Genomic DNA, 48,952 nt, shown 5'->3' on the forward strand with positions numbered 1-48,952 from the left:
TGCTGGCCGGGCACATCGCGATGTTCGTCCTGGCGGCGCGGGTCGCCGGGTCGGCGGCAGGCGTCGTGACGGTGCTTCCGATCGCGGTGCTCGCGCTCATCGCCATGGGCCTGCCGCTGAACATCGGCGGCTTCGGCCCCCGCGAGGGCGTCACCGCCTGGGCGTTCGGCGCGGCCGGCCTCGGCGCGAGCAGCGGACTGGCCGTCGCCGTGGTCTACGGCGTCCTCAGCTTCGCGGCCGCGCTGCCCGGCGCGGCCGTGCTCGTCGCCCGCTGGTACGACGGACTGCGTACGGCCGCACCCCGCCCCGCCTACCTCACGCCGACGGACGATGCGTCGACGGATCCCCCGGCCGGATGCTCCGCGGACGCCAACAACGTGAAATACGCTGCGAAGGAATCGACCAGGCTCGCCAGCAGTTGTTCGCCCTTATCCGCGGAACCGAGGGAAGGACGGCCGATGACTCCCGATGCGGTATAGGCGGACATTCCCGTGGAGAGCAGATGACGGCGGTCGTCCGCGGTGAAATCGGCGGACTCATAACCAGGGCGGACCATTTCTGGATGCGTGTGCAGCAGAATGGAGGTCTCGATTTCCCCGGCGTGCATGTCGGTGAGGAGCGAGGTCGACACTCCCGCCCGCTCCCGCGCCGTCTCCCAGTCCTCCGGGGCCGGGAACAGCGCCATCCGCTCCCCGCGCGCGGACGCCTCCTGGACCACGTTGCCCAGGACGTAGTTGCCGCCGTGGCCGTTGACCACCACCAGCGTCTCGACGCCGGACCGGCGCAGCGACGCCGCGATGTCCGCCACCACCGCGTGCAGGGTCACGGAGGAGATACTGACCGTTCCCGGCCAGGCCGCGTGCTCGTGCGAGCACGAGACGGTCACCGGAGGGAGGAGGTGCACGGGATACGCGGCCGCGATCTCGCGGGCGACGGCGCAGGCGACCAGGGTGTCGGTCGCCAGCGGAAGGAAGGGGCCGTGCTGTTCGAAGCTCCCGACGGGAAGAACGGCGACCTGCGCGGGCAGCTCCGCCCCGCGCGCCCTGACGTCCTCCGTGGTGTCCGTCGGCAACAGATGGCGTACCGGAACGTATTGAGGCTCACCCGCGTGCGAACCACTCATGTTATTCACGGCCTTTCGTCTCTGCTTAGGAACCAGATCATGACAGAAAACCTTGGCGTAGTCGGCGAGCATTCCCCACGGCGGTCGGGCGTGGAACGCGTCGTGAATGCTCCGTTGCCCACCGTTCACGGGAAGTTCCAGGCGATCGGCTTCATGGACCACGACCGGGGCGAGGAGCAAGTGGCCTTGGTCCACGGGGACATCGCCACCGACCGCGTACTCACCCGGCTGCACTCGGAATGCCTGACCGGAGACGCGTTCGGCTCGCGGCACTGCGAGTGCGGCGACCAGCTCGACGCGGCGCTGCGTTCGGTCGTCGCCGAAGGCAGCGGCGTCGTCCTGTACTTGAGAGGGCACGAGGGCCGCGGCATCGGGCTGCTGGCGAAGCTGCGCGCGATGGCTCTCCAGGCGGACGGGCTGGACACGGTGGAGGCGAACCTCGCCCTCGGTCTGCCGGTCGACGCCCGTGACTACGGCGTCGCCGCCGCGATGCTGCACGACCTCGGCGTCCGTTCCGTCCGGCTGATGTCCAACAACCCGCGCAAACGCGAGGCGTTGGTACGGCACGGCATCCAGGTCGCCGAGCAGGTCCCGCTGCTGATCGAGCCGTGCGAGAGCAACATCACCTATCTGCGGACCAAGCGGGAGCGGCTCGACCACGACCTGCCCCATCTGGACGCGGTCGCGCACTTGTCCTGACGGCGGCCCGGAGCCCTGAGGGCCGTAGGGTCGGGGCCCGCTCAGTCCACCACCGCCTCGTGCACCAGCCGCTTCAGCTCCGGGAACACCTTCAGCCGCTTCGGCCGTACCTGGGTCATGAACTGGACGGTCAGATCGCGGCCCGGGTCGACCCAGAAGGTGGTGGTGGCGACGCCGCTCCAGCCATACGTGCCGGGTCCTGCCGGGGCCGGCGTGCGGCTCGGGTCGGTCACCACCGAGACGCCGAGGCCGAAGCCCAGGCCCTTCTTGGCGGGCTCGCGGTGGGCGGGGGCGCCGAAGGCGTGGATGTCGGCGCCGCCGGGCAGATGGTTGCGGGTCATCAGGGCGACCGTCTCCCGGCGGAGCAGCCGGACCCCGTCCAACTCGCCGCCCCGGCGCAGCATTTCCATGAAGCGGTGGTAGTCGTACGCCGACGCGACCATGCCGCCGCTGCCGGACAGGAAACGCGGGCGGCCGTGCAGCGGGAGACCGGCGATCGGCTCGATCCCGCCCTCGGCCGTCTCGCCGTACAACTCGGAGAGGCGTTCCGCCTGTTCGGACACGATGTGCAGTCCGGCGTCCGGCATGCCCAGCGGGCGGAAGATGCGCTCGGCGAGGAACTCGTCCAGCGGCCGCCCCGAGACCACCTCGATGACCCGGCCCAGCACGTTGGAGGCGACGGAGTAGTTCCACTGCGTGCCGGGCTCGAACTGGAGCGGCAGGCTCGCGTACACCTCGATCGCCTCGGCGAGGTCCGCGCCGGGCGGCACCGACGAGTGCAGCCGGGCGGCGCGGTAGAGGGCGTCGACGGGGTGGGCGTGGTAGAAGGCGAAGGTGAGTCCGGCGGTGTGGGTGAGCAGATGCCGGACGAGCATCGGCCGCTCGGCCGGGCGGGTCCGTACGTCCGCCCCGGAGCCGCTCTCGTAGACGCGGGGGTGCGCGAACGCCGGGAGGTGCCGGCCGACCGGGTCGTCCAGGGAGAGCCGGCCCTCCTCCACCAGGAGCAGCGCGGCGACGGCGGTGACCGGCTTGGTCATGGAGTAGATCCGCCACAGCGTGTCCGCCTCCACCGGCAGACCGGCCGCGACATCGCGGTGGCCGTACGTGGTGAGGTGGGCGACCCGTCCGCCGCGGGCCAGCGCCACCAGGAAGCCGGGCAGCCGCCCCTCGTCGACGTACCGGGCGAGGCCCTGGTCGAGGCGGTCCAGCGCCTTCGCGTCCAGCCCGGCCTCGGCCGGGTCGACGTCCTGCCGCAGCTGTGCCATCGCTCTCCTCCGGTCGCGTCGTCCGCGGTGCGGTTCAGCCCCCGCCGATCTACCCACCCGGGCGGCTCCGCCATCCGCGTCGCGGCGAGGTGTGATCGACACGACCAGGGGCGGCACGGGAATGCATGGCCCGACCGGTCCCGTTGATCCCGGTATGACTCAGGACACACAGGACGCCCTGCTGAAGCTGCTCTCCGACGCCCGTGGCGGGGTGCTGGTCACCCTGAAGAGCGACGGCCGCCCCCAGTTGTCGAACGTCATCCACGCCTACGACCCCGACGAGCGGGTCATCCGCGTCTCGATCACGGACGACCGCGCCAAGACCCGCAACCTGCGCCGCGACCCCCGCGCCTCGTACCACGTCACCACCCCCGACCGCTGGGCCTACACGGTCGCCGAGGGCACCGCCGAGCTCACCCCCGTCGCCCGCGACCCGCACGACGAGACGGTCGAGGAACTCGTCCGCCTCTACCGCGACCTCCAGGGCGAACACCCCGACTGGGACGAGTACCGGGCCGCGATGGTCCGCGACGGACGCCTGATGCTGCGGCTGCCCGTGGACCGGGCGTACGGGATCCCGCAGGGGTAGGACTCGGGCCGGGACGGACCAAAAGAACGACCCTGCCGCCCCCGAGGGGGCAGCAGGGTCGTTCGTGCCCTTCACGGCCGGGTGTTCCACTCCGCGACCACCGGGCGGCCGTGCTCCGTGGACAGGCGGCTGATCGTGCCCGTCTCCAGTCGGAAGAGGCGGCCGTCCGCCGGGGGCAGGCCCAGGCGGCGGGCCGCCACGACGCGCAGGAAGTGGCCGTGGGCGACCAGGAGTACATCGCCCGTGTCGTCCGCGAGGGCCGCGTCCACGAGGGACAGCACGCGGTCGGCGCGGGCGCCCACCTCCGCCGGGGACTCGCCCGGGTGGGCGTCCGGGCCGGGCGGCACACCGTCCGTCCACAGGTACCAGTCGGGGCGGGTGCGGTGGATCTCACGGGTGGTGATGCCCTCGTAGGCGCCGTAGTCCCACTCGCGGAGGTCGGGCTCGGTCCGCGCCCCGGTCAGGCCCGCGAGTTCGGCCGTGCGGACGGCGCGGGACAGCGGGCTGGTGAGGACGCGGGCGAACGTGCGGCCGCTCAGGAGTGGAGCGAGGGACCTGGCCTGGTCCTCGCCGTCAGGGGTGAGGGGCAGGTCGGTCCAGCTGGTGTGCTGTCCCGACACGCTCCACTCCGTCGCACCGTGGCGGACCAGGATGAGGTCCCCCACGACCCTTCAGTCCTTCGCCTCGACGGCGTGGCCGCCGAACTGGTTGCGCAGGGCCGCGATCATCTTCATCTGCGGGGAGTCCTCCTGGCGGGAGGCGAAGCGCGCGAAGAGCGAGGCGGTGATCGCCGGCAGCGGCACGGCCTCGTCGATCGCGGCCTCGACCGTCCAGCGGCCCTCGCCCGAGTCCTCGGCGTAGCCCTTCAGCCGGTCCAGGTGCTCGTCGGCGTCCAGGGCGTTGACCGCGAGGTCGAGCAGCCAGGAGCGGATGACCGTGCCGTCCTGCCAGGAGCGGAAGACCTCACGCACGTTCTCCACCGACTTGGCCTTCTCCAGGAGCTCCCAGCCCTCGGCGTAGGCCTGCATCATGGCGTACTCGATGCCGTTGTGGACCATCTTCGAGAAGTGGCCGGAGCCGACCTTGCCCGCGTGGACGTAGCCGTACGGGCCCTCGGGCTTCAGGGCGTCGAAGATCGGCTGGAGCCGGTCGACGTGCTCCTTCTCGCCGCCGACCATCAGGGCGTAGCCGTTCTCCAGGCCCCAGACGCCGCCGGAGACGCCCGCGTCGACGAAGCCGATGCCCTTGGCGGCGAGCTCCTCGGCGTGCTTCTCGTCGTCGGTCCAGCGGGAGTTGCCGCCGTCGACCACCACGTCACCGGGGGAGAGCAGGTCGCCCAGCTCGTCGACGACGGACTGGGTGGCCTCGCCGGCCGGGACCATCACCCAGACGGTACGCGGGGCTTCGAGCTTCTCGACCAGTTCGGCCAGGCTCTCGACGTCGGAGACCTCGGGGTTGCGGTCGTAGCCGACGACGGTGTGGCCCGCGCGGCGGATGCGCTCGCGCATGTTGCCGCCCATCTTGCCGAGGCCGATGAGTCCGAGCTGCATGTCAGTTCACTTCTTTCTGAGCGTTCTAAGCGTGTTTCGCGGTTCGCGGTTTCGCGGTTACGCGTTCTGCGGTTTCGCGGTTACGCGTTCTTGAGCGTGCGGTACGCCGCGACGAGGGCGGTGGTCGAGGGATCGAGGCCGGGCACCTCGGCGCCCTCGGTGAGCGCGGGCTCGATGCGCTTGGCGAGGACCTTGCCCAGCTCGACGCCCCACTGGTCGAAGGAGTCGATGTCCCACACGGCACCCTGGACGAACACCTTGTGCTCGTAGAGCGCGACGAGCTGGCCCAGCACCGACGGGGTCAGTTCGGTGGCGAGGACGGTGGTGGTGGGGTGGTTGCCCTTGAAGGTGCGGTGCGGGACCTGCTCCTCGGCGACGCCCTCCGCGCGCACCTCCTGCGCCGTCTTGCCGAAGGCCAGCGCCTGCGTCTGGGCGAAGAAGTTCGCCATCAACAGGTCGTGCTGCGCCTTGAGTTCATCGCTCAGCTCGTCGACCGGACGGGCGAAGCCGATGAAGTCGGCGGGCAGCAGCTTCGTGCCCTGGTGGATGAGCTGGTAGTAGGCGTGCTGACCGTTCGTGCCCGGGGTGCCCCAGACGACCGGACCGGTCTGCCACTCCACCGGACGGCCCTGTCGGTCCACCGACTTGCCGTTGGACTCCATGTCCAGCTGCTGCAAGTAGGCGGTGAACTTGGACAGATAGTGGCTGTACGGCAGCACCGCGTGCGCCTGGGCGTCGAAGAAGTCGCCGTACCAGATGCCCAGCAGGCCGAGCAGCAGCGGGGCGTTGGCCTCGGCGGGCGCGGTGCGGAAGTGCTCGTCGACCAGGTGGAAGCCGTCGAGCATCTCGCGGAACCGGTCCGGGCCGATGGCGATCATCAGCGACAGGCCGATCGCCGAGTCGTAGGAGTAGCGGCCGCCGACCCAGTCCCAGAACTCGAACATGTTGTCCGGGTCGATACCGAAGTCGGTGACCTTCTCGGCGTTGGTCGACAGCGCGACGAAGTGCTTGGCCACCGCCTTCTCCTCGCCGCCCAGCCCGTCGAGCAGCCACGAACGCGCCGACGTCGCGTTCGTGATCGTCTCGATGGTGGTGAACGTCTTGGACGCGACGATGAACAGCGTCTCCGCCGGGTCCAGGTCCCGCACCGCCTCGTGCAGGTCGGAGCCGTCCACGTTCGACACGAAACGGAACGTCAGGTCCCGCGCCGCGAACGGGCGCAGCGCCTCGTACGCCATCGCGGGGCCCAGGTCCGAGCCGCCGATGCCGATGTTGACGACGTTCCTGATGCGCTTGCCGGTGTGGCCGGTCCACTCGCCGGAGCGGACGCGGTCGGCGAACGCGCTCGTCTTGTCCAGCACGGCGTGCACGCCGGGGACGACGTTCTCGCCGTCGACCTCGATCACCGCGTCCCGCGGGGCGCGCAGGGCGGTGTGCAGCACCGCGCGCTTCTCGGTGACGTTGATCTTCTCACCGCGGAACATGGCGTCCCGCAGCCCGAACACGTCGGTGGCGGTGGCCAGTTCCTGGAGCAGCGCGAGGGTCGTGTCGGTGATCAGGTTCTTGCTGTAGTCGATGAGCAGGTCCCCGACCCGCACGGTGTACCGCTCGGCACGCGCGGGGTCCTCGGCGAACAGCTCGCGCAGGCCGGCGTGCCACTCGGCGCGGTGGTCGGCGAGGGCCGTCCACTGGGGCCGCCGGTTCAGCCGGGGGGCCTCCCGCGGATCCGACGTCGAGGACGCGGAGGACGTGGAGTCAGGCATGTCAGGAGTTCTCCTCGGTGCCCTCGCCCCGAAGGGCGACGGCGTACATCTCGTCAGCGTCGAGGCGGCGCAGCTCCTCGGCGATGAGTTCGGAGGTCGGGCGGACCTTCAGGGCGAGCGTGCGCGACGGCTGGCCCGGCAGGGTCAGCGTGGCCAGCGGGCCCTCGGGCCGGTCGATGACGATCTCGCCGTTCGCCGTGCCCAGGCGGACGGCCGTGACGACCGGTCCCTCGGTGACGACCCGCTCGACCGGGACGCCCAGGCGGGCCTCCAGCCAGCGTGCGAGCAGCTCGGCGCTGGGGTTCTCCGCCTCGCTCTCGACCGCGGCCGAGGTGATGTTCACCCGGGCCTGGTCCAGCGCGGCGGCCAGCATCGAGCGCCACGGGGTCAGCCGGGTCCAGGCGAGGTCGGTGTCACCCGGAGCGTAGGAACGGGCCCGCAGCTCCAGGGCTTCCAGCGGGTGCTCGACGGCGTACATGTCGGTGATCCGGCGCTGGGCGAGGGCGCCGAGGGCGTCCTTGGCCGCGTTCTCCGGCGCGTTCACCGGCCACCAGACGACCACGGGGGCGTCCGGCAGCAGCAGCGGCAGCACGACGGAGGCGGCGTGGTCGGAGACCTCGCCGTACGTGCGCAGGATGACCGTCTCGCCCGTACCGGCGTCCGCGCCGACCCGGACCTCGGCGTCCAGCCGGGAGGCCGTGCGGTCGCGGGGGGTGCGGGCGTGCCGCTTGATGACGACCAGGGTGCGCGAGGGGTGCTCGTGCGAGGCCTCCTCGGCCGCCCTGATCGAGTCGTAGGCGTTCTCCTCGTCCGTGACGATGACCATCGTCAGGACCATGCCCACCGCCGGCGTGCCGATGGCCCGACGGCCCTCCACCAGCGCCTTGTTGATCTTGCTTGCCGTGGTGTCGGTCAGGTCGATCTTCATGGCCTGCGCCAGCTCCGTCCGTCTCGTGCGAGCATCTCGTCCGCCTCCTCGGGTCCCCAGCTGCCCGAGGAGTACTGCGCCGGCCTGCCGTTCTCCGCCCAGTACTCCTCGATCGGGTCGAGGATCTTCCAGGACTCTTCCACTTCCTGGACGCGGGGGAACAGGTTGGCGTCACCGAGGAGCACGTCCAGGATGAGCCGCTCGTACGCCTCCGGGCTCGACTCCGTGAACGACTCGCCGTAGGCGAAGTCCATGGAGACGTCCCGGATCTCCATCGAGGTGCCGGGCACCTTCGAACCGAAGCGTACGGTCATGCCCTCGTCCGGCTGGACGCGGATGACGATCGCGTTCTGCCCGAGCTCCTCCGTCGCCGTCGAGTCGAACGGCGAGTGCGGGGCCCGCTTGAAGACCACCGCGATCTCGGTGACCCGGCGGCCGAGCCGCTTGCCCGTGCGCAGGTAGAACGGGACGCCCGCCCAGCGGCGGTTGTCCACCTCCAGCTTGATCGCGGCGAAGGTGTCGGTCTTCGACTTGGGGTCGATGCCCTCCTCCTCGAGGTAGCCGACGACCTTCTCGCCGCCCTGCCAGCCCTCGGCGTACTGGCCGCGCACCGTGTGCTCGCCCAGGTTCTCCGGCAGCCGCACGGACTTGAGGACCTTGAGCTTCTCGGTGAGCAGCGCGTCGGCGTCGAAGGCGATGGGCTCCTCCATCGCGGTGAGCGCCAGCAGTTGGAGCAGGTGGTTCTGGATGACGTCACGGGCCGCGCCGATGCCGTCGTAGTAACCGGCCCGGCCGCCGATGCCGATGTCCTCCGCCATGGTGATCTGCACGTGGTCGACGTACGACCGGTTCCAGATCGGCTCGTACATCTGGTTGGCGAAGCGGAGCGCCAGCAGGTTCTGGACGGTCTCCTTGCCGAGGTAGTGGTCGATGCGGAACACCTGGTCCGGCTCGAACACCTCGTGCACGATCTCGTTCAGCTCGCGGGCGCTGGCCAGGTCGTGGCCGAACGGCTTCTCGATGACCGCGCGGCGCCAGGAGCCCTCCGGCGCGTCGGCCAGGCCGTGCTTCTTGAGCTGCTGCACGACCTTCGGGAAGAACTTCGGCGGCACGGAGAGGTAGTACGCGAAGTTGCCGTTCGTGCCCCGCGAGGCGTTCAGCTCGTCGACCGCGTCACGCAGCTGCTCGAACGCCGTGTCGTCGTCGAAGTCACCCGGGATGAACCGCATGCCCTCGGCGAGCTGCTGCCAGACCTCCTCGCGGAACGGGGTGCGCGAGTGCTCGCGCACCGCGTCGTGCACCACCTGGGCGAAGTCCTGGTCCTCCCACTCGCGGCGGGCGAAGCCGACCAGCGAGAAGCCCGGCGGCAGCAGGCCGCGGTTGGCCAGGTCGTACACGGCCGGCATCAGCTTCTTGCGGGACAGGTCTCCGGTCACACCGAAGATGACCAGGCCCGACGGCCCCGCGATCTGCGGGAGCCGTCGGTCGCGCGCGTCGCGCAGCGGGTTGGCCCAGTCGGTGGCCGGTCCGACGGGCACCTCGACGTCGGGCACCCGCACGTCGGCCGGGGCCGTCTTCTTGGCCGCCGGCGGCTTCGCCTTGGTCTTCGTCTTCGCGGCGGGAGCCGCGGCCTGCGCCTTCTCCTCGGAGGCGGCGGGCGTGGTCCCCTCGTCGGCGGCCGCAGCCGTCTTCCTCTCGCGGGGAGCCGTGCTCACGACGCGTCAACTCCCTTGCTGTCGAGGGACTTCGCGACGGCGTCGAGCAGCTGCACCCAGGCGACGTCGAACTTGGCGACGGCCTCGTCCTCGAGCTGCTGCACGACCTCGTCGTAGGAGATGCCGAGGGCCTCGACGGCGGCGAGGTCGGCGCGGGCCTGCTCGTAGCGGCTGGTCACCGTGTCGCCGGTGATCTCGCCACGGGCGGCGGTGGCGTCGAGGGTGGCCTCCGGCATCGTGTTGACGGTGCCGGGCGCGACCAGCTCGTCGACGTACAGCGTGTCCTTGTACGCCGGGTCCTTCACGCCGGTCGAGGCCCACAGGGGGCGCTGCTTGTTGGCGCTCGCGGTCTCCAGGGCCGTCCAGCGGTCCGAGGAGAAGACGTCCTCGTACGCCTCGTAGGCGAGCCGCGCGTTGGCGAGCGCCGCCTTGCCCTTGAGGGCCAGGGCCTCGTCGGTGCCGAGGACCGTCAGGCGCTTGTCGATCTCGCTGTCGACGCGGGAGACGAAGAAGGAGGCCACGGAGTGGATCAGCGACAGGTCCAGGCCGCGGGCCTTGGCCTTCTCCAGGCCGGCCAGGTAGGCGTCCATGACCTCGCGGTAGCGCTCCAGCGAGAAGATCAGCGTGACGTTGACGCTGATGCCGAGGCCGATGACCTCGGTGATCGCCGGGAGGCCCGCCTTGGTGGCCGGGATCTTGATCATGACGTTCGGGCGGTCGACCAGCCAGGCCAGCTGCTTGGCCTCGGCGATCGTGGCCGTCGTGTCGTGCGCCAGGCGCGGGTCGACCTCGATGGAGACGCGGCCGTCGCGGCCGGCGGTGGCGTCGTACACGGGGCGCAGGATGTCGGCTGCGTCCCGGACGTCGGCCGTGGTCATCATGCGCACGGCCTCGTCGACCGTGACACCGCGCACGGCCAGGTCCGTGAGCTGCTCCTCGTAGCCCTCGCCCGAGCCGATGGCGGCCTGGAAGATCGAGGGGTTGGTGGTCACGCCCACGACGTTCTTGGTCGCGATGAGCTCGGCGAGGTTGCCGGTGGTGATCCGCCCCCGCGAGAGGTCGTCCAGCCAGATCGAGACGCCCGCGTCGGACAGGCGCTGGAGGGTTTCAGCGGTGGCGGGGGCTTCGGTGGTCACTGTGTTCATCTTCCTTCTGGCGATCGGATCAGGCACGCGCGGCGGCCAGGGATTCCCGGGCGACGGCGACGACGTTCTCGGGGGTGAAGCCGAACTCGGCGAACAGGGTCTTGGCGTCGGCGGAGGCGCCGAAGTGCTCGAGGGAGACGATGCGTCCTGCGTCACCTACGTAGCGGTACCACGTGAGGCCGATCCCGGCCTCGATTGCGACGCGGGCCCGCACGGACGGCGGAAGAACGCGCTCGCGGTACTCGCGCGGCTGCTCCTCGAACCACTCGACGGACGGCATCGACACCACACGGGTCCCGATCCCCTCGGCCTCCAGCGCCTCGCGGGCGGCCACGGCCAGCTGCACCTCGGAGCCGGTGGCGATCAGGAGGACGTCCGGGGTGCCGGTGGACGCGTCGAGCAGGACGTAACCGCCCTTGGCGGCGTCCTCGTCGAGCGGGTACGTCGGCAGGCCCTGCCGGCTGAGCGCGAGGCCGTGCGGCGCCGGCTTGGCGGAGTGGCGGCGCATGATCTCGGCCCACGCGACCGCGGTCTCGTTGGCGTCGGCCGGGCGGACGATGTTCAGGCCCGGGATGGCGCGCAGGGAGGCCAGGTGCTCGACCGGCTGGTGGGTCGGGCCGTCCTCGCCGAGGCCGATGGAGTCGTGCGTCCAGACGTACGTGACCGGCAGCTGCATCAGCGCCGACATGCGGACGGCGTTGCGCATGTAGTCGGAGAACACGAGGAACGTGCCGCCGTAGATGCGGGTGTTGCCGTGCAGCGCGATGCCGTTCATCTCCGCGGCCATCGAGAACTCGCGGATGCCGAAGTGGACGGTACGGCCGTACGGGTCGGCCTCCGGCAGCGGGTTGCCCGTCGGCAGGAACGACGACGTCTTGTCGATCGTGGTGTTGTTCGAGCCGGCGAGGTCGGCGGAGCCGCCCCACAGCTCGGGCATGACCGCGCCGAGCGCCTGGAGCACCTTGCCCGAGGCGGCACGGGTCGCGACCGACTTGCCCTCCTCGAAGACCGGCAGGGTGTCCTCCCAGCCCTCGGGGAGCTGGCCGGCGACGACGCGGTCGAAGAGCCGCGCCTGCTCGGGCTTGGCGGTGCGCCACTCGGCGATCTGCTTGTTCCAGGTCGCGCGGGCCTCGGCGCCGCGGTCCTGGGCCCGGCGGGTGTGGGCGATGACCTCGTCGTCGACCTGGAAGGTGCGCTCCGGGTCGAAGCCGAGGACGCGCTTGGTGGCGGCGATCTCCTCGTCGCCGAGCGCCGAGCCGTGGGAGGCCTCGGTGTTCTGCGCGTTCGGGGCCGGCCAGGCGATGATCGTGCGCATCGAGATGATCGAGGGGCGCTCGGTCTCAGCCTGCGCCGCCTTGAGCGCCGTGTACAGCGCGTGGACGTCGATGTCGCCGTTCTCGGCGGGCTCGATGCGCTGCGTGTGCCAGCCGTACGCCTCGTACCGCTTCAGCACGTCCTCGGAGAAGGCGGTCGCGGTGTCGCCCTCGATCGAGATGTGGTTGTCGTCGTAGAGGAAGACGAGGTTGCCGAGCTTCTGGTGGCCGGCCAGGGAGGAGGCCTCGGCGGAGACGCCCTCCTCCAGGTCGCCGTCGGAGACGATCGCCCAGATGGTGTGGTCGAAGGGGGACTCGCCCGCAGGGGCGTCCGGGTCGAAAAGACCGCGCTCGTAGCGGGCGGCCATCGCCATGCCGACGGCGTTCGCGGCACCCTGGCCGAGCGGGCCGGTGGTGGTCTCGACGCCCGCGGTGTGACCGTACTCGGGGTGACCCGGGGTCTTCGAGCCCTGCGTGCGGAACGCCTTCAGGTCGTCGAGCTCCAGCTCGTACCCGGCGAGGTACAGCTGCGTGTACAGGGTCAGCGAGGTGTGGCCGGGAGAGAGTACGAAGCGGTCACGACCAGTCCACTCCGGGTCCGAGGGGTCGTGGCGCATCACCTTCTGAAAGATCGTGTACGCGGCGGGAGCGAGGCTCATCGCCGTGCCGGGGTGCCCGTTCCCGACCTGCTGCACGGCATCGGCCGCGAGAAGGCGGGCGGTGTCCACGGCACGCCGGTCGAGGTCGGTCCACTCGAAGCTGTCGGAGGTCTGCGGGCTCATCTTCAAGAAATCCTCGTTCGAAGCACGTTTGCTGGCTGAGCGCGTTCAAAACTAAAAGTCTGACTTTTGAGTGGGAAGGGCGAGGTGTGCCAGCCTGTGGTGAAAGTGGGACACCGGCGGCGCGACTTCTCCCAGGAGAGCGCGGCCGAGCGCAAGAGAGCGCGACCGAGCGCGGCGAAGGTGGTACGAGAAGGACATGGCGGGCAATACGAGGCATGGCGCGGGCGGGGCCCCAGGCGGCGCTGAAGGGATCAAAACCTTCCCCTTCCCGGTCGACCTGAGCGTCGGCGGTGTCGGCATGCAGATCGGCCCCATGCAGGCCGAGCGCACCTGGCACTCGGACGTCCCGCTGCACCGCGTCCACCGCATCGACTTCCACGTGGTCATGCTCTTCGACGACGGCCCCGTACGCCACATGATCGACTTCGCCGAGTACGAGGCGCGGGCCGGCGACCTGCTGTGGATCCGCCCCGGACAGGTCCACCGCTTCTCCCCCACCAGTGAGTACCGCGGAACCGTCCTCACCATGCAGCCCGGTTTCCTGCCCCGCTCAACCGTGGAGGCGACCGGCCTCTACCGCTACGACCAGCCGCCGCTGCTCCACCCCGACCCGGACCAGCTCGACGCCCTGCGCGCCTGTCTCGCCCAGCTGCAACGCGAGTACGAGGACACCGCGACCCTCCCGCTGAGCCTGCACACCGCGGTCCTGCGCCACTCGTTGACCGCCACCCTCCTGCGCCTGGCCCACCTCGCGGCCAGCTCCGCCGAGGCCGCCCGGCAGCAGGGCGACACCCTCTTCACCCTCTTCCGGGACGCGGTCGAGAAGGGCTTCCCCACCAACCACAGCGTCAGCGCCTACGCCGACACTCTCGGCTACTCCCGCCGCACCCTCGTCCGCGCGGTGCGCGCCGCCACCGGCCAGACTCCCAAGGGCTTCATCGACAAACGCGTCGTCCTGGAGGCCAAGCGCCTCCTCGCCCACACGGACATGCCGATCGGCCGGGTCGGCGCGGCCATCGGCTTCCCCGACGCGGCGAACTTCTCCAAGTTCTTCCACCTGCACACCGGACAGACGCCGGTGGCGTTCCGGGCGGAGCTGAGTTAGGCCGGCCGCCGGGCGCATGGAAGGTGGCGCCGGGGAGACGTGCTCCGGCGCCACCCATGGATCCGTACGCCCGGCTCAGTGGCCGAAGGTGAACCAGTTCAGGTTCGCGAAGTCGGCCGGCTGTCCGCTGGTGAAGGTCAGATAGACGTCGTGGGTTCCGGTCACGGAGCTGATGTTCGCCGGGACGGTCTGCCACGCCTGCCAGCCACCGGTGTTGGCGAGCGCGAAGCTGCCGATGGGTGCGTTCGTACGGCTGTCGAGGCGCACCTCGATCAGCCCGCTCACCCCGGCCGGGGCGCCGCTCGCCACCCGCGCGCGGAACTGGGTGGCGGGCGTCGAACCGAAGTTGACCCCCTTGTACTGGGCCCAGTCGCCGTTCGCCAGCCACCCGATGTTCTGCCCGCCGCCCGAGTCCGACGTCGCCTCGGTACTCACGCCGGACTGGCTGTCGTACGACTCCGCCTGGATCGTGCTGTAGGCGTCCCGGTTGCCGGTGGGCGGGGGAGTGGTGCCGCCGCCGTCGGACTGGAGCACCTGGACGTAGTCCACGACCATCGGGTGGCCCGGCTCCGTGCCCCCGTCCGGACCGCCGCCGAACGCGCCCGGGAAGCCGCCGCCCATCGCCACGTTGAGGATCAGGAAGTAACCGTGGTTGGTGGCGTTCGCCCACGTCGTCGCGTCGACCTGGTCGGCCCGCACGGTGTGGAAGTTGCTGCCGTCGACGTAGAAGCGGATCTCCTGGGGGCTGGTCGAGCGGTCCCACTCCATCGCGTACGTGTGGAAGCCGGCCTGGCACGTCGCCCCGGGACAGGGCGTCGAGGCGCCGATGCCGGAGGTCTCGTTGCAGGGGCCGCCCGGGTTGGTGCCGCAGTGCATCGTCGACCAGTTGGTGTTGAAGCCCTGGACGTTCTCCATGATGTCCAGCTCGCCCACGGCGGGCCAGTTCTGGTAGTTGCCCCGGTAGGGGCCGCCCAGCATCCAGAACGCCGGCCAGTAGCCCTTGGCGGCGGCGCCGGTCACGTTCGGCATCTGGATCCGCGCCTGCACGCGCAACTTGCCACCGGCCGGGGGCTGGAAGTCGGCACGAGTGCTCTCGATCCGCCCGGAGGTCCAGTGCCCGGAGCCGTCGCGGCGCGGGGTGATCTGAAGGTTGCCGTTGCCGTCGAGCGACACGTTGCTGGTGCTCGACGTCATCGTCTCCACCTCGCCCGTGCCCCAGTTGGCGGGGCCACCCGGGTACGAAGTGCCGGTGTCGTACTGCCAGTTGGAGGTGTTCACACCGGCGCCGGCCGACCCGTTGAAGTCGTCGAGGAAGACCTGCGACCAGCCGGCGGGGGGTGTGGGCGCGGAGGCGTTCGCGGGGAGGGTGGCGGCCAGTGTCAGGGTGAGGGCGCCGAGGGTGGCGGCGAGGGTGCGGCGGAGACGGTTCCGTCTGGGGAGGCGTATACGGGTGCGGGTGCGCGTACCGGAGGTTTCGTTCATGGGGACCTCTCGGGGGTGTGGGGGTGTGGAGCGCACGTATTGAGAGCGCTCTCACGGTGCGGTCAATGTGCTCCCGGTCGCGACGGGCGTCAAGAGTTAAAACGAGTAATGTCCTCGCGGTGCACGGGAGTTCACGCGCTGAAGTCACGCCGACAGGCCGGTCATATGGGCCAGGGCTGCACGTACCCCTCCCGCAACGGCCCGCCGAGAAGGTCGAGAACCTGCTCGGCCGCGGCGGCGAGCGGAGCCGGGTCGGCCTGCGCGGCCACGGCCAGATGCCCCTCCAGCAGGGCCTTGCCCCGGACCGGGTCGGCCTCCAGCAGCCTGCGCGGCAGCCACTTGCCGATGCCTTCCCACGCGCCGTGGTGCGCGGTGAGGAGATGTGCCGCCTCGCGCAGAGTGAAGTCGGCGAGCGCGAGCTGCTCGAACCGGTCGGTGGGCGGGGTGTCGAGCAGGTCGTCCATGAAACAGGTGAGCCCGTAGCGCCCGCGCTGCCACTCGGCGGGGGCGAGCGGAGGAGGGCCGGCGGCGAGAACCGCCCGCGCCTGTTCGCGTGTTCGGGACAGATGACCGTGGGGATCGAGCAGAGGCATCCCCTGGTCATAGATGAAAAGGACCGTGCCCCGGCGACGGGCACGGTCCCACTCGAAGAACTCCGGTATGTCGTCGAGGCTGTTCAGGAACAGCTCCGCCAACCGCCCCTCGTGCCGTATGACTTCACGGCGGCTGGTCTCCGAGTCCGGCAGGAGCACGGCCACGTCCAGGTCGCTGCTCGCCGAGGCGCGGCCTTGCGCGACCGAGCCGCCCAGCACCGCGCCCAGGGCGTGCGGGAAGCGGCTCGTGACCAGACGCAGGGCCTGGGCGGCGGGATTCCCCGGGGTGTTCGCGTTCATGGGCGCACATCGTGCCAGGAACGGGCGTTGGGCGGGAGGATGACGGCTCAACCGGACGGTCCCCGCCCGGAGTTGCCCGTAGTTGATGGGCAGGGGCAGGTTGGATCAGGGTCCGGCGACGCCATCGCGGCGCGGCGGTCCCGCGCGGACGCAGGAACGTCGCGGCGACGAGGCGCCGACAAGGATGACGGTGACGGCGATGCCGACGCCGATCGGGCTCGGCGTACTCAGGACCGAGCGGGCTGATTGGCGATGAGCAGGGTGGTGTCCGCGGAGCGGAAGCCCAGGCGGGCATAGATGCGAGCGACCCGGTCCTCGGCGTAGGCGAGAAAGACGGTGCGTACGCCGTGGTTGCGGGCGTGGGTGGCCAGGGCCGCCGTGACGGCGGCGGCCAGGCCCTGGCGGCGGGCGGTGGGAAGGGTGCCGACGCCGCTGATCTCGGTGGTGCCGTTCGCGGGGTGGTAGTGGCCGCAGGCGAGGGGCGTACCGTCCGGGGCGAGCGCGGCGACGAGGACCTTGTGACCGGCGCGGAGGCTGGGGCGGACCGTCTCGACGGTACCGTCTTGGGTCAACTCCTCCGTGATGAGCCGCAGTTCCGGTCGATCGGCGGTGCTGGTCGCGGCTGCGAAGGCCAGGCGGGGGAGGGCGAGGGCGGCGGGCAGCGCCGGATCGTCGGCGGTCAGAGCGCGGATCGTGACGCCGTCGGGGAGGGGCGGCGGCGCCAGGGGGTGTCCGGGGTCGAGGACCATCAACGGGCGTTCCAGCACCGGAAGTCCGACGGACTCGATACGGCCGCACAGCGCCCGCCGCAGGCGGCCACGTACGAACAGCCGCAGCGGGCCGTGTTGTTGGTAGCTTGGCGTGGTCGGTGATGTGCGAGTCGGAGGTGGAGCGTTGGTGGCGGAGGTCGTCGTCAGGACCGGGCTCAGGTACGGGCCCAGTGGCAAGCTCATGGACGTCTATCAGCCCGCCGGCGCGTCGCAGCCCGCGCCCGCGATCCTGCTCTGGCACGGCCGCGGCCCCGACGAGAGGGACGTCCTCGCACCGCTGGCCCGTGCCGCGGCGGAGCGGGGCATCGTCGTCCTGGTACCGGACTGGCGCCCCGACGCCCCCGACGGCGGGCGAGCCCACCTGAGGGAATCGGTCGCCTTCGTCCGGCAGAACGTGGCCGGCTTCGGCGGTGATCCCGAGCGCGTGGTGCTCGCCGGCTGGTCGCTGGGCGGCAAGGCCGCCGTGGCCGCCACCGTGAACCCCACCGCCTTCGGTGAGAACTGGCGGCCGCAGGCGGTGGTGGGAATCGCCGGGTTGTACGGATCATCGGCGCCCAGCACCGGAACCGCTCCGATCGACGACCTCCGCGCCGGCGCTGCCCTGCCCCCTGTGCCGGTGTGGCTGGTGCACGGCACCACCGACGACGTGGTCGACGCGGAGCGCTCGCGCGAACTGCGCACGGTCCTTGAGGAGCAGGGCTGGCCGGTGACGCTCCACGAGGTCACGGCCGATCACGCCGGCGTCGTCCTGACGGAGTTCGTCCCCGGGCGGGACCGGTGCCTGCCCAGCACCGTCGAGCAGGTGATCGAGGCGGGGTCCGTGACCGTCGACGTACTGGCGCGCGCCGCTGAAGTCCTCCTCATCGCGGAGTAGTTCGGCTGTCGATCGTGATCGATCGGTACAGCGTTCACGATCAGGTTGACACCGGCGCGGGGAGTATCGCGCTCCGCGCCGTGCGTCAGTCGGTGCGGCCGGGCAGTACCTGGATCGTGCCGCCCACCGCGCGCTCGCCCGTCGCGTCCGACGGGTGGTTGACGAGAACGCCGCCCACCGCCATGGCGGTTGAGCCGCCGCCGTCGAGGTTGAGGGCGTCCACGGCGTCGATGGAGCGCATGAAGTCGGCGGCTTCTTCGAGGGTGAAGCCCTCGCTGCCGTCGGTCTGGCGGCCGTCCACCGTGGCGAGGATCAGTCTGCCCGCGGCGTCGACGCCGGCCATGGTGCGTGGCTGGCGGACGTTCGACCAGGCGTAGCCGAAGGAAAGGTCCTTCGGGTCGAGGACGCCCTCGGCGGCCGCGTCGATGTGGTTACGGCCGTTCGTCACGAGGGTGGGGGCGGCGCTGACGATGCTGTCGTCCTGGTCGAGCTCCACGCGCTTGCCGTTCGTGTCGCGGACATCCTCGTCCACGCCGATCCGCTGTCCCGTGCGGGCGTGAGCCGTCAGCCAGTCGCCGGCCGAGCCGATGCCCTGGAGCACCCGGCCATGCGCCGGGACGGAGCCACCCCGCGAACCCGCCGACACCACATGCCCGTCGGCATCCAGCACTACCTGCGTGCCGGGTCCGGTGGGCAATGGCGCGCCGAACTCGTCGGTGAACAGCACCAGTTCGTCGCTCGCGTGACAGGTCACGTCCTGCCAGGGCAGTTCACTCGGGGACGCTCCCGGTCGTCCGCAGTCCCGGACGAGACCGGGCACCCGGTTGATGCCCTGCGCCTGGTACGTGACGGCCTTGCTCGCGCGTACCGTGACGGTCGTCGTCAGGTCCGCCACCCGTACGTGCCGGCCGCCGTCTGCGATGATCAGCGACGCGCGCGACCCGGCGGCCATCGACTGCAGTTCGCCGCGGTCCGCGCTGAGGCCCGACTGCGTGCCCTGCACGCCGTCGGCGTCGGACGTGACGAAGAAGCCCGCGTTGACCCCCACCAGGGAGCCCAGCTTCGCGGCGACCGACGATGTGGTGACGCGCTGGGCGACGTTGCCGTCATGGGTGCCCTCGACGGTCCCGGTGAACCTGCGCGGGTCGATGACCGCGACGTGCACGTTCTCGCGGTCGGCGGGTTGCTCGGCGTCGTAGCCGGTCCAGGTGACGGCGGGGTGGAAGCCCGCGGTGATCTTCGTGGCGGCACTCTGGGCGTCCGCCTGGGTGGCGTACGAGCCGACGCGCACTCGCTGACCCATGTCCCCGTGCGGGGTGTCGGCGTAGCGGGGCCAGCGCACCGTCTCCACGCGCGGCGCGAAGCCGGCGGTGCGCAACTTCGCCGCCGTGTCGTCGGCCCAGGACCGCGGCCCGACCGCCGCCCAGGTCGCGGCGCCGGTGAGGCGGCTCGTGGCCGGGGCCTGGACGGTGACCGTCCAGACCGGCCGGGCGTCGCCGTTCTCGATGGTGGCGCTGCGCACTTGGACGCCCGGAGCGACGTACTTGGTCGTCCACGTCACGCCTTCTGCGGACTGCTGCACGCCGTCCGCGGCCTGCGCCGACTGCCAGACGCCGCCCAAGGCGACGACAGCACACACCGTGGCGGCGCTCAGCAGGACGCGTGCCCGTCCGGCGTACCGGGTGTCCTTGTGACCCATGGCTTCCTCTCGTTCCCACGTTCAGCGGCCGCACGAGCGGAGCCCTTCGGGCCACCTTCTGCGGATGATCAGAACCGGCGAGCGGAACAGCGTCCGTACTCAGGGGCGATGCTCAGGGGAACAGTGGCAGAACAACCGCTCCCTCGGTCAGGCCCGCCCCGCGTACGTCACGAAGGCACCCCACGCCGCAGGGGAGAGCGCCAGCTGCGCCCCCTGCCTGTCCTTGGAGTCGCGGACGTGGACCGTGCCGGGGCAGGTGGCGACCTCGACGCAGTCGCCCTGACTGCCACTGCTGTAGGTGGACTTGCGCCAGGAGAGGGCGATCTCCACGCAGTCGTCGCCCTGCGAGCCGCTGTAGCTGCTCTTGAACCAGGCCAGTTCGGACGTGCCGCTGCTCATAGCGCTCCTCGCATCCGCTCCAGCAGGGTCCTTACAGTGCTCGGCGCAGGCTTCCACCTGCACGCCCACGCCACTCCCACCACGCGACCCCGGGCGGTAGGACCACGGCACGGGCGCCCGAGACCGTTTTCCACCAGGGCCGAAAACCCGGCCCCACCCACGAAAACCTTAAGCTCTCAGAGACGCTTCTGGAGTCCTCGGGGGTGAGGGCCTGCGAGCGCAGTTTCGCATATCGCTGGTGAAGTACGCTGATCGCTTTCCGGTCGGAGATGAGACGGCCGTTCTCCTGCCCCTCCGAGTACGTGAACCACCGGTTGTCCGGAGTCTCCAGCAGTCGCAACGGGCCAGCCATGCCCGGGTGTTCGGGCTGCCGCAGCGGCATGATCTGCACCTGCACGTTCCAGTGCCGGTCGATCGCGAACATCTCCAGCAGATGGTCCAGCAGCTCCCGCGTGACGTCCTCCCCGCCCGTGTGCCGCTCCAGCACCGCCTGTTCGACGATGAAACTGAACCCGCACGGCGGCTGCCGTCGCGTCGACAGGCGGTCTCCTGGCTGCCCCGATGGCAGACCTTCGTGAGTGTGGAGGCCGGGGGCCATTCTGCATGGCGGGATCATGGCGCGTTGCGCTGGCTGGACCTGGTGGGTGACAAGTACGAATCGAGTCGGAGGGGTGGCGGCCGGTCGCGCTGAAGTAATCGAGTCGGCCGAAAGTCGCACGGATCAGAAGCAGTTGACCGGGCCACCGCGAGATCATCTCCCCATGGCTGAGATCGTGTTGATGTCGGATCCGAGGGTCGCTGCCGTGCCGGTTCGGGAGTGCGGGGAGGGGCTCGTGGACGTCCGGCGGGACAGCCCTCTGCTGGTCGACAGCCGGAAGTGGCATGACTCCGCCGGTGCCTTCACCCACCTGCGGGACGGGGTGCTCGGGCGGCTGCTCAAGGCGCAGGAGCAACTGTCGGACGGCGTGCGGCTGTTGTTCGTCGAGGGGTACCGTCCGCCGTCCCTCCAGCGCCGCTACTTCGACAAGTACGTCGCCCAGTTGCGCGCCGAGCATCCCGACTGGTCCGCCGGACGGATTCGCTCGGCCGCCAGCCGCTACGTCTCCCCGCCCGAGATCGCCCCGCACAGCGCCGGTGCCGCGGTCGACGTCACCCTCGTCGACGCCGACGGGCGCGAACTGGACCTCGGCACCCGGATGAACGCGACCCCCGAGGAGAGCGACGGCGCCTGCTACACGCACGCCGACAACATCACCCCCGAGGCCGGCGCCCACCGCGACATCCTCGGCGCGGCCCTCACGGCCGCCGGGCTCGTCAACTACCCCACGGAGTGGTGGCACTGGTCGTACGGGGACCGGTACTGGGCCCTGATGACCGGAGCGGAGGCGGCCCTCTACGGCCCCACGGAACTCGACGGGCGGGGGCCGGCTGAGGCTCCGGGGTCCCATGCCCGCGGATGAGTAGGCTGCCCGCGTGAGACTCACGATTCTCGGCGGCGGTGGATTCCGGGTACCCCTTGTCCACGGGGCCCTCCTGGCGGACCGGGGGGAGGGGCGGGTCACGCAGGTCGTGCTGCACGACCTCGACGCCGGGCGGTTGTCCGCGGTGGCCCGGGTCTTGGCCGAGCAGGCCGCCGGCATCCCCGACGCGCCCCAGGTCACCGCCACCACCGACCTCGACGAGGCGCTGCGTGGGGCCGACTTCGTGTTCTCCGCGATCCGGGTCGGCGGGCTGGAGGGGCGCGCCGAGGACGAGCGGGTCGCGCTGGCCGAGGGCGTGCTCGGGCAGGAGACGGTCGGGGCGGGCGGCATCGCGTACGGGCTGCGGACCGTGCCCGTGGCCGACGACATCGCCCGGCGCGTGGCGCGGCTGGCGCCGGACGCCTGGGTCATCAACTTCACCAATCCGGCCGGGCTCGTCACCGAGGCCATGTCCCGCCATCTCGGCGACCGCGTCATCGGCATCTGCGACTCACCGGTCGGACTCGGGCGCCGGATCGCCCGGGTGCTGGGCGCCGCGCCGCAGGACGCCTGGATCGACTACGTCGGCCTCAACCACCTCGGCTGGGTACGGGGGCTCCGCATCGGCGGCCGGGACGAACTGCCGCGCCTGCTCGTCGACCCCGCACTGATCGGATCGTTCGAGGAGGGGCGGCTCTTCGGGACGGAGTGGATCCAGTCCCTCGGTGCCGTTCCCAACGAGTATCTGCACTACTACTACTTCAACCGCGAGGCCGTACGGGCCTATCAGGAGGCCGCCAAGACCCGAGGGGCCTTCCTGCGCGACCAACAGGCCACGTTCTACGAGGAGATGAGCAACCCTCGCGACCCCAGCGCCTCCGCCCTGCTCGCCTGGGAACGGACCCGCGCCGAGCGCGAGGCGACGTACATGGCGGAGAACCGGGAGGCGGCGGGCGCGGGGGAGCGTGAGGCCGACGACCTCTCCGGGGGCTACGAGAAGGTGGCGCTCGCGCTGATGCGGGCCATCGCACGTGACGAGCGGACGACGCTGATCCTCAACGTCCGCAACCGGGGCACGCTTTCGGCGCTGGACGAGGACGCCGTGATCGAGGTCCCGTGTCTCGTCGACGCCAACGGCGCGCATCCCGTCGCGGTCGATCCGTTGCCCGGCCACGGCACGGGGCTGGTCTGCGCGGTCAAGGCGGTCGAGCGTGAGGTGCTGTCGGCGGCCGAGTCCGGCTCCCGTACGACGGCCGTGAAGGCCTTCGCGCTGCACCCGCTGGTCGACTCGGTGAACGTCGCCCGCAGGCTGGTCGAGGGCTACACCCAGGTCCATCCGGGGCTCGCGTATCTGAAGTGACGCTCCTCGGTGGCCAAATGACGGCTCACAGATAGCCGTCGCCGTTCTGCTGGTCGCGCTGCCGTCGCGCCTCAGCGCGGGCCTGCGCGCACTCGGTCAGCGGGGTGCGCAGCGCGAGGACCGCCGTCAGCGCGAGGGCCACGGCGCCCAGGCCGATCAGCCAGCCCTTCAGCGCGTTGCCCCGGTGGGCCCAGGTGTCGTGCACGGTGAGGTGCAGGGTGATGGGCGGCGTGAGGGTGTCGAGCGCCCGGTCCGATTCGCCTTGGTACGTGGTGACGGCGAGCGCGAGCCTGTACTCGCCCGGCTCGCTCGGCGTCACGCTCCACTGCCACAGCGCGGTGTCCCTGGGCGCGGCGATGATCTGCTTCGTCGTCGAGTCGGAGAGCGGAACGACCTTCACCCGGTCGCTCCCCGAGGTGAGCGCGGCCCCCTCGACGCCGCCGACCTGGAACGACCGGGTCTCGGGGGTCGGCGGTTCCGAGGCGGAGGCGGGGGTGGAGGGGGAGGGGGAGGCGTGGGGCGGCTTGTCGTCCGCCGGTGTTACGGCAGTCAGCCGGACGACGTACGTCACCGGGTCGCCCACCTCGGTCTCGACATGGGACACGAAGCTGAGGGACCCGTTGAAGAGATACTTGCGGTCGTTCACCACGGATGCCTGAAGGGTCGCCTGGTCGGGGCGGCGGGCGCCCGGTGTAGTGCCGTGGTCGTCCGTGGACGCGGTGAAGAGAACGGCGACGGCGACACCGAAGATCAGCAGAAGGGCCAGGAGACCGGTGGAAAGGCCTCGCGTTCTCACTGCCGTGTCGCCTCCGCCGTACACCGTTTCTCGTATACCTGGCACCCGAGACAGGGGAAGCCCCCGTGACGAGTCGCGATGATTCTTCCCGTCACGGGGGCCCGGTGTCAGCCGCTTCGCCCGAAGAGGCGCTCCGTGGACGTCAGCCCGTGAACCCCGCCGTGATCGACGTGAACTGCCAGTTGTTCTGGCTGATGCCGGAGCAGTTGCTGACCACGCCGCCGCCCGGGCAGGGCCGGTCGCGGTTGACCGACCAGAAGGCGAGGCGGGCGATGTGGTGCGAGTTCGCCCAGTCCCGGATCTGCGTCCAGTTCGCGGGGCTGGTGTTCTCCTGCTGGTCGGACAGGCCGTTCATGCCGGAGAGCCCGATGTGGGAGTACGCCGTCGCGTCGTCCCAGCCGAAGGTCGACTTGAGCTTGTTCTTCAGCCCCTCGGCGGCGCCCGTCGTGCTGGCGTACATGTCGGAGCCGCCGCCGAAGTCGAACGGCATGATGGTGAACACGTCGATGTTGGCGCCCAGTTGCTGCGCCTGCTCGATGAGCCGGTTGCCGAAGTACGTCGGACCGGTGGTCGACGTGCCGAAGGTGACGATGGTCCTCAGGCCGGGGTTGTTGGCCTTGACGGTCTTCAGCGCGGTGAGGATCTTCGCCTGGACGGCCTCGTTCTCGAACTCGTCCGAGTTCTCGATGTCCATGTCGATCGCCTTCAGGGAGTAGGCGTCGATCACCTTCTGCAGCGCACCCGCGAGCGCACTCGCGGAGGAGCAGTTGGCGCCCAGCTTGCTGCCCTGCCAGCCGCCGAACGACGGGACGATGTCACCGCCCGCGGAACGGATCTGGTTGATGACGTTCTGGTCGGTGCCGCCGGTCAGCGGACGGCTGCTGTCCCAGGCCGGGTTGCAGCCGCCGGAGTCCAGCATGAACGCCATCGTGTACCACTTGACGCCGGTCGCGCTCATCACCGAGGTCGCGCCCGGCGGATCGCCCCAGCCGAGGTAGAGGTAGGGCGCGGCCTGCTTGAAGCCGGCGGTGCCGCCGCTGCCCGCGTTCGTCGTGACGGACACGGAGTTGGAGGCGCCGGAGGCGTTCCCGGCCGCGTCCCGCGCCTTCACGGTGAACGTGTACGACGTGCTCGACGACAGCCCGCTGACCGTGGCGGACGTACCCGAGACGCTCAGGACCCGGCTCGACCCGCTGTAGATGTCGTACGCCGTCACGCCGGTGTTGTCCGACGCGGCGTTCCACGACAGCGACACGCTGGAGGAGGTCTTGCCGGTCGAGGTCAGCCCGGTGGGCGCGCTCGGCGCCTGGTTGTCCGAGCCGCCCCCGCCGCCGGGGCCGTCCAGGCTGATGTCGTCGGCGTAGTAGGTGCCCTGCGCGTACCAGCCGTGCACATAGATCGTGGCGCTGGTCTGCGCGGCGCCGGTGGTGAAGGGCACGGTCAGCTGGCTGTACGCCGACGGGGACGTCGTCCACGTCGAGGGGCCGCCGTCCACGCCCAGGTAGACGTAGGAGCCGCGCACCCAACCCGTGAGCGAGTACGTCGTGTTCGGCTGGACCGGGACGGTCTGGCCGCACTGGGCGTTGTCGCTCGACGACACCGCCCCGGCCAGGGCCTTGGTGCCGCTGTGCACGGGGGAGGAGACGACCGAGCCGAGGTTGCCGGTGCAGGACCAGGGGGAGGAACTGCCCGACTCGAAGCCGGGGTTGTTGAGCACGTTGACCGCCTCGGCGGTGCCCGGCAGGGCGACGGCACCGGCGAGCGCGAGGGCCGCCGAGCCGACGAGAGCGAGGAGACGCCGTCTGGAGCGTCCGAGTAAGTTGCGCACGCGATCTCCCTGAAGAAGTGGGGGTGTTCGGGAGTGCACGGATGTGCGGAAGGGGTGCGCAACCAAGTTGGTATGGACCAATCACGGTGTCAAGGGACCGCGTCATGATTGGCCCATACCTGAGAGGGGCCGGGCCTCTAGGCCCGGGCGGCGGCCGGGGCCGCGGCTCCGTCCCTGACGTCCGCGGCGGCCGCGTCGGCAGTGTCCCGTGCGGCCGGGACGGATGCTGGCGTGGGCTCGGCCTCCGACGTCCGCTGCTGCGGCAGCGACACCGGGCGCAGCGGGCGCGGGCCCGACACCGTGGTGTAGTCCTGCGCCAGGAACGGCGGTTCGATCACACCCGGGTCCTCACCGAGCGCCAACTGCACCGCCGCCCAGGGGGCGTTGATGCCGCACAGTGACAGCTGGTGCAGGCCGCCGGCGGGCCGGGTGTTGACGTCGAGCAGCACCGGCTGGTCGCCGTACATCCGGAACTGGATGTTGGACAGGTAGTGCAGCCCGAAGCCCTCGGCGATCAGCCGGGCCGGCTCCAGCCACTGCTCGTGCAGGGTGAAGCCGCGACGGCGGCCGTTCTTGGTGCGGCCCACCGCGAGCCGGACGCGGTTGTCCGGGCCGGTGAGGCAGTCCACCGACACCTCCGGCTGCTCCAGGCGCGGCATCACCAGCCAGTCCACCGGGGCGTCGGCCTGCTCGATCGCGTTCACGACCAGGTCCAGCTGCACGTGCGGGCTCGGGAAGCCGCCCAGGTGCAGCAGCGAGAACGGGGAGCGCGTGATGACGCGGAAGCCGACACCGCCCGCACCGGCGGCGGGCTTGAAGCAGGCCTTGTGACCGTCGGACTCCAACTGCTCCACGGCGGCGACGAGTTCGTCCGCCGTGCGCACCCGCCACCACGGAGGCACCGGAACGCCCACCGACTGGACCGCCTCGTACGCCGTCGCCTTGTCCTCGAAGACGACCACGCCCTCCGGCGTCGGCGCCAGCAGCGCCGTACCGGCCGCCTCGAACTCGGCGCGGTGCGCCACGATCGCCGCCTGGTGCAGCCGGGGCACGAACACGTCGATGCCGCGCCGCACGCACTGGTCCAGGGCGTACTCGACGTACCCGGCCGGGGACAGGCCCTCCGGCTCCAGGTCGGCGGTGTCGGCGGCGGCCAGCACGGGGGAGTCGGGGTCACCGTGCGTCGCGTGGATCTCGACCGCCCGGTCGCTGGGATTTCTCCGCAGCTGATCCATGAAGAACACGTTCTCCGCGTACGTGCGGTTGAGCCAGACGCGTACGCGAGAGAGCATGCATGCCGCCTTTCGGGGTTTTCGGGCAGGGCTGAGCGGACCGGGCCCGGACATGGGGATGGAGGTACACCAAACCGCCCTTTTCGAAGGGGAGTTCAGGTCGGTGGTGTTGGGCAGATCATACGGCTTCCAAGGGGACCGTCTTACCACACGCCGGTTCGCCCGTGCCGTGGTCTACGGTCGTCGCGTCGAAGGAGGTCGGTCCGGTGATCGAGGAGCTGCTGCCAGAGTCGGTCGTGGCCGTGGAGCTGCACGGTGTCGCCGACGGCGACGCGCCGCTCCACCCCGACGAAGAGGCGTTCGTCGTACGGGCGGTGGCCAAACGTCGCCGAGAATTCGCCGGGGTGCGCGCGTGTGCCCGGCGGGCGATGGAGAAGCTCGGCGTGCCGCCGCAGCCCGTGCTGCCGGGCGACAAGGGTGCCCCGCGCTGGCCGTCCGGGCTGGTCGGCAGCATGACCCACACCGACGGCTACTGCGCGGCCGCCCTGGCGCACGCCACCGATCTGGCCGCGCTGGGCATCGACGCGGAAGCGGATGCTCCACTGCCGGACGACGTCGGATCCCTCGTTCTCCTCCCCGGCGAGCGCGAGCGGCTGCGCGAGCTCGCCGGGGCGCGGCCCGAGGTCCACTGGGACCGGATCCTGTTCAGCGCCAAGGAGTCGGTCTACAAGGCGTGGTTCCCGCTCACCGGGAAGTGGCTGGACTTCGAGGAGGCCGACATCGAGCTGCACGCGGATCCCGGCACGCGAGGGCACGGCGGGGCGCAGGGTGTGCAAGGTGTGCTGCGGGCCGAGCTGCTCGTGCCCGGGCCGTGGGTGGGGGACCGTCGTGTTCAGCGGTTCGAGGGGCGCTGGTGCGTTCGGCGCGGTCTGGTCGCCACGGCAGTAGTGGTGCCGCACCTCTGACCGCCCCGCGCGGCGGACCGGCGCTCAGGACTCAGGACTCAGGACTGCGGACACCAGTGATGCAGTAGCTGGAAGAACGCCTCTTCGTTGCCCGCGAGTCCTGCCTGTTCCAGCGCCTGTTCCGCCTCGGCGAGCACGGCGGGCGGCACGGCGGCTGGTCGCCCGCCGCCGTCGGGTGGTCCGTCGATCGGCGCGTCGAAGGCGGCGCGGACCGTGTGCAGCAGCCGGAGGTAGGCCTGGACGGCGGTGCGTTCGTGGTCGGTGAGGACAGCGGTGGGCATCGGTCGGCTCTCTCCCCGGTCGGTGTCGTGGTCACGCGTCCGTGCGAACGCGTACGCCGCACATGCGGGTGGCGTACTCCCAGCTTGCCGTCCACCACTGACAACGCCGTCTCGCTACACCCTGGTTCGCCCGTATGCGGAGGGGAAACCGCGCGGGATTCGCCTGGCTGCCTCAGCCCGACTTGGGCGGGGTGACACTTTCCAGGAGCATGTCCAGCCACTGGGCGACCTTGTCGCGGTGCTGGTCGGTGGGCAACTGGGCGGCGCGCCAGGCGATCCCCCGTACGCCGTGATCCTGCATCAGTCGCTCCAGCGGGTCCTCCGCGCCAAGCGCCCCTGCCCCTGCCCCTGTCCCCGTCCCCGCTCCCGACTCCGCTCCGAGCCCGTGACCCGGAGCGGCCGGACCGGTCGTGGTGGCTCGCTCGCGATCGGCGAGCCGGTGCAGGAGTTCCTGCTCGGTGCGCTGGAGCGCGCCCGCGACCGCTTCGGCGTCCTCCGCGGTGAGGAAGCCGGCGTGCACACGGAAGAAGCGCTGGAGCGCGTCGCAGTGCTCCATGGTGGGGCGCCGGTCGCCGTTGATCAGGGCGCCGGCCTGCTGCCGCGACATGCCCGCGCCGTCGGCGATCTCCTGCTGGGTGTACTTACGGCCGTTGGGCTTGAGCCGGGTGCGGCGCAGCAGGTCCAGACGCTGGAGGAAGCGGGCCTGGAGGTCGGGTTCGCCCGCGGGGTGCCCGGTCAGCAGTGCGCTGACCACGTGTTCGGGGACGCCGCAGGCGGCGGAGAGTCCCGCCACGTCCAGGACCTCGGAGTGCGTCACGCCGAGCCGGTCGGCCAGCGCGGTGACGCGGGCGACGACGGCCGGCAGCTGGGCGGTCGCCATGGCGCCCGGATCCTCGTAGCCATCCGTCACCGACAGAACTCCCACGTCTCTCAGGGCAGCGCGCGAACGTATGCCGTGAACACCGGGAGAGTATCCGGTGGGGTGAACCCACATCCAGGTTCCGCCACAACTGTGGCCAATTCCAGCCGTCAACCGGCAGGAAATGCCACGATAGTTGACACGGCTCCGACCGGGGCAGCAGGATCGCAGAGCCGCGTGAAGGCCGCAGAGGCAAGAGGGGTGACCTCCCGATGGCACATCAGGCAGGAGGGCAGCGGCCGGCGCCGCGGCCCGTCCCCGAGAGCGTCGAGGCCCAGGCCTATCTCCAGGACTACGCCACGCTCGTGGACACCGTGCCCTTCCCGTCCGTCGTCGTCGACCACCGCTGGGACGTGGTGCTCGCCAACCGGGCCTACGACACGCTCTTCAGCAGAGTCGGCGCGCACCCCACGGCCATGCCCGGCGACAACCTCCTGCGCTTCGTGCTGTTCCACCCCGACGCGGGCACCGTCCTCGGCGATCACGAGGCTCGCTGGTGCCTGCCGATGTTGGCCCGCTTCAAGTCGGACCTGGAGCGCTACGGCAGTGACCAGGGCCTTCAGGCCATCCGGCGTGAGATCGCCCAGGACCCGCTGATGGAGGCCGCCTTCCGGCAGGGCCTGCCGCACTGGATCCGGGCCGTGGGCGACACGGCCGCGGAACTCGACGGCGCCGTACGCCCGCTGCTGCACCCCCACCCGCGCTGGGGTACCACCGACTGCCGGATCGTCGAGGAGACGCCCAAGGCACTGGAGGCCCTGGGCTACACGCGCCTCACGCTGATCCTGCGCGACCCCCGCCCACCGGCCGCCCCGGCACGCCGGCCACGCCCTGGCCGCACCACGGCGCACCTGACCGTCGTCCCGGCTCCAGAGTCCTGACCCGGCACCGCCGGCGTTCAGGTCGCCGACGGCGCCGGGCAGGACTCCTGGATACGACGGCCATCGGCGGTCGGCGGAAGCCGGCACCCCACCCTTCACGCCGCCGCCCCGCGCCTCACATCGGCCCCCCGCCTCACGCGGCCGTCACGACCAGCACCAGCGGGCACGCCCCGGCACGGCACCAGGCGCGTCCCCTCATGCGACGCCGGCTCGGCCCCCTCCAGTACGGCCGCGAAGTCCGCGCCCCTCGTGAGGGAGCCGGCGAGGTGGGCCGGGTCGGCGGAGGCGGCCACGCGACCGCGGGCGCTCACCAGGCGTGCGGGGCCGGCCAGTTGACGCAGCAGCGGCAGCGCGGCCGCCTCGAAGTGCCGTAGGTACACGTCGGCGGCGGCCACCCCGGCGAACCGGCCCGCGAGCCGCACCGGCGCGGACAGCGTGAGGCTGTACTCGTCGGAGCACAGGTAGTCGACGTACGGCCCGGCCACGGCCCGCCGCCCGGTGTCGCGGGGGAGGGCGAACCAGTCCCAGTGCGTGTAGTCGGCGTACGCCGAGCTGTCCGGGTCGAGGTCCGGCAGCAGCGGCCGTACGTCCCCGTCGGCGGAGGTCTGCCACCACTCCAGCCACGCCGGTACGTCGGCCAGCAGTCCCGGCGCGGCGACGAAGCCGACGCCGGAGACCAACTCCTCCCGCGCGAGGCGCAGATGAAGCCCGGGGCGGAGGGCGGCGAGGTCGGCGGACGCGGGCCGGCGGCCCTCGGCGCTCACGCGGGCCAGCAGCGCCGCCGTGTCGGAGCGGGTCTGTTCCACGGCGTCGAAGACCGCCTCCAGCGCGGCGCCCACCCGGGCCGCCACCCGCTCCTCGGCGGACCCGACGCCGGCCGGGGCGACCGCGCCGATGAGACCGGGACTCCTGCGCATGGCGTCCTCCAGCGGACGAGGGCCGTGGGCCGGCCGCCTGGGCCGGGTGCGGGGGAAACCGTTTGTCGGAACGGGAGTTCGGCACCCGCGACGACTACAGCGCGACGACGACTACAGCGTCAGGCGCACCGTGACGAGCCGTGCCGTCGACTCCCGCACGCACCGCTCGGCCAGCGTGCCGGCCAAGACGTCGGCCCCATCTTGCACGGCCGAGATCACGGCACGGTGACGGTCTGCGGCTTCTTCACGATATTCGTCGTCCCCGAGCACCAGACACAGCAGTGCCCCCACGTCCGTCTGGAGCGCGATCTGTTCGCGGGTGAGCCGGGCCGACTGCGCGGCGGCGGCCAACTCCACGTGGAAACGCCCGTACACGCGGCTGCGCGGCGCGGCGCCGTCGGCCGCGGTCAGCTCCTCGGCCGTACGGCGCAGGGGGAGCAGGTCGTCCGGTTCGGTGCGGTGCGTGGCGAGCCGGGCGGCCGCTCCGGAGAGGGCGGCCCAGTGGTCGCCGAGGTCGCGCAGCTCCTCGGTGCTCCAGCCGCGCAGCCGGGCTCTGATCCGTTCGTCCGCCGGGAGTTCGGGCAGCGAGACGAAGCTGCCGCCGCCCCGGCCGCGGCGGGTGATGACCAGCCCCTGCTGCCGCAGGGCCATCAGCGCCTCCCGCAGCGTCACCGTGGACACCCCCAGCAGAGCGGCCAGTTCGCTCTCGCCGGGCAGCTGCTCGCCGTCGGCCAGCAGCCCGAGCTCGATGGCGTCACTGAGCCGGCGAACGACCGCGTCCACGCGCGCCCGGCTGTCCACCGGAGCGAAGACGACCCTGCGGGCACCGCCGTTCCTCTGCTGCTTCACGGTCACCACCTTGTGTATTGACGCAAGCTTTACCTTAAGACGGTCTTGGGCTTTGAACGCGGTCTTGAGCTTTGAACTATGACTTCATATCTTTCCGGCTGACCGCTGAGAACGCCAGAAAGGTTCCGCATGAAGGGAGTTGCCATCCGGCTGGAGGGCCTGAAGAAGTCCTTCGGCGAGACGGCCGCCGTGACCGGAGTCGACCTGGAGATCCGGGACGGGGAGTTCTTCTCGATGCTCGGTCCCTCCGGCTCGGGCAAGACGACCGTCCTGCGGATGATCGCCGGATTCGAGACACCGACGGAGGGCACGGTCGAACTCGCCGGCCAGGAGGTCACCGGCCTCGCCCCCTTCGAACGGGATGTCCACACCGTCTTCCAGGACTACGCCCTCTTCCCGCACATGACGGTCGAGCAGAACGTCGCCTACGGCCTGAAGGTGAAGAAGGTGCCCAAGGCGGAACGCCTCGAACGGGCCCGCAAGGCGCTCGCCGAGGTACGCCTGGAGGGCTACGGCTCGCGCCGCCCGACCCAGCTCTCCGGCGGCCAGCGCCAGCGGGTCGCCCTCGCCCGCGCCCTCGTCGGCCGCCCCCGCGTCCTGCTGCTCGACGAGCCGCTCGGCGCGCTCGACCTCAAGCTGCGCGAGCAGATGCAGGTCGAACTCAAGGCGATCCAGCGGGAGGTGGGCATCACCTTCGTCCTCGTCACCCACGACCAGGAGGAGGCCCTGACGATGAGCGACCGCATCGCCGTCTTCCACCAGGGCCGCATCGAGCAGGTCGGCACCCCGGCCGAGGTCTACGAACGCCCCGCCACCCCGTTCGTCGCGTCCTTCGTCGGCACCTCCAACCTGATCACCGGCGAGGCCGCCGAACGCGTCACCGGCACCGCCGGCACCTACAGCGTCCGCCCGGAGAAGATCCAGGTGCTGAAGGAGTCCGCCCTCGCGGACGAGCCCGAGCACGCCACGGCCACCGGCACCGTCGCCGAGGTCGTCTACCTGGGCGACGCCACCCGGCTCCTGGTCGACCTCGACGCCGGCGGCCGCCTCACCGCGCTCCAGCAGAACCTGGAGACCTCCGCCGAGGACGTCGCCGCCTACCGCGGCACCCGGGTCCGCCTCCAGTGGCACCGCCGCCACACGGTCGCCGTCCCGGACCCCCGCTGAGCCCCCACACCCGACGTAGGGAGAACCTCGTGCGTCCCATTCGACCCCTCCAGGTGGCGGCCGCCGCAGCCGCACTGCTCCTGGCCGCCACCGCCTGCGGTTCCTCCGGCTCCGGCGGCGGCTCCGCCGGCTCCACCGGCCTCAACCCCCCTGACCTGAAGGCCCCGACCAAGCTCGGCAAGACCGAGGGCGCCGTCAACCTCATCGCCTGGGCCGGCTACGTCGAGGACGGGTCCGACGACCCCAAGGTCGACTGGGTCAGCGACTTCGAGAAGCAGACCGGCTGCCAGGTCAACTCCAAGGTCGCGGCCAGCTCCGACGAGATGGTCAAGCTGATGAAGACCGGCCAGTACGACGCCGTCTCGGCCTCCGGCGACGCCTCCCTGAGGCTCATCGCCTCCGGCGACGCTGCACCGGTCAACACCGGCCTCGTACCGAACTACAAGGACATCTTCGGCGACCTGAAGACACAGGCCTGGAACTCCGTCAAGGGCAAGGCGTACGGCATCCCGCACGGCCGCGGCGCCAACCTGCTGATGTACAACACCCAGAAGGTCAGGCCCGCCCCGACGTCATGGTCCGCGGTCTTCGACGGCGCCGCCAGATACAAGGGGCGCGTGACGGCGTACGACTCGCCGATCTACATCGCCGACGCCGCGCTCTATCTCAAGGCCACCAAGCCCGAGTTGGGCATCAAGGACCCCTACGCGCTCGACCAGAAGCAGTTCGACGCGGCCGTCGCCCTGCTGAAGAAGCAGAACCGATACGTCGGCGAGTACTGGAGCGACTACCTCAAGGAGATCTCCGCCTTCAAGAGCGGCGACTCCGTGGTCGGCACCAGCTGGCAGGTCATCGCCAACCTCGCCGCCGACGAGGGCGCCAAGGTCAAGGCCTTCGTGCCCAAGGAGGGTTCGACCGGCTGGTCGGACACCTGGATGGTCTCCGCCAAGGCCAAGCACCCCAACTGCGCCTACAAGTGGCTCGACTGGATCGTCTCGCCGAAGGTCAACGCCCAGGTCGCCGAGTACTTCGGCGAGGCCCCCGCCAACTCGAAGGCCTGTGACGAGACCAGCGACAAGAGGTTCTGCACCACCTACCACGCGGGCGACACCGCCTACTGGAAGCGCATCGCCTTCTGGAACACGCCCATCGAGCAGTGCCTCGACGGCCGTACGGGCGTGAAGTGCGTGCCGTACGCCAAGTGGGTCCAGGCCTGGACCGAGATCAAGGGCTGAACCGTATGACCGTTCTCGCGCAGGCCGCCGGACGGGGCTCCACCAGCCCCGTCCGGCGGCTCGCCGGACTGCTGCACCGCCGCCCGCGGCTCCGGCTCGCCCTCCTGCTCACCGCACCGCTGCTGTGGCTCGCGGTGCTCTATCTCGGCTCCCTGGCCGTCTTGTTCGTCTCCGCGTTCTGGACGACGGACTCCTTCACCTCCGAGGTGGTGAAGGTCTGGTCGACCGACAACTTCCAGGCCCTGTTCACGACCGAGGTCTTCCGGCAGGTGATCCTGCGCAGCGTCGGCGTCGCCCTCGCGGTCACCGCGCTGTGCGCCGTGATCGCCTTCCCGGTCGCCTTCTACACGGCCCGCGTTGCGAGCCCGAGGTGGCGCCCGCTGCTCGTCGTCGCCATCCTCACGCCGCTGTGGGCCAGTTACCTGGTCAAGGTCTACGCCTGGCGGCTGATCCTCTCCGAGGGCGGGCTCGCCGACTGGCTGCTGAGGCCGCTCGGGCTCAGCGGACCCGGGTTCGGCCTCCCGGCCACCGTACTGACCCTGACGTACCTCTGGCTGCCGTACATGATCCTGCCGATCCACACCGCGCTGGAGCAGCTCCCCGCCAACGTGCTCGACGCGTCAGCCGACTTGGGCGCCCGTCCCGGACGGACCTTCCGCTCGGTCGTGCTGCCGATGGTGCTGCCGTCCGTCGCAGCCGGATCGATCTTCACCTTCTCGCTCAGCCTCGGCGACTACATCACCGTGCAGATCGTCGGCGGCAAGACACAGCTGATCGGCAACCTCGTCTACTCCAACATCGAACTCAACCTGCCCATGGCCGCAGCGCTCGGCACGGTCCCCGTCGTCGTGATCGTGCTGTATCTGCTGGCGATGCGCCGCACGGGCGCGCTGAGCAGCCTGTAGAGGAGTACGCCGTGCAACTCTCCCGTTCCGCCCGGATCGCGCTGCGCACCGCCGCAGGCGCCGGCTTCGCGGTGATCTACATCCCGCTGCTGCTGGTCCTCGTCAACTCCCTGAACCCCGACCGCAGCGCGAGCTGGCCGCCGCCCGGGCTGACCACGCACTGGTGGTCGGTCGCCTGGGACAACTCCGGTGCCCGCAGCGCCCTGTGGACCTCCGTCAAGGCGGGCCTCGGCGCCACCGCCGTCGCCCTGGTGCTCGGCACGCTGATCGCCTTCGCCGTGGCCCGGTACCGCTTCTTCGGGCGCGACGCCGTCTCCTTCGTGGTCGTCCTGCCGATCGCCCTGCCCGGCATCGTCACCGGCATCGCCCTCAACTCCGCGTTCAGCACGGTACTCGAGCCGCTCGGCGTCGGGCTCGGCCTGTTCACGGTGGTCGTCGGCCACGCCACCTTCTGCATCGTGGTCGTGTTCAACAACGTCGTGGCCCGGCTGCGCCGCACCTCCGGTTCGTACGAGGAAGCGGCGATGGACCTCGGCGCCCACACCTTCCGCGCCTTCGTCGACGTCACCTTCCCGCTGGTGCGCTCGGCGCTGTTCGCGGGCGGACTGCTGGCCTTCGCGCTCTCCTTCGACGAGATCGTGGTGACCACGTTCACCGCGGGCCCCGGCGTCCAGACCCTGCCCATCTGGATCTTCGAGAACATGACCCGCCCGCAGCAGGCGCCGGTGGTCAACGTCGTGGCGGCGGTGCTCGTCCTGCTGTCCGTGATCCCGATCTACGTCGCCCAGCGGCTGTCGGCGGACACGGCGACCGGGAGCCGGGTGTAGCCGCGGAGGACGGCGGCCCGCCGCCGTCCTCCGTTCGCTCAGCGACGCAGTTCCGTGTGCGCCGTCTCCGGCAGCCGCAGGTACACCAGCGAGGACACGAGGCACAGGGCGGCGACGTACCAGGGGAAGAGGTCCGTGTGGCCCAGGTCCTTGAAGAGCGTCCCGATGTACGGGGCCGTCCCGCCGAACATGGCGACCGTCAGCGAGTAGGGGAAGCCGATGCCGGCCGCGCGCACCCGGGGCGGGAAAGTCTCCGCGTTCACGGCGGCGCTGATCGAGGTGAAGCCGGTCAGCAGCACCATGCCCGCGCACTGCACGAGCAGCAGCACCGCGAACGAGTCGCGCAGGGCGTGCAGCAGCGGGACGGCCAGCAGGGCGAATCCCAGCCCGAAGAAGAGGAGCACCGGACGTCGGCCGAAGCGGTCGGAGAGCAGGCCGCCGACCGGCTGGAGCAGACCGAAGAACGCCAGCGAGATGGTGCCCGCGAGCAGCGCGTCCGACTTGGCTATGCCGGCGTTGAGTTCGGCGTACGTCGGCAGGTACGAGGTCCAGGTGTAGTAGGCGATGGTGCCGCCCGCCGTGATGCCGCAGATCAGCAGGGACTCGCGCGGATGGCGGCGCAGCGCCTCGAACACGCCCGGCCTCGGACCCTGTTGCTGTTCGGTGCTTCTGGTCTCCTGCGCGCCCTGCCGGATCCAGAAGCCCACCAGGCTGAGCACACCGCCGAGCACGAAGGGGACCCGCCAGCCCCAGCCGTCCATCTGCCCTCCGCTCAGCGTGTCCACGAGCAGCGTCGCGATGCCGGACGCCACGAGCTGCCCGGCCGTCGTCGACACGTACTGGAAGCTGGAGAACAGCCCGCGCCGGCCGGGCCGTGCCGACTCGACCAGGAAGGTCGTCGAGGCCGCGAACTCACCGCCCACGGACAGGCCTTGGAGCAGCCGGGCGACGACCAGGACGACCGGCGCGAGGACGCCCGTCGCGGCGTAGGTCGGGGTCAGCCCGACCAGCAGGCTGCTGCCGCCCATCAGCAGGATGGTGACGGTGAGGGCGGTGCGCCGTCCGCGGCGGTCCGCGATGGCGCCCATGAGCAGCCCGCCGACCGGGCGCATGAAGAAGCCGACCGCGAAGACGGCGAACGTGGACAGCAGCGGTACCAGGGAGTTGTCCGCGCTCTTCGGGAAGACCGCGGCGGCGATGTAGGTGGCCAGGAACGTGTAGGCGTACCAGTCGTACCACTCCACCGCGTTGCCCACGGAGGCGGCGAGGAGCTGGCGTACGGGGCGTTTGGTCGGCGGAGGAGCCGTGCGCGTCGTCTGCGTCATGTTCCGGCCATCCCCGTGAAGCGCCTGCGGCACACCTCACGTCTCATGCCCCACGGACTCCATCGACCGCCGACCGTCACTTCAGCGACATCAGCCTCTTCCCTGACGTTTGTCGCGCTTGCAACACTCACCCCGCACGCATTCCGTCATGTTCCGGCCAGCCCCGCACGTCAGGATGAGAGGCCCCTCACCCATGCCCGAGACCAATCGGCGTAGATTCCTCCAGCTCGCGGGCGCCACCGCGGCGTTCACGGCGCTGTCCGGCAGCATCGAGCGTGCCGCCGCGCTGCCCGCGAACCGGCGTACGGGCTCCATCGAGGACGTCGAGCACATCGTCGTCCTGATGCAGGAGAACCGCTCCTTCGACCACTACTTCGGCTCGCTCGGCGGCGTTCGCGGCTTCGGCGACCCGCGCCCGGCGAAGTTGCCGAACGGCAAGCCGGTCTGGCACCAGTCGGACGGCACCAAGGACATCCTGCCCTTCCACCCCGACGCCGACGATCTGGGTCTGGCGTTCATCCAGGACCTTCCGCACGGCTGGAACGACGGGCACGTCGCCTTCGCCGAGGGCCGGTACGACAAGTGGGTGCCCGCCAAGTCGTCGACGACGATGGCGTACCTGAAGCGCGACGACATCCCGTTCCACTACGCGCTCGCCGACGCGTTCACCCTCTGTGACGCCTACCACTGCTCGTTCATCGGCTCGACCGACCCGAACCGCTACTACATGTGGACGGGCTACACGGGCAACGACGGCCAGGGCGGCGGGCCCGTCCTCGGCAACGACGAGGCGGGCTACAGCTGGACGACGTACCCGGAGCGCCTGGAGCAGGCCGGGGTCTCCTGGAAGATCTACCAGGACACGGGCAACGGCCTGGACGCGAACGGCGGTTGGGGCTGGATCGAGGACGCGTACCGCGGCAACTACGGTGACAACTCGCTGCTCTACTTCAAGCAGTACCAGAACGCCCAGCCCGGCGACCCGCTCTACGACAAGGCCCGCACCGGCACCGACGCACGCAAGGGCGAGGGGTTCTTCGACCAGCTGAAGGCCGACGTCAAGGGCGGCAAGCTGCCGCAGATCTCCTGGGTCGTCGCCCCCGAGGCCTTCACGGAGCACCCGAACTGGCCCGCGAACTACGGCGCCTGGTACATCTCCCAGGTCATCGACGCGCTCACTTCCAACCCTGAGGTGTGGGCGAAGACGGCCCTGTTCATCACGTACGACGAGAACGACGGCTTCTTCGACCATGTGATCCCGCCGTTCCCGCCGGCCTCCGCCACCCAGGGCAGGTCGACGGTCGACGTCGGGCCTGACCTGTTCAAGGGCGACGCCACCCATGTCCCCGGCGCCTACGGGCTGGGGCAGCGGGTGCCGATGCTGGTCGTCTCCCCGTGGAGCAAGGGCGGCTTCGTCTGCTCCGAGACCCTCGACCACACCTCGATCATCCGGTTCATGGAGCGCCGCTTCGGCGTGCACGAGCCGAACATCTCGCCCTGGCGGCGCGCGATCTGCGGCGACCTGACCGCCGCGTTCGACTTCTCCGGCCAGGACACCGCGCCGGCCGCACTCCCGGACACCGAGGGGTACCGGCCGCCGGACCACGACCGCCATCCCGACTACGTCCCCACCCCGCCCGCCAACCCGGTGATGCCCAGGCAGGAGCGCGGCTCGCGCCCGACCCGCCCGCTCAAGTACGCCCCGGTGGTGGACGGTTCGGCCGATCCGGCGGCAGGGGCGTTCCGCCTCACCTTCGCCTCCGGCACGCACGCCGGCGCCGCCTTCCTCGTCACCTCGGGCAACCGCGCCGACGGACCCTGGAGTTACACCACCGAGGCCGGCGCGTCCGTCTCCGACACCTGGAACTCGGCGCTGTCGGCGGGCTCGTACGACCTGACCGTGCAGGGTCCCAACGGCTTCCTGCGCGTCTTCAAGGGCGCCGAGAGGGCCGCCGGATGCGAGGTGACCGCACGACACGTCGGCGACGACGTCGAGCTCACCCTCACCAACAAGGGCTCCGGCGCGGTGCGGTTGACGCTGACCGACGGGTACGGCGGCCGGCCGCAGACAGTCACCGTGCGGGCCGGGACGGCCGTGCGGCACACCGTGGACCTGTCGGCGAGCAAGCGCTGGTACGACCTCACGGTCACGTCCGATGCCGACCCGGACTTCGTGCGCCGGTTCGCCGGACACGTCGAGAACGGGCGAGCCGGTGTGAGCGACCCGGCGATCGTGACGGAGTGACCAGGCGGTGAACAACCGGGGATGAACACCGGGGTGCGGGCATTGATCAGGTACCCGTCAGGCCAAGATAGTGTGCCCCGGTGACCACGCAATCGAACCCTCCCGCAGGCTGGTACCCGGATCCGCACGGGGCGCCGCAGACCGTCCGCTACTGGGACGGGGCGCGGTGGACCGACCACACGAACCCGGCCCCGCAGGGCGCTCCCGCCCCGCAGCCGGCCGTCGCGCAGGCCGCCGGTCCGCAGCCGGCCGCCGCGGTGGGCGCGCCCCCGGCGGCCGGCTTCCCCGCGCAGCCCGCGGGCGACCCGCGCGTGCAGCGCCAGGTGCGGCAGGAGGCCGGGGTCACCGCCGGCGGCGCGGGCGGCGGGACGCTGTTCAGCGAGCCGGTACTGGTGGTGAACCAGAAGGCCAAGCTGATCGAGCTCACCAACGAGTACAAGGTCATGGATCAGCAGGGCCGCGACCTCGGCTCTGTCGTCCAGGTCGGCCAGAACGCGTTCAAGAAGCTGCTGCGCCTGGTCTCCAGTCTCGACCAGTTCATGACGCACAAGCTGGAGATCCGGGACGCCCACGGCCGGCCGGTGCTGCTGCTGACCCGGCCCGCGAAGATCTTCAAGTCCCGGGTGATCGTGACGCGTCCGGACGGCTCGCCGGTGGGGGAGATCGTCCAGCAGAACATGATCGGGAAGATCAACTTCGCGCTGAACGTGAACGGCCAGAAGGTCGGCGCGATCAGGGCGGAGAACTGGCGGGCGTGGAACTTCTCCATCGTCGACCACGCGGACACCGAGGTCGCCCGGATCACCAAGACCTGGGAAGGCCTCGCCAAGACGCTGTTCACGACTGCGGACAACTACGTCCTCCAGATCCACTACCAGCTCCCCGACCCGCTGCTGAGCCTCGTGGTCGCGACCGCTCTCACCGTCGACACCGCCCTCAAGCAGGACGCGCGCGGCTGGGGCTGAGCCGATGCCGGTACGCGAAACGGGACGGCGGCCGGTGCCTGCGAGCTTCGCGGGGCACCGGCCGCCGTCCCGTTTCCCGAGGACTGCGGCGTGAGGACTACAGCGCGGTGAGATGTCCGGGCTCGGGCTTGGGCTCGGGCTCCGGCTGCCGGGGCACCAACGCCGGTTCCGCGGCCGCCGTCTCCGGCCTGAGCGCCAGCACGGCCGCCACCGGGTGCTCGTCGTCGGTCTCCTCCTGTGCGGGGGCGGCCGGCGGCACCCGCGTCAGCACCAGGACGCCCCAGGCCGCGATCACCGCCCCGATCGCCGCCAGCAGCACACCGAGGGCGCCGCCACGCAGCCCCTGTCCGAGCAGCGTCAGTCCGATCACCGCGGCCGCCACCGGGTTGGCCAGGGTCACCACAGCCAGTGGGGCGCCGAGCCCGCCGCGGTACGCCGTCTGCGCCAGCAGCAGTCCGCAGGCGGCCATCGCGGCGACGAGCAGCGCCACCACGATCGCCCCGAGGCCGGGCCCCGGACCGGTACGGTCCGTCGCCGCCACCGTCACCGTCTGGGTGAGCGCCGAGGCCACACCCGAGGCGACTCCGGACGCCGTCGCGTGCCGCAGGCCCGGCCGCGCACCGGGCCGCGACAGCATGCCGATCAGGGCCGTGGTCGCGCCCGCGACGGCCAGCGCCTCGGGCAGGGTCAGCACCCGCTCGGGCGCCGGACCGGACGCGCTGACCAGCAGCGCCCCCAGCCCGAGCAGCGTCAGGGCCGTACCCCGCCACTCGGCCCCGCCGACCCGCCGTCCGGCCGCCCGCGCCCCCATCGGCACCGCCGCGACCAGGGTGAGCGCGCCCAGCGGCTGTACGACGGTCAGCGGACCGTACTTCAGCGCCACCACGTGCAGCAGCGCACCGCCCGCGTTCAGCCCGACCGAGGACCACCAGGCGCCGGTGCCGATCAGCCGCAGCAGACCCGAGCCGTGGTCGCGGGCGGCGAGCCGCTCCTGGGCGACGGCGGCGGCCGCGTAGGCGACGGCCGAGACCAGCGACAGCGCGACGGCGACGAGGGTGGCGAGGAGGGTGCTCATCGGCCCACCCCCGCCAGGACCTGCTCGACCTGCTCCCCGGGAACGAGGGTGCGCGTGGCACGTCCCGCCGTGCTCGCCGTGCGATGCGGGCCGTGGACCACCGCGAGGGCGGTGCCCAGCATCGCCGTCGCCGCGATCGAGTCGAGCCAGTAGTGGTTCGCCGTCCCGACGATCACCGCCAGTGTGATCAGCGGGTGCAGCAGCCACAGCGCGCGCCAGGGCGAGCGGGTTGCCGCGATCAGGCCGACCGCCACCATCAGGGCCCAGCCGAAGTGCAGCGACGGCATCGCCGCGTACTGGTTGGAGAGGTGGTCGGTGGCCGGTGGTCCGTACACCGACGGCCCGTACACCCGGCCCGTGTCCACCAGACCCGTGGAGGCCAGCATGCGTGGCGGGGCCAGGGGGAACGTGAAGGGCAGTACGAGAGCGGCGGAGGTGACCACCGCGAGGACCCGGCGGGCCCAGACGTAGTGCGCGGGACGCCGCAGGTACAGCCAGACCAGGAAGGCCAGGGTGGCCGGGAAGTGAACGGTCGCGTAGTAGGTGTTCGCCAGCTGGACGGCGGTGTGGTCGTGCAGCAGCGCGGACTGGACGGAACCCTCGCCGGGCAGGTGCAGGGACCGTTCCAGGTCCCACACGTCATGCCCGTGGTCGAGGGCCTCCCCGGGGTGGCCCGTGGCCAGCTGCCGGCCCAGTTTGTAGACGAGGAAGAGTCCCGCGACGAGCAGAAACTCCCGGACGAGCGGCGGCCGGGCTATGTCACCCGGCTCGGCTTGGCCTTTCATCCACGGGTCCCTTCCCTGGTCCGATCCCTCGATACGTTTCCGTACCGATACACCAGTGTACCGATACGAGTGAGTACCGATACGAGCAAGTACCGGTACTGTCCGGTACCGGTACACTGGCGTATCGATGAATGCGTATCGCTTAGGAATCGCCCCGAGTGAGGAGAAGAGCATGACGTCGCAGGCCGCGGACGGACCGGAGACGGCCGCCGCGTCGCGCCGCTCCAAGATCACGCCCGAGCGTGAGCGGGAGTTCTTCGACGCCGTGCTCGAGCAGATCCGCGAGTGCGGCTACGACTCCGTCACCATGGACGGCATCGCCGCCAGCACGCGGTGCAGCAAGTCCACGCTCTACCGGCAGTGGAAGACGAAGCCGCAGTTCGTCGCCGCGGCGCTGCGCGCCAACCGCACGGTGCGCTTCGGACACATCGACACCGGATCGCTCGCCGAGGACCTGCGGCAGGCGGCCCGGATCTCGGGCGCCTGGTCGGGCAAGGACACCAAGCTGCTCCAGGCGCTGGGGCACGCGGTCACCTCGGATCCCGAGCTCCAGGAGGCGCTGCGCGAGGCGCTCGTCGATCCCGAGATCGCCGCGCTCCAGGAGATGATCCGGCGCGGCGTCGAGCGGGGCGAGCTGCCGGCCGACCATCCGGCACTGGAGTACGTCCCGGCCATGATGTTCGGCGTCCTGCGCGTACGGCCCGTGCTGAGCGGGCAGTACGCCGACTCCGAGTACCTCGTCCGGTTCGTGGAGGCCGCCGTGCTTCCCGCGCTCGGACTGACGTGAGACTCAGGTCACCGTCCACGGGATGACAGGACGGTGATCTGCCCGCGCCGCACCGTGGGGACGGGGGCGGCGCGCACCCCCCGGCCGGGCGGGGCACCTCTTGAGCGGAGAGGTGCCCCGCCCGGCCGTCTTCCCGCCCGGCCGCCTTTCCCGCGTCCCGGGTCAGACGTTCTCGCCGACGCCCCCGCCCGACGAGGCCTTGATGCCCCGCGTGATCTGGTCGATCACCGAGGCCGGGCGCCCGGCGTCGACCCCGAACCGCACCAGGACCAGCTGGTCCGCGTCCGAGGGCGACGGGAACGCGAGCGACTCCACATAGCCGTCGGCCCCCTTGCTGGTCACCGCCCGCCACCGCACCAGGTAGCCGCGCTGCCCGGCCACCGCCACCGCCCTGGACGCCAGCACCTTGTGCGAGGTGATCCGCCCATAGGCCTTGCCGCCGTACGACTCCTCGGCGTTCGCCGCGATGTCCGCCTTGGCCACCTGCTCGGCCGTCGACCCCTTGGTCCCCAGCGCCACCGCGGGCGCCGAGTAGGCCCCTCCGGCGGTACAGGTCGTGGCGGTGTCGCCCGGACACCGGTACGTGTCACCCGACGCCAGCTGCGCGCCCGCGGCGCTCGACCGCCCCGTCCAGCCGTCCGGCACCGGCACGCTGATCCCGTTGACCTGGTCCGGCACCGTGCCGCCGCCCTTGATCGTCGGCGCCCCGGTCAGCTCCGGCGACGGCGATTCGGCGCCGTAGCCGCTGGGCCCCTGCCGAGCCCCGGCCCGCTCCTCCCCGCCGCTCGCGACGAGCCCGTACACGCCGGCGCCTATGCACGCCAGCAGCACCACGGCCGCCGTGACACCTATCCCCACCCGCACCACACGCCGGGACTCGACGGGCGGCCGCACGGGATACGCCGGGTACGCGGGATATCTCGGACCTGCCGGATACGCTCCGGCGGCCCCCGACGCGGACGCCGGCGGCCCCCATGCGTCGGCCACCGCCTGGACGGGCCGCGTCCGCCCTGTCCAGGCCGAGCCGTCCCACCAGCGCTCGGTGGGCGGAGCGTCTTTCGTCTGACCGGGGTCGGGATACCACCCGGGAGGAGTCACCTGCGTCATGCCCCCACCGTATGAGGCGGGGGCGAGCGGCGGACAGGAGGACCGGGCAAGAGGGCGGCGGCGGGGCTGATTTCAGGTCGCGACGAGGGCTTTCATTCCAACTCCAGCCGCACCGGCTGCCGTTCCGCGCGTCCAGGCAACCGCAACCCGCCGCGGCCAGGCGTCACCGAGCCCAGGATGCTCGGATGGCGGGCGCCCGTGCTGACGGGGTCCGTGCCGGCGAGGCCGTGCAGTGTGAGGAAGCCCAGCACAGCGAACGCGTACGCCTCCTTCGCCGCCGAGGGCAGGCCCAGGTCGTCCGAGGTGCGCACGGGGATGCCGGGGAGCCGGGCGCGGAGGCGGTGCATCAGGGCCGGGTTGCGGGTGCCGCCTCCGGAGGCGACGACCTCCGTGGCCGACACCGACCGTACGGCGTCCGCGATCGTGCGGGCGGTCAGCTCGGTGAGTGTGGCCAGGATGTCCTCGGCGGGTACGCCGGACAGCGCCTCCGCACCGGCCGTCGTCCGCAGATAGCCGGGGTGGAACAGCTCCTTGCCGGTGGTCTTGGGCGCGGGACGCGAGTAGTACGGGTCCGCGAGCAGCCGTTCCAGCAGCGGCCCGTGCACCCGGCCGCGCGCGGCCAGGGCGCCGTCGGCGTCGTACGCCAGCCGCCCTCCGCTGACCTCGCGCGCCGCCGCGTCCGTCAGCGCACACCCCGGACCCGTGTCGAAGGCCGTCCCGTCGGGCGCGGTGAGGTTGGCGATCCCGCCGATGTTCAGCGCGACCGGCGTCCCCGGCCTGCCCCGCAGCCACAGCAGATCGACCAGGCTGACCAGCGGCGCGCCCTGGCCCCCCGCCGCCACGTCCCGCGGACGGAAGTCGGCGACGACGGGCAGCCCGGTCGCCTCGGCGATCCAGGCGGGCTGCCCCAGCTGCAACGTGCCGCGCACCCGCCCGCCGTCCACCCAGTGGTAGACCGTCTGCCCGTGCGAGGCGACCAACTCCGCTTGCCCGCCGCACAGTTCGGCGTTCGCCCGGGCGGCCGCCGCCGCGAACGCCTGCCCGATCCGGGTGTCCAGCCGGCACACGTCCGCCAGCGGTACCGCCGCCGGGGGCAGCGCCCCCGCCAGCAGCCCCCGCAGCCCGGCGTCGTACGGCTCGCTCGCCATCCCCAGCGGCTTCAGGACGAGCGCGTCCCCCGCGAGGCGCAGCTCGGCCGCCGCCGCGTCAATGCCGTCGTACGACGTCCCCGACATCAGGCCGATCACCAGCATCCGTCCAACCCGCCTTTCCCACACCGCTCTTGAAGAGGGCGAGCATGCTCACCGCGCACGCCGCCGCCGCGTAGTACGCGGGCACGTCCACGTTCCCGGTCCGCTTCACGGCCTCCGTGATGATGAGCCCCGCGCACCCCGAGAACACGGCATTGGACAGCGAGTAGGCCAGTCCGAGACCCGTACAGCGCACCCGTGTCGGGAACATCTCGGCGAGCAGCGCGGGCCCCGGCCCGGCCATCAGCCCCACGACCGCGCCCGCGAGGAACACCGCCAGCCCCTTCACCGACGTCGAAGAACCGCCGTCCTGAAGGAGGTTGAGCAGCGGCACCGCCAGGACCACCACCAGCCCGGCCCCGGTCAGCATCACCGGCCGCCGCCCGACCCGGTCACTCAGCACCCCCGCCGGGATGATCGTCACGGCGAAGCCGAGATTGGCCAGCACGGTCGCGGCCAGCGCCTCCCGGAACGTCGCGTGCAGCGCCGTCTGGAGGTACGACGGCAGGACGACCAGGAAGGCGTACCCGGCCGCCGCCCAGCCCATCACCCGCCCGGCACCCAGCGCCACGGCCCACACCACGTCCCGCGCGGGGAGCGTCTCGGCCGTCTCCGTCTGCTCCCTGAACGGCGGCGTCTCGTCCAGTCGCAACCGCAGCCACAACGCCCCAAGACCCATCGGCAGCGCCAACAGGAACGGCAACCGCCAACCCCACGCGCTGAGTTGGGCCTCGGTCAGCACACTCGCCAGTGCCGCCGCCACCCCCGCCCCGCCCAGCAGCCCGAGCGCCACGGTGAACGACTGCCACGCCCCGTACAGCCCCCGCCTGCCCGGCGGCGCGAACTCGGTCATCACCGCGACCGCGCCCCCGAACTCCCCACCGGCTGACAGGCCTTGCAGAACCCGGAGCAGCGTCAGCAGCCACGGCGCCAGCACCCCCACCGTGGCGTACGTCGGCAGCAGACCGATCAGCGCCGTCGCCCCCGTCATCAGCGTGATCACCAGGATCAGCACCGGCCGCCGCCCGATCCGGTCCCCGAGCCGCCCGAACAGGGCCGCGCCGACCGGCCGGAAGAAGAACGCCAGCGCGAAGGAGGCGTACGTCTTCACCAGCCCCTCGACCGTGCCGCCGCCGGCCGGCGTGAAGAACCGTTCCGCGATCACCGTGGCGAAGTAGCCGTAGACACCGAACTCGTACCACTCGATGAAGTTGCCCACCGACCCGGCGGCGAGCGCACGCACCGACGGTCTGTGGCCGACCGACGCAGGATCCTCGTAAATCTGCTTCATGGCAACGCCTTTGACTGTCCGTCACTCCTTCGCGACCGGTTCCCGGCCGGACCGCGTCGCCCGGCCGCACCCCCGGTCACCCGTCACGGCAATAGGTGCCCGGACAGCCCTCCGCTTACCCGGGCGTACGGCTAGGCTCGAGACCCGTACGTCGTTCGGGCGACTTGGGGAGGTACCGGGATGACGGAGGAACGGCCCCGAGCGGCCGCCTCGGCTTCCCTGTGGGAGCGCGACGAGGAGATCGCGGCCGTCACGCAGGCACTCGACGCCCTGTGCGCCGACCGCTCCTCCTCGGGGAACGTGCTGGTCCTCCGCGGCGAGGCCGGACTCGGCAAGACCGCGCTCCTCGCCCACACCCGCCGCCTCGCCGAGGAGCGCGGCTGCACGGTGTGGTCCACCCGCGGCGGCGAGACACTCCGGTCCGTCCCCTTCAACGTCGTACGCCAACTGCTCCAGCCCGCGCTGATCTCCCTGCTGCCCGACGAGGCCCGCGAGTACCTCGGCGACTGGTACGGCATCGCCGGCCCCGCCCTCGGCATAGCGGACCCCGGCGACCGCCGCCCCGACCCGCAGGGCGTGTGCGACGGCCTGGTCGCCGCCGTACGCCGCCTCGCCCGGCGCGATTGGCCGCTCGTCCTGCTGATCGACGACGCGCACTGGGCCGACCTCGAAACCCTGCGCTGGCTCGCCGCGTTCATCGAGCGCCTCGACGACCTGCCCGTCCTCGTCGTGGTCGCCCGCAGGCCCGGCGACGCCACCGGCGACAGCGCCCGCCTCCTCGACACCGTCGCCGCCGCCGCGGGCCACCCCCTCACCAACCTGCGCGCCCTCACCCCCGACGCCACCGCCGGCCTCACCCGCGCCACCCTCGGCGCCCACGCCGACGCCCCCTTCTGCCGCGAGGTCTGGGCCGTCACCGGTGGCAACCCGTACGAGACCGTCGAACTGCTCGCCAAGGTGCACGACAGCGAGATCGCCCCGGTCGAGGCCCACGCCGAAGAACTGCGCCGCCTGAACCAGGCGGCCCGCGGCGGCGGACTCGTCGCCCGCCTCGAAGGCCTCGGCATCGACGCCACCCGCTTCGCCTGGGCGGCCGCCATCCTCGGCACCGGCATCACCGTGCGCCTGGTCGCCCGGCTCGCCACCATGAACCTCGACGACGCCGAGCGCTGCGCCGAACTGCTGCGCCACGCCCGCATCCTCACCGAACCCGACCCGGCGGCCGGCCGCGGCGAGGACGGCGACCTGGAGTTCGTCCATCCCCTGATCGCCTCCGCCGTCTACAACTCCATCCCGGACGCCCTGTGCACCGCCATGCACGGCATCGCCGCCCAGATCGTCACCGAACTGGGCCGCGGAGCCGCCGCGGCCTCCCGCCACCTCCTCTACGTCCACCCCGAGGACGACCAGGAACTCGTCGACCAGCTGCGCGAGGCCGCCCAGGAACACCTCTCCGTCGGCGCCCCCGACGCGGCCCGCCGCTGCCTGGAACGCGCCCTGCTCGAACCGCCCCTGCCCGAGAGCCACGCGCGCGTCCTCTACGAACTCGGCTGCGCCACGCTCCTCACCGCGCCCGCCACCACCATCGACCACCTCCAGACCGCGCTCGCCATGCCCGGCCTCGACGGCGCCGAACGCGTCGACGCCGTCTTCCGCCTCTCCCAGGCCCTGCTCCACAACGACCAGCTCGAAGAGGCCGTCCGCACCGTCGAGGCCGAGGCCGCCCGCCACGAACCCGGCCCCGCGCGGATGCGCCTGCAGGCCGTGCAGTTCATGTGGGAGGGCGTCCACGGCGAGACCGCCGCACCCGGCCGCTCCCAGCGCCTCGCCGACCTCGCCGGCACCTGCACCGGCCGCGACAACGCCGAACGCACCCTGCTGATCCTGCGCGGTTTCGACGCGATGACGCACGGCGAGAACGCCGAGGAGGTCGCCGAACTGTGCGACCGCGCCCTCGTCAACGGCCGCCTCGCCCCCGGCCTCGGCTGGACCGACACCGAGTGGGGCCTCGAACTGCTGATGATGCTCGGCAGCTGCTACGCCTACGCCGACCGCCTCGACCGCGCCGAGAGCCTCTTCTCCGAGGCCCTGCGCGCCTACACCAGCGCCGGCTGGAGCGGCGGCCACCTCTCCCTGGCCAACACCTACCTCGGCCTCGCCTACCGCAGGCAGGGCCGGCTCCGGGACGCGGAGACCAACCTGCGCGAGTCCCTGCGGCTGGCCGAGCGCGTCGGCCGCGGCCTTCCCCTCTACTGGTCGGCGACCTGCGGCCTCATCGACACGCTGCTCGCGCGGGGACGTGTCGACGAGGCGTGGGCGGTCGCCGACCAGTACGGCTTCGCCCCGCCCTATCCGTCGACCATCGTGCTGCCGGACCACCGCTCGGTCCGCGGCCGCCTGCTTCTC

Annotated in this window: 43 protein-coding genes and 2 pseudogenes (2 of these 45 running past the window's edge); 17 read left to right on the plus strand and 28 right to left on the minus strand. The window is 71.4% G+C overall.

The features are described 5' to 3' along the window. Positions 1-185, plus strand: a pseudogene (locus QFZ74_RS26550) (YbhN family protein); its annotated part reaches 796 nt to the left of the window's first position; the annotation flags it as partial. 125 nt (positions 186-310) lie between these two features. Here QFZ74_RS26550 and QFZ74_RS26555 read toward each other — a convergent pair. Continuing rightward, positions 311-1,123 (minus strand): creatininase family protein, encoded by an 813-nt coding sequence (locus tag QFZ74_RS26555; protein WP_307624285.1) that lies wholly within the window; start codon positions 1,121-1,123, stop codon positions 311-313. A 39-nt stretch (positions 1,124-1,162) separates the two neighbouring features. On the opposite strand from QFZ74_RS26555, the gene ribA reads away from it, so the two are divergent. Then, positions 1,163-1,822 carry a GTP cyclohydrolase II gene (gene ribA, locus QFZ74_RS26560; protein ID WP_307623358.1) on the plus strand — a complete coding sequence of 220 codons (660 nt, stop codon included), beginning with the start codon at positions 1,163-1,165 and terminating at the stop codon, positions 1,820-1,822. 41 nt (positions 1,823-1,863) lie between these two features. Here the strand turns inward: ribA and QFZ74_RS26565 are convergent, their stop codons facing one another. Next, entirely contained in the window at positions 1,864-3,087 is a 1,224-nt protein-coding gene (locus QFZ74_RS26565) for a serine hydrolase (RefSeq protein WP_307623359.1), read from the minus strand. Between the two features lie 154 nt (positions 3,088-3,241). Here QFZ74_RS26565 and QFZ74_RS26570 point away from each other — a divergent pair, with 154 nt between their 5' ends. Further along, positions 3,242-3,676 (plus strand): PPOX class F420-dependent oxidoreductase, encoded by a 435-nt coding sequence (locus QFZ74_RS26570; protein ID WP_307623360.1) that lies wholly within the window; start codon positions 3,242-3,244, stop codon positions 3,674-3,676. A 71-nt stretch (positions 3,677-3,747) separates the two neighbouring features. Here the strand turns inward: QFZ74_RS26570 and QFZ74_RS26575 are convergent, their stop codons facing one another. From QFZ74_RS26575 to tkt, 7 genes are all read right to left on the minus strand, one after another. Beyond that, complete coding sequence (locus QFZ74_RS26575; RefSeq protein ID WP_307623361.1) at positions 3,748-4,341, minus strand: histidine phosphatase family protein; 594 nt, start codon at positions 4,339-4,341, stop codon at positions 3,748-3,750. Between the two features lie 6 nt (positions 4,342-4,347). Continuing rightward, a complete protein-coding gene (gnd, locus tag QFZ74_RS26580) occupies positions 4,348-5,226 on the minus strand; it encodes a phosphogluconate dehydrogenase (NAD(+)-dependent, decarboxylating) (protein WP_307623362.1) in 879 nt (292 codons plus the stop codon). 80 nt (positions 5,227-5,306) lie between these two features. Beyond that, a complete protein-coding gene (gene pgi, locus QFZ74_RS26585; RefSeq protein ID WP_307623363.1) occupies positions 5,307-6,989 on the minus strand; it encodes a glucose-6-phosphate isomerase in 1,683 nt (560 codons plus the stop codon). A gap of 1 nt (position 6,990) precedes the next feature. Next, positions 6,991-7,917, minus strand: coding sequence for a glucose-6-phosphate dehydrogenase assembly protein OpcA (opcA, locus tag QFZ74_RS26590; RefSeq protein ID WP_307623364.1), 927 nt, complete (start codon positions 7,915-7,917; stop codon positions 6,991-6,993). After that, a complete protein-coding gene (zwf, locus tag QFZ74_RS26595; RefSeq protein WP_307624286.1) occupies positions 7,914-9,476 on the minus strand; it encodes a glucose-6-phosphate dehydrogenase in 1,563 nt (520 codons plus the stop codon). The genes opcA and zwf overlap by 4 nt, the downstream gene beginning before the upstream one ends. Positions 9,477-9,628: 152 nt before the next feature. Then, positions 9,629-10,777 carry a transaldolase gene (gene tal / locus QFZ74_RS26600; protein WP_307623365.1) on the minus strand — a complete coding sequence of 383 codons (1,149 nt, stop codon included), beginning with the start codon at positions 10,775-10,777 and terminating at the stop codon, positions 9,629-9,631. 19 nt (positions 10,778-10,796) lie between these two features. After that, a complete protein-coding gene (gene tkt / locus QFZ74_RS26605) occupies positions 10,797-12,872 on the minus strand; it encodes a transketolase (RefSeq protein WP_307623366.1) in 2,076 nt (691 codons plus the stop codon). 196 nt (positions 12,873-13,068) lie between these two features. Here tkt and QFZ74_RS26610 point away from each other — a divergent pair, with 196 nt between their 5' ends. Then, entirely contained in the window at positions 13,069-13,977 is a 909-nt protein-coding gene (locus QFZ74_RS26610; protein ID WP_307623367.1) for an AraC family transcriptional regulator, read from the plus strand. Positions 13,978-14,052: 75 nt separating this feature from the next. Here QFZ74_RS26610 and QFZ74_RS26615 read toward each other — a convergent pair whose 3' ends face one another. The 3 genes from QFZ74_RS26615 to QFZ74_RS26625 all read right to left on the minus strand — a co-directional run bounded on the left by QFZ74_RS26615 (position 14,053) and on the right by QFZ74_RS26625 (position 17,305). Continuing rightward, a complete protein-coding gene (locus tag QFZ74_RS26615) occupies positions 14,053-15,459 on the minus strand; it encodes a glycoside hydrolase family 16 protein (protein ID WP_307623368.1) in 1,407 nt (468 codons plus the stop codon). 161 nt (positions 15,460-15,620) lie between these two features. Further along, positions 15,621-16,352: a nucleotidyltransferase domain-containing protein gene (locus QFZ74_RS26620; protein ID WP_307623369.1), complete on the minus strand. Its 732-nt coding sequence runs from the start codon at positions 16,350-16,352 to the stop codon at positions 15,621-15,623. A 227-nt stretch (positions 16,353-16,579) separates the two neighbouring features. Beyond that, on the minus strand, positions 16,580-17,305 hold the full coding sequence (locus QFZ74_RS26625) for a GNAT family N-acetyltransferase (RefSeq protein ID WP_307623370.1): 726 nt from the start codon (positions 17,303-17,305) through the stop codon (positions 16,580-16,582). Between QFZ74_RS26625 and QFZ74_RS26630 the strand changes: the two genes are divergently transcribed. Next, complete coding sequence (locus QFZ74_RS26630) at positions 17,304-17,996, plus strand: alpha/beta hydrolase (RefSeq protein WP_307623371.1); 693 nt, start codon at positions 17,304-17,306, stop codon at positions 17,994-17,996. The two genes, QFZ74_RS26625 and QFZ74_RS26630, sit on opposite strands and share 2 nt — an antisense overlap. A gap of 85 nt (positions 17,997-18,081) precedes the next feature. On the opposite strand, the gene QFZ74_RS26635 is transcribed toward QFZ74_RS26630, so the two are convergent. From QFZ74_RS26635 to QFZ74_RS26645, 3 genes and pseudogenes are all read right to left on the minus strand, one after another. Continuing rightward, positions 18,082-19,695, minus strand: a complete 1,614-nt coding sequence (locus QFZ74_RS26635) for a phosphodiester glycosidase family protein (protein WP_307623372.1) — start codon at positions 19,693-19,695, stop codon at positions 18,082-18,084. A gap of 147 nt (positions 19,696-19,842) precedes the next feature. Then, the gene (locus tag QFZ74_RS26640; protein ID WP_307623373.1) at positions 19,843-20,094 is read right to left on the minus strand and encodes a DUF397 domain-containing protein; all 252 of its coding nucleotides are present in this window, start codon (positions 20,092-20,094) and stop codon (positions 19,843-19,845) included. A gap of 166 nt (positions 20,095-20,260) precedes the next feature. After that, positions 20,261-20,635 (minus strand): annotated as a pseudogene (locus tag QFZ74_RS26645) (Scr1 family TA system antitoxin-like transcriptional regulator); the annotation flags it as partial. A 220-nt stretch (positions 20,636-20,855) separates the two neighbouring features. Between QFZ74_RS26645 and QFZ74_RS26650 the strand changes: the two are divergent. Both QFZ74_RS26650 and QFZ74_RS26655 read left to right on the plus strand, forming a co-directional pair. Further along, on the plus strand, positions 20,856-21,554 hold the full coding sequence (locus QFZ74_RS26650) for a M15 family metallopeptidase (protein ID WP_307623374.1): 699 nt from the start codon (positions 20,856-20,858) through the stop codon (positions 21,552-21,554). A 13-nt stretch (positions 21,555-21,567) separates the two neighbouring features. Beyond that, positions 21,568-22,914 carry a 6-phospho-beta-glucosidase gene (locus QFZ74_RS26655; protein WP_307623375.1) on the plus strand — a complete coding sequence of 449 codons (1,347 nt, stop codon included), beginning with the start codon at positions 21,568-21,570 and terminating at the stop codon, positions 22,912-22,914. Between the two features lie 25 nt (positions 22,915-22,939). Here the strand turns inward: QFZ74_RS26655 and QFZ74_RS26660 are convergent, their stop codons facing one another. From QFZ74_RS26660 to QFZ74_RS26670, 3 genes are all read right to left on the minus strand, one after another. Then, positions 22,940-23,710, minus strand: a complete 771-nt coding sequence (locus tag QFZ74_RS26660; RefSeq protein ID WP_307623376.1) for a hypothetical protein — start codon at positions 23,708-23,710, stop codon at positions 22,940-22,942. 142 nt (positions 23,711-23,852) lie between these two features. Then, positions 23,853-25,538, minus strand: coding sequence for a carbohydrate binding domain-containing protein (locus tag QFZ74_RS26665; protein ID WP_307623377.1), 1,686 nt, complete (start codon positions 25,536-25,538; stop codon positions 23,853-23,855). Between the two features lie 137 nt (positions 25,539-25,675). Then, positions 25,676-26,830, minus strand: a complete 1,155-nt coding sequence (locus QFZ74_RS26670) for an ATP-grasp domain-containing protein (protein WP_307623378.1) — start codon at positions 26,828-26,830, stop codon at positions 25,676-25,678. Between the two features lie 206 nt (positions 26,831-27,036). Here QFZ74_RS26670 and QFZ74_RS26675 point away from each other — a divergent pair, with 206 nt between their 5' ends. After that, entirely contained in the window at positions 27,037-27,735 is a 699-nt protein-coding gene (locus tag QFZ74_RS26675) for a 4'-phosphopantetheinyl transferase (protein ID WP_307623379.1), read from the plus strand. A gap of 38 nt (positions 27,736-27,773) precedes the next feature. Here QFZ74_RS26675 and QFZ74_RS26680 read toward each other — a convergent pair whose 3' ends face one another. Beyond that, positions 27,774-28,016 carry a hypothetical protein gene (locus QFZ74_RS26680; protein WP_307623380.1) on the minus strand — a complete coding sequence of 81 codons (243 nt, stop codon included), beginning with the start codon at positions 28,014-28,016 and terminating at the stop codon, positions 27,774-27,776. 172 nt (positions 28,017-28,188) lie between these two features. Continuing rightward, positions 28,189-28,926, minus strand: a complete 738-nt coding sequence (locus QFZ74_RS26685; RefSeq protein ID WP_307623381.1) for a helix-turn-helix transcriptional regulator — start codon at positions 28,924-28,926, stop codon at positions 28,189-28,191. A gap of 221 nt (positions 28,927-29,147) precedes the next feature. On the opposite strand from QFZ74_RS26685, the gene QFZ74_RS26690 reads away from it, so the two are divergent. Next, entirely contained in the window at positions 29,148-29,816 is a 669-nt protein-coding gene (locus tag QFZ74_RS26690; protein WP_307623382.1) for a hypothetical protein, read from the plus strand. A gap of 95 nt (positions 29,817-29,911) precedes the next feature. Here QFZ74_RS26690 and QFZ74_RS26695 read toward each other — a convergent pair whose 3' ends face one another. Next, positions 29,912-30,733, minus strand: a complete 822-nt coding sequence (locus QFZ74_RS26695; RefSeq protein WP_307623383.1) for a cache domain-containing protein — start codon at positions 30,731-30,733, stop codon at positions 29,912-29,914. 111 nt (positions 30,734-30,844) lie between these two features. After that, positions 30,845-31,582, minus strand: coding sequence for a FadR/GntR family transcriptional regulator (locus tag QFZ74_RS26700; RefSeq protein ID WP_307623384.1), 738 nt, complete (start codon positions 31,580-31,582; stop codon positions 30,845-30,847). A gap of 129 nt (positions 31,583-31,711) precedes the next feature. On the opposite strand from QFZ74_RS26700, the gene QFZ74_RS26705 reads away from it, so the two are divergent. The 4 genes from QFZ74_RS26705 to QFZ74_RS26720 are packed head-to-tail and all read left to right on the plus strand — an operon-like array spanning position 31,712 to position 35,716. Next, the gene (locus QFZ74_RS26705) at positions 31,712-32,749 is read left to right on the plus strand and encodes an ABC transporter ATP-binding protein (RefSeq protein WP_307623385.1); all 1,038 of its coding nucleotides are present in this window, start codon (positions 31,712-31,714) and stop codon (positions 32,747-32,749) included. Between the two features lie 29 nt (positions 32,750-32,778). Further along, positions 32,779-33,984: an ABC transporter substrate-binding protein gene (locus QFZ74_RS26710; RefSeq protein ID WP_307623386.1), complete on the plus strand. Its 1,206-nt coding sequence runs from the start codon at positions 32,779-32,781 to the stop codon at positions 33,982-33,984. Positions 33,985-33,989: 5 nt separating this feature from the next. Beyond that, positions 33,990-34,889, plus strand: a complete 900-nt coding sequence (locus QFZ74_RS26715) for an ABC transporter permease (protein ID WP_307623387.1) — start codon at positions 33,990-33,992, stop codon at positions 34,887-34,889. An 11-nt stretch (positions 34,890-34,900) separates the two neighbouring features. After that, positions 34,901-35,716 (plus strand): ABC transporter permease, encoded by an 816-nt coding sequence (locus QFZ74_RS26720; RefSeq protein ID WP_307623388.1) that lies wholly within the window; start codon positions 34,901-34,903, stop codon positions 35,714-35,716. A 38-nt stretch (positions 35,717-35,754) separates the two neighbouring features. Here QFZ74_RS26720 and QFZ74_RS26725 read toward each other — a convergent pair whose 3' ends face one another. Further along, positions 35,755-37,041 (minus strand): MFS transporter, encoded by a 1,287-nt coding sequence (locus QFZ74_RS26725; RefSeq protein ID WP_307623389.1) that lies wholly within the window; start codon positions 37,039-37,041, stop codon positions 35,755-35,757. 193 nt (positions 37,042-37,234) lie between these two features. On the opposite strand from QFZ74_RS26725, the gene QFZ74_RS26730 reads away from it, so the two are divergent. Together QFZ74_RS26730 and QFZ74_RS26735 are read left to right on the plus strand one after the other, a co-directional pair. Then, positions 37,235-39,286: a phosphocholine-specific phospholipase C gene (locus tag QFZ74_RS26730; protein WP_307623390.1), complete on the plus strand. Its 2,052-nt coding sequence runs from the start codon at positions 37,235-37,237 to the stop codon at positions 39,284-39,286. Positions 39,287-39,366: 80 nt separating this feature from the next. After that, positions 39,367-40,251 carry a phospholipid scramblase-related protein gene (locus tag QFZ74_RS26735; protein WP_307623391.1) on the plus strand — a complete coding sequence of 295 codons (885 nt, stop codon included), beginning with the start codon at positions 39,367-39,369 and terminating at the stop codon, positions 40,249-40,251. Between the two features lie 97 nt (positions 40,252-40,348). Here the strand turns inward: QFZ74_RS26735 and QFZ74_RS26740 are convergent, their stop codons facing one another. Together QFZ74_RS26740 and QFZ74_RS26745 are read right to left on the minus strand one after the other, a co-directional pair. Next, positions 40,349-41,326, minus strand: a complete 978-nt coding sequence (locus QFZ74_RS26740; protein ID WP_307623392.1) for a hypothetical protein — start codon at positions 41,324-41,326, stop codon at positions 40,349-40,351. Further along, on the minus strand, positions 41,323-42,111 hold the full coding sequence (locus tag QFZ74_RS26745; protein ID WP_307623393.1) for a phosphatase PAP2 family protein: 789 nt from the start codon (positions 42,109-42,111) through the stop codon (positions 41,323-41,325). The genes QFZ74_RS26740 and QFZ74_RS26745 overlap by 4 nt, the downstream gene beginning before the upstream one ends. 172 nt (positions 42,112-42,283) lie before the next feature. Between QFZ74_RS26745 and QFZ74_RS26750 the strand changes: the two genes are divergently transcribed. Beyond that, positions 42,284-42,898, plus strand: a complete 615-nt coding sequence (locus tag QFZ74_RS26750) for a TetR/AcrR family transcriptional regulator (protein ID WP_307623394.1) — start codon at positions 42,284-42,286, stop codon at positions 42,896-42,898. 162 nt (positions 42,899-43,060) lie between these two features. On the opposite strand, the gene QFZ74_RS26755 is transcribed toward QFZ74_RS26750, so the two are convergent. The 3 genes from QFZ74_RS26755 to QFZ74_RS26765 form a co-directional block, all read right to left on the minus strand. Beyond that, a complete protein-coding gene (locus QFZ74_RS26755) occupies positions 43,061-44,005 on the minus strand; it encodes a DUF2510 domain-containing protein (RefSeq protein WP_307623395.1) in 945 nt (314 codons plus the stop codon). Positions 44,006-44,097: 92 nt separating this feature from the next. Further along, a complete protein-coding gene (locus tag QFZ74_RS26760; protein ID WP_307623396.1) occupies positions 44,098-45,258 on the minus strand; it encodes an anhydro-N-acetylmuramic acid kinase in 1,161 nt (386 codons plus the stop codon). Beyond that, entirely contained in the window at positions 45,212-46,546 is a 1,335-nt protein-coding gene (locus QFZ74_RS26765) for an MFS transporter (RefSeq protein ID WP_307623397.1), read from the minus strand. Before QFZ74_RS26765 ends, QFZ74_RS26760 begins: the two co-directional genes overlap by 47 nt. 180 nt (positions 46,547-46,726) lie before the next feature. Between QFZ74_RS26765 and QFZ74_RS26770 the strand changes: the two genes are divergently transcribed. Continuing rightward, on the plus strand, positions 46,727-48,952 hold the 5' portion of the coding sequence (locus tag QFZ74_RS26770; protein WP_307623398.1) for an AAA family ATPase. The gene runs 456 nt beyond the window's last position; 2,226 of the gene's 2,682 nt are visible here — the first part of the coding sequence; it begins with the start codon at positions 46,727-46,729; its stop codon lies beyond the right edge, outside the window.

The sequence above is a fragment of the Streptomyces sp. V3I7 genome (assembly GCF_030817495.1).
GTDB lineage: Bacteria > Actinomycetota > Actinomycetes > Streptomycetales > Streptomycetaceae > Streptomyces.

Coding starts and splice junctions, on each gene's coding strand:
- QFZ74_RS26745 (WP_307623393.1), bottom strand. CDS start 42,111: ATGAAAGGCCAAGCCGAGCCGGGTGACATAGCCCGGCCGCCGCTCGTC.
- QFZ74_RS26705 (WP_307623385.1), top strand. CDS start 31,712: ATGAAGGGAGTTGCCATCCGGCTGGAGGGCCTGAAGAAGTCCTTCGGC.
- QFZ74_RS26740 (WP_307623392.1), bottom strand. CDS start 41,326: ATGAGCACCCTCCTCGCCACCCTCGTCGCCGTCGCGCTGTCGCTGGTC.
- opcA (WP_307623364.1), bottom strand. CDS start 7,917: ATGAAGATCGACCTGACCGACACCACGGCAAGCAAGATCAACAAGGCG.
- QFZ74_RS26680 (WP_307623380.1), bottom strand. CDS start 28,016: ATGCCCACCGCTGTCCTCACCGACCACGAACGCACCGCCGTCCAGGCC.
- QFZ74_RS26610 (WP_307623367.1), top strand. CDS start 13,069: ATGGCGGGCAATACGAGGCATGGCGCGGGCGGGGCCCCAGGCGGCGCT.
- QFZ74_RS26765 (WP_307623397.1), bottom strand. CDS start 46,546: ATGAAGCAGATTTACGAGGATCCTGCGTCGGTCGGCCACAGACCGTCG.
- QFZ74_RS26760 (WP_307623396.1), bottom strand. CDS start 45,258: ATGCTGGTGATCGGCCTGATGTCGGGGACGTCGTACGACGGCATTGAC.
- pgi (WP_307623363.1), bottom strand. CDS start 6,989: ATGCCTGACTCCACGTCCTCCGCGTCCTCGACGTCGGATCCGCGGGAG.
- QFZ74_RS26640 (WP_307623373.1), bottom strand. CDS start 20,094: ATGAGCAGCGGCACGTCCGAACTGGCCTGGTTCAAGAGCAGCTACAGC.
- QFZ74_RS26615 (WP_307623368.1), bottom strand. CDS start 15,459: ATGAACGAAACCTCCGGTACGCGCACCCGCACCCGTATACGCCTCCCC.
- QFZ74_RS26695 (WP_307623383.1), bottom strand. CDS start 30,733: ATGCGCAGGAGTCCCGGTCTCATCGGCGCGGTCGCCCCGGCCGGCGTC.
- QFZ74_RS26730 (WP_307623390.1), top strand. CDS start 37,235: ATGCCCGAGACCAATCGGCGTAGATTCCTCCAGCTCGCGGGCGCCACC.
- QFZ74_RS26725 (WP_307623389.1), bottom strand. CDS start 37,041: ATGACGCAGACGACGCGCACGGCTCCTCCGCCGACCAAACGCCCCGTA.
- tkt (WP_307623366.1), bottom strand. CDS start 12,872: ATGAGCCCGCAGACCTCCGACAGCTTCGAGTGGACCGACCTCGACCGG.
- QFZ74_RS26755 (WP_307623395.1), bottom strand. CDS start 44,005: ATGACGCAGGTGACTCCTCCCGGGTGGTATCCCGACCCCGGTCAGACG.
- QFZ74_RS26750 (WP_307623394.1), top strand. CDS start 42,284: ATGACGTCGCAGGCCGCGGACGGACCGGAGACGGCCGCCGCGTCGCGC.
- QFZ74_RS26565 (WP_307623359.1), bottom strand. CDS start 3,087: ATGGCACAGCTGCGGCAGGACGTCGACCCGGCCGAGGCCGGGCTGGAC.
- QFZ74_RS26635 (WP_307623372.1), bottom strand. CDS start 19,695: ATGGGTCACAAGGACACCCGGTACGCCGGACGGGCACGCGTCCTGCTG.
- ribA (WP_307623358.1), top strand. CDS start 1,163: ATGACAGAAAACCTTGGCGTAGTCGGCGAGCATTCCCCACGGCGGTCG.
- tal (WP_307623365.1), bottom strand. CDS start 10,777: ATGAACACAGTGACCACCGAAGCCCCCGCCACCGCTGAAACCCTCCAG.
- QFZ74_RS26620 (WP_307623369.1), bottom strand. CDS start 16,352: ATGAACGCGAACACCCCGGGGAATCCCGCCGCCCAGGCCCTGCGTCTG.
- QFZ74_RS26690 (WP_307623382.1), top strand. CDS start 29,148: ATGGCACATCAGGCAGGAGGGCAGCGGCCGGCGCCGCGGCCCGTCCCC.
- QFZ74_RS26670 (WP_307623378.1), bottom strand. CDS start 26,830: ATGCTCTCTCGCGTACGCGTCTGGCTCAACCGCACGTACGCGGAGAAC.
- gnd (WP_307623362.1), bottom strand. CDS start 5,226: ATGCAGCTCGGACTCATCGGCCTCGGCAAGATGGGCGGCAACATGCGC.
- QFZ74_RS26715 (WP_307623387.1), top strand. CDS start 33,990: ATGACCGTTCTCGCGCAGGCCGCCGGACGGGGCTCCACCAGCCCCGTC.
- QFZ74_RS26630 (WP_307623371.1), top strand. CDS start 17,304: ATGGACGTCTATCAGCCCGCCGGCGCGTCGCAGCCCGCGCCCGCGATC.
- QFZ74_RS26570 (WP_307623360.1), top strand. CDS start 3,242: ATGACTCAGGACACACAGGACGCCCTGCTGAAGCTGCTCTCCGACGCC.
- QFZ74_RS26625 (WP_307623370.1), bottom strand. CDS start 17,305: ATGAGCTTGCCACTGGGCCCGTACCTGAGCCCGGTCCTGACGACGACC.
- QFZ74_RS26555 (WP_307624285.1), bottom strand. CDS start 1,123: ATGAGTGGTTCGCACGCGGGTGAGCCTCAATACGTTCCGGTACGCCAT.
- QFZ74_RS26650 (WP_307623374.1), top strand. CDS start 20,856: ATGGCTGAGATCGTGTTGATGTCGGATCCGAGGGTCGCTGCCGTGCCG.